This is a genomic window from Thauera aminoaromatica S2 (genome assembly GCF_000310185.1).
GTDB lineage: Bacteria > Pseudomonadota > Gammaproteobacteria > Burkholderiales > Rhodocyclaceae > Thauera > Thauera aminoaromatica.
The window spans coordinates 1-53,011 of sequence record NZ_AMXD01000012.1 but is presented as its reverse complement, the minus strand read 5'-3'; the positions used below and the strand labels follow the sequence as shown (position 1 = coordinate 53,011).

55 protein-coding genes and 1 pseudogene are annotated in these 53,011 nt (G+C 67.2%); 32 read left to right on the top strand and 24 right to left on the bottom strand.

All coding sequences use genetic code 11. From position 1 onward, the window contains the following. From C665_RS03890 to C665_RS03850, 9 genes are all read left to right on the top strand, one after another. Positions 1-495: HdaA/DnaA family protein (locus C665_RS03890; protein WP_004300572.1), on the top strand; the 495-nt coding region annotated here is incomplete at its 5' end. Positions 496-574: 79 nt separating this feature from the next. Next, complete coding sequence (locus C665_RS03885; RefSeq protein ID WP_004300571.1) at positions 575-1,237, top strand: histidinol-phosphatase; 663 nt, start codon at positions 575-577, stop codon at positions 1,235-1,237. Positions 1,238-1,673: 436 nt separating this feature from the next. Continuing rightward, positions 1,674-3,044 carry a polynucleotide adenylyltransferase PcnB gene (pcnB, locus tag C665_RS03880; protein ID WP_004300569.1) on the top strand — a complete coding sequence of 457 codons (1,371 nt, stop codon included), beginning with the start codon at positions 1,674-1,676 and terminating at the stop codon, positions 3,042-3,044. A gap of 10 nt (positions 3,045-3,054) precedes the next feature. Then, positions 3,055-3,561 carry a 2-amino-4-hydroxy-6-hydroxymethyldihydropteridine diphosphokinase gene (gene folK, locus C665_RS03875; protein ID WP_004300567.1) on the top strand — a complete coding sequence of 169 codons (507 nt, stop codon included), beginning with the start codon at positions 3,055-3,057 and terminating at the stop codon, positions 3,559-3,561. A 33-nt stretch (positions 3,562-3,594) separates the two neighbouring features. Then, positions 3,595-3,966, top strand: a complete 372-nt coding sequence (locus tag C665_RS03870) for a DMT family protein (RefSeq protein WP_004300565.1) — start codon at positions 3,595-3,597, stop codon at positions 3,964-3,966. Positions 3,967-3,994: 28 nt separating this feature from the next. Continuing rightward, entirely contained in the window at positions 3,995-4,633 is a 639-nt protein-coding gene (locus C665_RS03865; protein WP_004300563.1) for a deoxynucleoside kinase, read from the top strand. A gap of 112 nt (positions 4,634-4,745) precedes the next feature. Next, positions 4,746-5,561, top strand: coding sequence for a 3-methyl-2-oxobutanoate hydroxymethyltransferase (panB, locus tag C665_RS03860; RefSeq protein ID WP_004300561.1), 816 nt, complete (start codon positions 4,746-4,748; stop codon positions 5,559-5,561). 29 nt (positions 5,562-5,590) lie between these two features. Continuing rightward, positions 5,591-6,418 carry a pantoate--beta-alanine ligase gene (gene panC / locus C665_RS03855; RefSeq protein ID WP_004300559.1) on the top strand — a complete coding sequence of 276 codons (828 nt, stop codon included), beginning with the start codon at positions 5,591-5,593 and terminating at the stop codon, positions 6,416-6,418. A 133-nt stretch (positions 6,419-6,551) separates the two neighbouring features. Beyond that, positions 6,552-6,998, top strand: coding sequence for a CBS domain-containing protein (locus C665_RS03850; protein ID WP_004300557.1), 447 nt, complete (start codon positions 6,552-6,554; stop codon positions 6,996-6,998). Between the two features lie 311 nt (positions 6,999-7,309). On the opposite strand, the gene pepN is transcribed toward C665_RS03850, so the two are convergent. The 4 genes from pepN to C665_RS03830 all read right to left on the bottom strand — a co-directional run bounded on the left by pepN (position 7,310) and on the right by C665_RS03830 (position 13,538). Further along, positions 7,310-9,985 (bottom strand): aminopeptidase N, encoded by a 2,676-nt coding sequence (pepN, locus tag C665_RS03845; RefSeq protein WP_004300555.1) that lies wholly within the window; start codon positions 9,983-9,985, stop codon positions 7,310-7,312. A 171-nt stretch (positions 9,986-10,156) separates the two neighbouring features. After that, on the bottom strand, positions 10,157-11,053 hold the full coding sequence (locus C665_RS03840; RefSeq protein ID WP_004300553.1) for a universal stress protein: 897 nt from the start codon (positions 11,051-11,053) through the stop codon (positions 10,157-10,159). Then, a complete protein-coding gene (locus tag C665_RS03835; RefSeq protein WP_004300551.1) occupies positions 11,050-12,837 on the bottom strand; it encodes a cation:proton antiporter in 1,788 nt (595 codons plus the stop codon). Before C665_RS03835 ends, C665_RS03840 begins: the two co-directional genes overlap by 4 nt. A 146-nt stretch (positions 12,838-12,983) precedes the next feature. Next, on the bottom strand, positions 12,984-13,538 hold the full coding sequence (locus C665_RS03830) for an RDD family protein (RefSeq protein WP_004300550.1): 555 nt from the start codon (positions 13,536-13,538) through the stop codon (positions 12,984-12,986). A 250-nt stretch (positions 13,539-13,788) separates the two neighbouring features. Here C665_RS03830 and C665_RS03825 point away from each other — a divergent pair, with 250 nt between their 5' ends. From C665_RS03825 to C665_RS03805, 5 genes are all read left to right on the top strand, one after another. After that, positions 13,789-15,501, top strand: coding sequence for an acetolactate synthase 3 catalytic subunit (locus C665_RS03825; RefSeq protein ID WP_004300548.1), 1,713 nt, complete (start codon positions 13,789-13,791; stop codon positions 15,499-15,501). Between the two features lie 31 nt (positions 15,502-15,532). Then, positions 15,533-16,024 (top strand): acetolactate synthase small subunit, encoded by a 492-nt coding sequence (gene ilvN / locus C665_RS03820; RefSeq protein ID WP_004300546.1) that lies wholly within the window; start codon positions 15,533-15,535, stop codon positions 16,022-16,024. Positions 16,025-16,065: 41 nt separating this feature from the next. Continuing rightward, the gene (gene ilvC / locus C665_RS03815; protein ID WP_004300544.1) at positions 16,066-17,082 is read left to right on the top strand and encodes a ketol-acid reductoisomerase; all 1,017 of its coding nucleotides are present in this window, start codon (positions 16,066-16,068) and stop codon (positions 17,080-17,082) included. 156 nt (positions 17,083-17,238) lie between these two features. Continuing rightward, positions 17,239-18,129, top strand: coding sequence for a CDP-diacylglycerol--serine O-phosphatidyltransferase (gene pssA / locus C665_RS03810; protein ID WP_004300542.1), 891 nt, complete (start codon positions 17,239-17,241; stop codon positions 18,127-18,129). After that, positions 18,126-19,661 (top strand): 2-isopropylmalate synthase, encoded by a 1,536-nt coding sequence (locus C665_RS03805; RefSeq protein WP_004300541.1) that lies wholly within the window; start codon positions 18,126-18,128, stop codon positions 19,659-19,661. Before pssA ends, C665_RS03805 begins: the two co-directional genes overlap by 4 nt. A gap of 61 nt (positions 19,662-19,722) precedes the next feature. Here the strand turns inward: C665_RS03805 and C665_RS03800 are convergent, their stop codons facing one another. From C665_RS03800 to C665_RS03790, 3 genes are all read right to left on the bottom strand, one after another. Further along, positions 19,723-20,070, bottom strand: coding sequence for a DUF2069 domain-containing protein (locus C665_RS03800; RefSeq protein ID WP_004300539.1), 348 nt, complete (start codon positions 20,068-20,070; stop codon positions 19,723-19,725). After that, the gene (gene wrbA, locus C665_RS03795) at positions 20,067-20,666 is read right to left on the bottom strand and encodes an NAD(P)H:quinone oxidoreductase (protein WP_004300537.1); all 600 of its coding nucleotides are present in this window, start codon (positions 20,664-20,666) and stop codon (positions 20,067-20,069) included. The genes C665_RS03800 and wrbA overlap by 4 nt, the downstream gene beginning before the upstream one ends. Before the next feature lie 86 nt (positions 20,667-20,752). Next, complete coding sequence (locus C665_RS03790; RefSeq protein ID WP_004300534.1) at positions 20,753-22,267, bottom strand: cyclic-di-GMP receptor FimW-related protein; 1,515 nt, start codon at positions 22,265-22,267, stop codon at positions 20,753-20,755. A 195-nt stretch (positions 22,268-22,462) separates the two neighbouring features. On the opposite strand from C665_RS03790, the gene rpsP reads away from it, so the two are divergent. From rpsP to rplS, 4 genes are all read left to right on the top strand, one after another. Further along, positions 22,463-22,714, top strand: coding sequence for a 30S ribosomal protein S16 (rpsP, locus tag C665_RS03785; RefSeq protein ID WP_004300532.1), 252 nt, complete (start codon positions 22,463-22,465; stop codon positions 22,712-22,714). 28 nt (positions 22,715-22,742) lie between these two features. Then, a complete protein-coding gene (rimM, locus tag C665_RS03780; RefSeq protein ID WP_004300530.1) occupies positions 22,743-23,261 on the top strand; it encodes a ribosome maturation factor RimM in 519 nt (172 codons plus the stop codon). A 98-nt stretch (positions 23,262-23,359) separates the two neighbouring features. Continuing rightward, complete coding sequence (gene trmD / locus C665_RS03775) at positions 23,360-24,130, top strand: tRNA (guanosine(37)-N1)-methyltransferase TrmD (RefSeq protein ID WP_004300528.1); 771 nt, start codon at positions 23,360-23,362, stop codon at positions 24,128-24,130. 97 nt (positions 24,131-24,227) lie between these two features. Beyond that, entirely contained in the window at positions 24,228-24,635 is a 408-nt protein-coding gene (gene rplS, locus C665_RS03770; protein ID WP_004300527.1) for a 50S ribosomal protein L19, read from the top strand. 224 nt (positions 24,636-24,859) lie between these two features. Here rplS and lptG read toward each other — a convergent pair whose 3' ends face one another. Next, positions 24,860-25,936 carry an LPS export ABC transporter permease LptG gene (gene lptG, locus C665_RS03765; protein WP_004300525.1) on the bottom strand — a complete coding sequence of 359 codons (1,077 nt, stop codon included), beginning with the start codon at positions 25,934-25,936 and terminating at the stop codon, positions 24,860-24,862. A gap of 79 nt (positions 25,937-26,015) precedes the next feature. Next, positions 26,016-27,098 (bottom strand): LPS export ABC transporter permease LptF, encoded by a 1,083-nt coding sequence (lptF, locus tag C665_RS03760; protein ID WP_004300523.1) that lies wholly within the window; start codon positions 27,096-27,098, stop codon positions 26,016-26,018. A 138-nt stretch (positions 27,099-27,236) separates the two neighbouring features. On the opposite strand from lptF, the gene C665_RS03755 reads away from it, so the two are divergent. The 4 genes from C665_RS03755 to C665_RS03740 all read left to right on the top strand — a co-directional run bounded on the left by C665_RS03755 (position 27,237) and on the right by C665_RS03740 (position 33,131). Beyond that, positions 27,237-28,736 carry a leucyl aminopeptidase gene (locus tag C665_RS03755; RefSeq protein ID WP_004300522.1) on the top strand — a complete coding sequence of 500 codons (1,500 nt, stop codon included), beginning with the start codon at positions 27,237-27,239 and terminating at the stop codon, positions 28,734-28,736. 19 nt (positions 28,737-28,755) lie between these two features. Next, the gene (locus C665_RS03750; RefSeq protein WP_004300521.1) at positions 28,756-29,196 is read left to right on the top strand and encodes a DNA polymerase III subunit chi; all 441 of its coding nucleotides are present in this window, start codon (positions 28,756-28,758) and stop codon (positions 29,194-29,196) included. After that, a complete protein-coding gene (locus C665_RS03745) occupies positions 29,193-29,942 on the top strand; it encodes a hypothetical protein (protein WP_004300520.1) in 750 nt (249 codons plus the stop codon). Before C665_RS03750 ends, C665_RS03745 begins: the two co-directional genes overlap by 4 nt. A 204-nt stretch (positions 29,943-30,146) precedes the next feature. Further along, entirely contained in the window at positions 30,147-33,131 is a 2,985-nt protein-coding gene (locus C665_RS03740) for a valine--tRNA ligase (RefSeq protein WP_004300519.1), read from the top strand. A 221-nt stretch (positions 33,132-33,352) separates the two neighbouring features. Here the strand turns inward: C665_RS03740 and C665_RS03735 are convergent, their stop codons facing one another. Beyond that, on the bottom strand, positions 33,353-33,583 hold the full coding sequence (locus C665_RS03735; RefSeq protein ID WP_004300518.1) for a sulfurtransferase TusA family protein: 231 nt from the start codon (positions 33,581-33,583) through the stop codon (positions 33,353-33,355). 106 nt (positions 33,584-33,689) lie between these two features. Continuing rightward, a complete protein-coding gene (locus tag C665_RS03730) occupies positions 33,690-35,129 on the bottom strand; it encodes a M48 family metalloprotease (RefSeq protein ID WP_004300517.1) in 1,440 nt (479 codons plus the stop codon). A 123-nt stretch (positions 35,130-35,252) separates the two neighbouring features. Here C665_RS03730 and moaC (C665_RS03725) point away from each other — a divergent pair, with 123 nt between their 5' ends. The 3 genes from moaC (C665_RS03725) (at position 35,253) to C665_RS03715 (ending at position 37,512) form a co-directional block, all read left to right on the top strand. Next, positions 35,253-35,741 (top strand): cyclic pyranopterin monophosphate synthase MoaC, encoded by a 489-nt coding sequence (gene moaC, locus C665_RS03725; protein WP_004300516.1) that lies wholly within the window; start codon positions 35,253-35,255, stop codon positions 35,739-35,741. A 263-nt stretch (positions 35,742-36,004) separates the two neighbouring features. Beyond that, positions 36,005-36,868 carry a tyrosine-type recombinase/integrase gene (locus tag C665_RS03720; protein WP_004300515.1) on the top strand — a complete coding sequence of 288 codons (864 nt, stop codon included), beginning with the start codon at positions 36,005-36,007 and terminating at the stop codon, positions 36,866-36,868. Positions 36,869-37,023: 155 nt separating this feature from the next. Further along, positions 37,024-37,512 carry a hypothetical protein gene (locus tag C665_RS03715; protein ID WP_040828481.1) on the top strand — a complete coding sequence of 163 codons (489 nt, stop codon included), beginning with the start codon at positions 37,024-37,026 and terminating at the stop codon, positions 37,510-37,512. A gap of 403 nt (positions 37,513-37,915) precedes the next feature. On the opposite strand, the gene C665_RS03710 is transcribed toward C665_RS03715, so the two are convergent. Next, positions 37,916-39,277 carry an IS1380 family transposase gene (locus C665_RS03710; protein ID WP_004300513.1) on the bottom strand — a complete coding sequence of 454 codons (1,362 nt, stop codon included), beginning with the start codon at positions 39,275-39,277 and terminating at the stop codon, positions 37,916-37,918. Positions 39,278-39,374: 97 nt separating this feature from the next. Here C665_RS03710 and C665_RS20030 point away from each other — a divergent pair, with 97 nt between their 5' ends. The 5 genes from C665_RS20030 (at position 39,375) to C665_RS03690 (ending at position 43,219) form a co-directional block, all read left to right on the top strand. Next, positions 39,375-39,551, top strand: coding sequence for a helix-turn-helix transcriptional regulator (locus C665_RS20030; RefSeq protein WP_083854675.1), 177 nt, complete (start codon positions 39,375-39,377; stop codon positions 39,549-39,551). Positions 39,552-39,611: 60 nt separating this feature from the next. Next, positions 39,612-40,493, top strand: a complete 882-nt coding sequence (locus C665_RS03705) for a DNA-primase RepB domain-containing protein (protein WP_004300512.1) — start codon at positions 39,612-39,614, stop codon at positions 40,491-40,493. Continuing rightward, on the top strand, positions 40,490-42,064 hold the full coding sequence (locus C665_RS03700) for a DNA primase family protein (protein ID WP_083854674.1): 1,575 nt from the start codon (positions 40,490-40,492) through the stop codon (positions 42,062-42,064). The genes C665_RS03705 and C665_RS03700 overlap by 4 nt, the downstream gene beginning before the upstream one ends. 175 nt (positions 42,065-42,239) lie before the next feature. After that, positions 42,240-42,611: a hypothetical protein gene (locus C665_RS20600; RefSeq protein WP_157277014.1), complete on the top strand. Its 372-nt coding sequence runs from the start codon at positions 42,240-42,242 to the stop codon at positions 42,609-42,611. A gap of 11 nt (positions 42,612-42,622) precedes the next feature. Next, entirely contained in the window at positions 42,623-43,219 is a 597-nt protein-coding gene (locus C665_RS03690) for a hypothetical protein (protein WP_004300509.1), read from the top strand. Positions 43,220-43,330: 111 nt separating this feature from the next. On the opposite strand, the gene C665_RS20025 is transcribed toward C665_RS03690, so the two are convergent. From C665_RS20025 to C665_RS20595, 3 genes are read right to left on the bottom strand one after another with little or no spacing between them, the layout of a single operon-like run. Then, positions 43,331-44,704, bottom strand: a complete 1,374-nt coding sequence (locus tag C665_RS20025; RefSeq protein WP_004300508.1) for an ankyrin repeat domain-containing protein — start codon at positions 44,702-44,704, stop codon at positions 43,331-43,333. Positions 44,705-44,713: 9 nt separating this feature from the next. Continuing rightward, entirely contained in the window at positions 44,714-44,926 is a 213-nt protein-coding gene (locus C665_RS03685) for a hypothetical protein (protein ID WP_012585673.1), read from the bottom strand. A 9-nt stretch (positions 44,927-44,935) separates the two neighbouring features. Beyond that, on the bottom strand, positions 44,936-45,130 hold the full coding sequence (locus tag C665_RS20595) for a hypothetical protein (RefSeq protein ID WP_144312170.1): 195 nt from the start codon (positions 45,128-45,130) through the stop codon (positions 44,936-44,938). A gap of 476 nt (positions 45,131-45,606) precedes the next feature. Here C665_RS20595 and C665_RS03680 point away from each other — a divergent pair, with 476 nt between their 5' ends. Next, on the top strand, positions 45,607-45,903 hold the full coding sequence (locus C665_RS03680) for a hypothetical protein (RefSeq protein ID WP_004300507.1): 297 nt from the start codon (positions 45,607-45,609) through the stop codon (positions 45,901-45,903). Between the two features lie 185 nt (positions 45,904-46,088). Next, positions 46,089-46,178: pseudogene (gene moaC, locus C665_RS20480) on the top strand (cyclic pyranopterin monophosphate synthase MoaC); the annotation flags it as partial. Between the two features lie 34 nt (positions 46,179-46,212). On the opposite strand, the gene C665_RS03675 reads toward moaC (C665_RS20480), so the two are convergent. From C665_RS03675 to C665_RS03635, 9 genes are all read right to left on the bottom strand, one after another. After that, positions 46,213-46,464 (bottom strand): hypothetical protein, encoded by a 252-nt coding sequence (locus C665_RS03675; protein WP_004300505.1) that lies wholly within the window; start codon positions 46,462-46,464, stop codon positions 46,213-46,215. A gap of 25 nt (positions 46,465-46,489) precedes the next feature. Further along, a complete protein-coding gene (locus C665_RS03670; RefSeq protein ID WP_004300504.1) occupies positions 46,490-47,224 on the bottom strand; it encodes an ABC transporter ATP-binding protein in 735 nt (244 codons plus the stop codon). Positions 47,225-47,232: 8 nt separating this feature from the next. Continuing rightward, entirely contained in the window at positions 47,233-47,937 is a 705-nt protein-coding gene (locus C665_RS03665; protein WP_004300503.1) for an ABC transporter permease, read from the bottom strand. 113 nt (positions 47,938-48,050) lie between these two features. Beyond that, on the bottom strand, positions 48,051-48,338 hold the full coding sequence (locus C665_RS03660) for a DUF1330 domain-containing protein (protein ID WP_004300502.1): 288 nt from the start codon (positions 48,336-48,338) through the stop codon (positions 48,051-48,053). A 33-nt stretch (positions 48,339-48,371) separates the two neighbouring features. Beyond that, the gene (locus C665_RS03655) at positions 48,372-48,680 is read right to left on the bottom strand and encodes a hypothetical protein (protein ID WP_004300501.1); all 309 of its coding nucleotides are present in this window, start codon (positions 48,678-48,680) and stop codon (positions 48,372-48,374) included. 3 nt (positions 48,681-48,683) lie between these two features. Then, the gene (gene thiS / locus C665_RS03650; RefSeq protein ID WP_004300500.1) at positions 48,684-48,941 is read right to left on the bottom strand and encodes a sulfur carrier protein ThiS; all 258 of its coding nucleotides are present in this window, start codon (positions 48,939-48,941) and stop codon (positions 48,684-48,686) included. A 22-nt stretch (positions 48,942-48,963) separates the two neighbouring features. Further along, on the bottom strand, positions 48,964-50,253 hold the full coding sequence (locus tag C665_RS03645; RefSeq protein WP_004300499.1) for an NAD(P)/FAD-dependent oxidoreductase: 1,290 nt from the start codon (positions 50,251-50,253) through the stop codon (positions 48,964-48,966). Positions 50,254-50,484: 231 nt separating this feature from the next. Next, positions 50,485-52,332 (bottom strand): aldehyde ferredoxin oxidoreductase family protein, encoded by a 1,848-nt coding sequence (locus tag C665_RS03640; protein WP_004300498.1) that lies wholly within the window; start codon positions 52,330-52,332, stop codon positions 50,485-50,487. 12 nt (positions 52,333-52,344) lie between these two features. Further along, on the bottom strand, positions 52,345-52,824 hold the full coding sequence (locus tag C665_RS03635) for a 4Fe-4S dicluster domain-containing protein (protein ID WP_004300497.1): 480 nt from the start codon (positions 52,822-52,824) through the stop codon (positions 52,345-52,347). Between the last annotated feature and the right edge of the window lie 187 nt (positions 52,825-53,011).

Sequence of the window (53,011 nt, the reverse complement as noted above, 5' to 3'; positions counted from 1 at the left end):
GACGCCGCGCGCGCCGCCGGCCGGCCCGCCCACCTGCTCGCCGCCGCGACCGTCGAGGACCACCTGCCCGAGACGCCGGGCGCACTGCTCGCGATCGACGACGCGGACCAGCTCGGCGCCGCCGCGCAGATCGCGCTCTTCAACGCCTTCAACCGCGCCCGCGCGAACGGCCAGTCGCTGCTGCTGTGCGGCCCGGCCGCCCCGCTCGGCCTGGCGCTGCGCGAGGACCTGCGCACCCGCATCGGCCAGAGCCTGATCTACGAGGTGAAGCCGCTCGACGACGACGCGCGCGCGGAGATCCTCACCACCCTGGCGGCGCGGCGCGGCCTGCGCCTGGCCGACGAGGTGGTGGATTTTCTGCTGCGCCACGGCCGCCGCGAGCTCTCCAGCCTGCGCGAGGTGCTGGACGCGCTCGACCGCGCCTCGCTCGAGCACAAGCGCCCGATCACCCTGCCGCTGCTGCGCGACATGATCCAGCAAGGGCTGGAAATCTGACCCCGCGGGGCCGCCGTCCGACGCGCGTCACGCCCTCTTCGAATCCTCATCCAACCGATCCATCTTGCGGAGCCCGATCGTGAATCTCGTCCTCTTCGACCTCGACAACACCCTGCTCGCCGGCGACTCCGACTTCGCCTGGGCGCAGTTCCTCATCGGCAAGGGCGTGCTCGACCGCGAGGTGCAGGAAGCGAAGAACATCGCGTTCTACGAACAGTACAAGGCCGGCACGCTCGACATCTTCGAATTCCTCGACTTCCAGCTCGCCCCCCTCGCCCGCCACCCGCGCGCGCAACTCGACGCCTGGCACTGCGAGTTCATGGCGCAGTCGATCCGTCCGATGATCACCGCCAAGGCGCGCACGCTGGTGCGCGAGCACCTCGACAGCGGCGCCCTGGTCGCGGTGGTCACCGCCACCAACGCCTTCGTCACCGGTCCGATCGTGCGCGAGTTCGGCATCCCGCACGTGGTGGCCACCATCCCCGCACAGCAGGACGGTGCCTTCACCGGCAAGCCGCGCGGCATGCCGGCGTTCAAGGCGGGCAAGATCGAGCGCGTCGACGCCTGGCTGGAGTCGCTCGGCCTGCACATGGGCAGCTTCGAGCACAGCTGGTTCTACAGCGATTCGCACAACGACCTGCCGCTGATGCAGCGCGTCACCGACCCGGTCGCGGTCGACCCCGACGACACCCTGCGCGCCCATGCCGAGGCCGCCGGCTGGCCGGTGATCTCGCTGCGCTGAACTGGTCGTTGATCTCGCTGCGCTGAAGATTCGCGACTTGCGTCGCTCCTACACCACCCCGCACCCGCCGACGCTCATCGCCTCCCGCACCGCCGATCGCGACTTGCGTCGCTCCCACATCGCGGCTCCGAGTGCGCGACGGTTCGCGTGGGAGCGACGCAAGTCGCGATCGCAGCCGCCCCGAAGACGCACCGGTTTCCCGTGGGGGCGACGCAAGTCGCGATCGCCACCGCCCCGAACACGCACCGGTTTCCCGTAGGAGCGACGCAAGTCGCGATCGCAGCCGCCCCGGAAGCGCGCAGCTTTGCCGCAGGCGGGACGCGAGTCGGGAGTGCCATTTTGCCGAATCCCCACCGCTCCCCTCCGCCTTCGCGCAGCGTACGGACGTTTCGATCGGTTATCATTGCGCGCTTATGCAAGCACGACTCCTTTCCCGATGATCCGCAAGCTGCTGCGCAAGGTTTTCAAGCGCCCGGCCACCCCCGCACGCCACGAACCCGCCCTCATTCCCGTCGAACGCCACGGCATCCGCCGCGAGCAGCTGTCGCCGGCCGCGCGCAAGGTATGCGCGGTGCTGCAGGAGAAGGGCTTCAAGGCCTTCGTCGTCGGCGGCGCGGTGCGCGACCTGCTGATCGGCCACCCGCCCAAGGACTACGACGTCGCCACCAGCGCCACACCCGAGGAGGTGCGCGCCGCCTTCCGCCGTTCGCGCATCATCGGCCGGCGCTTCAAGATCGTGCACGTGATGAGCGGGCCGGAGACCATCGAGGTCTCCACCTTCCGCGCCAGCCAGGACGCCGAGAGCGCCGACACCGACGAGCACGGCCGCGTGCTGCGCGACAACGTCTTCGGCAACCAGCAGGAAGACGCCACCCGGCGCGACTTCACGGTCAACGCGCTGTACTACGATCCCGGCACCGAGACCATCGTCGACTACCACCACGGCGTCGCCGACATCCAGCAGAAGACCCTGCGCATGATCGGCGACCCGCGCACGCGCTACCGCGAGGACCCGGTGCGCATGCTGCGCGCGGTGCGCCTGGCGGCCAAGCTCGGGCTGACCATCGACCCCGCAGCGCGCCAGCCGATCCGCGAGATGGGCCCGCTGCTCGAGAACGTGCCGGCGGCGCGGCTCTTCGACGAGATGCTCAAGCTGCTGTTCTCCGGTCACTCGCTGAAGTGCCTGCAGCAGCTGCGCGCTGAAGGCCTGCACCACGGCCTGCTGCCACTGCTGGACGTGATCCTCGAGCAGCCGATGGGCGAGCGCTTCGTCACCCTGGCACTGGAGAACACCGACGAGCGCGTGCGCGAGGACAAGTCCGTTTCGCCCGGCTTCCTGTTCTCCACCCTGCTCTGGCACGAGGTGCTGAAGACCTGGGACAACAAGAAGGCCGCCGGCGACCATAGCCAGCCCGCACTCTTCGAGGCCATGGACGAGGTGCTCGACGCCCAGGCTGGCAAGCTCGCCATCACCCGCCGCATCGCCGGCGACATCAAGGACATCTGGGCGCTGCAGCCGCGCTTCGACAAGCGTGCCGGCAAGGCGCCCTACCGCGTCATCGAGCAGCCGCGCTACCGCGCCGGCTGGGATTTCCTGCGCCTGCGCGCGCAGGCCGGCGAGATCCCGATGGAGATCGTCGACTGGTGGGACGACTTCGCCCACGCGGGCCCCGACCAGCGCGAGGCCCTGCTGCGCCAGGCGCCGCCCGACGCCGCACCCGCGGCGAAGAAGCGCCGCCGGCGCAAGCGCAAGCCGGCCGGCGAGACCCCCGCGGCGGCGGACGCCGCCGTCGTCGATCCGTCCTGAGCGCTCGAGCTTGGTCCGCGCATACGTCGCCTTCGGCGCCAACCTCGGCGACCCGGCCGCCGCGTTCTTCGAAGCCGTGCAGCGCCTCGATGCGCTGCCCGGCACGCGCGTCGTCGCGCGCTCCTCGCTGTACCGCAGCGCCCCGGTGGGCGTGGCCGGCCAGCCCGACTACCTCAACGCGGTGATCGCGCTCGACACCGCGCTCGCGCCGCGCCCGCTGCTGGAGGCCCTGCTCGCGATCGAGCACGACAGCGGCCGCCGCCGCGACTTCCCGATGGCGCCGCGCACGCTGGACCTCGACCTGCTGCTGTACGGCGACGCGGTGATCGACGAGCCCGGCCTGCAGGTGCCCCACCCGCGCATGCACGAGCGCGCCTTCGCGTTGCTGCCGCTGGCCGAGATCGATCCCGCCGCCAGCATTCCCGGCCGCGGCGCGGTCGCGGCGCTGCTGCCCGCGCTCGCCGGCCAGGCGATCGAACGCGTGCCCACCCCCGCCGACAGCGCCCGCCACCCCTGACCCGCTCGCCACCGACCCGCCCTCCGTCCGCCCATGGCCGCCTGGATCCAGTCCGTCAGCTCGATTCCCGTGTGGATGCAGACCGCGCTGCTGCTCACCGCCTCCAACGTGTTCATGACCTTCGCGTGGTACGGCCACCTGAAGAACATGCAGACGAAGGCCTGGTATGTGGCCGCACTGGTGAGCTGGGGGATCGCGCTCTTCGAATACCTGCTGCAGGTGCCCGCCAACCGCATCGGCGCCACCACGCTCAGCCTCGCCCAGCTCAAGATCATGCAGGAGGTGATCACCCTGCTGGTCTTCGTGCCCTTCGTCGTGCTCTACATGAAGCAGCCGCTCAAGCTTGACTACCTGTGGGCCGCCTTGTGTATGCTCGGCGCGGTGTATTTCATCTTCCGCAACTGACGCACGCTCACCGGAAAGGCAGCCCAGCATGCTCGACAAGGCCCGCTACATCGTCGTCGAAGGCCCGATCGGCGCCGGCAAGACCTCCCTCGCCCGCCGTCTGGCCGACCGCCTCCAGGCCGAGGCGGTGTTCGAGCAGGCCGAGCTCAACCCCTTCCTCGGCCGCTTCTACCAGCAGTCCGAGCGCTGGGGCCTGGCGACCCAGCTCTCCTTCCTGTTCCAGCGCATCGACCAGCTCTCCACGCTCGGCCCCATCGAGGGCGAGCGTCGTGTGGTGGCCGACTTCCTGTTCGACAAGGACCACCTCTTCGCCGAGCAGAACCTGTCGCCCGACGAACTCGCGCTCTATCGCCGCGTGCATGACGGCCTGCAGCCCGCCAACGCGCCCCGTCCCGACCTGGTGATCTACCTGCAGGCGCGCCCCGACACCCTGATGGAGCGCATCCGCAAGCGCGGCCTGGATGCCGAGCGCCGCATCACCGAGCTCTACCTCGAGCAGGTGGCCGAGCGCTACACGCGCTATTTCTACCAGTACGACGCCGCACCGCTCTTCATCGTGGATGCCGGAAAGCTCAACCCGGTCGACCGCGACGAGGACTTCGAACTGCTGCTCGAACGCCTGCGCGAGATGCGCAGCTACCGCGAGTTCTTCGGCTACGCGGATTGAGCGCAGTCGGCGGGCGCGCGCCGACGATGGCTGCCCGTGCCCGGCACGGGCCGCGAGGCTTGTGCAATGCACCAGTTTGGCCGACACTGCCGCCTCCCAACAGGAGCGATGAATGAGCTATCTCCAGGACCAGAAGCCCGTCACCCTCTTCGAACTCGGCAAGATGCGCGCCGAAGGGCGCAAGATCGCGATGCTCACCGCCTATGACGCGAGCTTCGCCGCGCTCCTCGGCCGCGCCGGCGTCGATTCCATCCTGATCGGCGACTCGCTCGGCAACGTCCTGCAGGGACAGAAATCCACCCTGCCGGTCACCCTCGAGCAGATGGCCTACCACACCGAATGCGTGGCCCGTGCCGGGGCGCGCCCCTTCGTCGTCACCGACATGCCCTTCGGCAGCTACCACGAGAGCCGCGAGCAGGCCATGCGCAACGCCGCCCGCCTGATGGCCGCCGGGGCGCAGATGGTCAAGCTCGAAGGCGGCGAGTTCATGGCCGAGACCGTGCGCTTCCTCGTCGAGCGCGGCGTGCCGGTGTGCGCGCACATCGGCCTCACCCCGCAGGCGGTGCATCAGCTCGGCGGCTATCGCGTGCAGGGCCGCAGCGAGGAAGGCGCGGCGCGCCTCAAGGCCGACGCGCTCGTGCTCGAGCAGGCCGGCGCCGCACTGATGGTCATGGAAATGGTGCCCGCCACGCTCGCCGGCGAGATCACCGCCAGCCTCTCCAGCATGGCGACGATCGGCATCGGCGCAGGCGCCGCCTGCGACGGCCAGGTGCTGGTGCTGCACGACCTGCTCGGCGTGTTCCCCGGCAAGACGGCGCGCTTCGTGCGCAACTTCATGGAAGGCGCGGCGAGCATCGAGGAAGCGGTTGCGCGCTACGCGGCCGCGGTCAAGGACGGCAGCTTCCCCGCTCCCGAGCACTGTTACTGAGCCCGCGTCGCGCACGCGAGGAACCGCAAATGCAGATCCACGAAAACATCGACAGCCTGCGCGCCGCACGCGCGGGCGCCGGACGCGTCGCCTTCGTGCCCACCATGGGCAACCTCCACGAGGGCCATATCGCCCTGATGCGCCAGGCGCGCGAACACGCCGACTGCGTGATCGCGAGCATCTTCGTCAACCGCCTGCAGTTCGGCGCCGGCGAGGACTTCGACCGCTATCCGCGCACCTTCGCCGCCGACTGCGAGAAACTCGCCGCCGCGGGAGTCGAGCACCTGTTCGCGCCCGACGAGTCGGTCATGTACCCGCAGCCGCAGCGCTACCACGTCGATCCTCCCGCAGAGCAGGTGTCGATCCTGGAGGGCGAGTTCCGCGCCGGCCATTTCCGCGGTGTCGCCACCGTGGTCATGAAGCTCCTCAACATCGTGCGCCCCGAGGTCGCGCTGTTCGGCAAGAAGGACTACCAGCAACTCATGGTGCTGTCGAACATGGTGCGCGAACTGGCGATGCCGATCGAGGTCGTACCGGGTGAGACGGTGCGTGCCGAGGACGGCCTCGCGCTGTCCTCGCGCAACGGCTACCTGAGCGCGGACGAGCGCGCGCGCGCGCCCCTGCTGCATCACCTGCTCGCAGGCATCCGCGCCGCGGTGCGCACCGGCGAGCGCGACTTCGCGCGGCTGCAGGCAGACGCGATGGCCCGCTTGAGCGCAGCAGGATGGGCGCCCGACTACGTCGCCGTGCGCCGCCGCCTCGACCTGCAGCCGCCGGTGCAGGAAGACGACGTGCTCGTTGTGCTCGCCGCGGCGAAACTTGGCCGCACCCGGCTGATCGACAACCTGGAAATCTGAAGCGGGAGGCTGGATCCGGGTTCGCCCGCGCTTGCATCGGCGGACGGATCTGGTTAAAAACCGTAAAACCCGCAAATAAAGGCCCGGCCGCGACCTGCGGCGCGCATTTCAACGAAGAAGGGGGAGTGGAAAGATGATGACGACGGTAAAACAGATCCTCGAGGCGAAAGGCAGCACCTTCCATGCGGTGCGCCCGACCGACTCGGTCTTCGACGCGCTGTCGCTGATGGCGCAGTTCGACATCGGCTGCGTGCTGGTCACCGACAGCGACAAGCTGGTCGGGATCTTCACCGAACGGGACTATGCCCGCAAGGTCGTGCTCAAGGGGCTGGTGTCGCGCGATGTGAAGGTCGGCGACCTGATGACGCCCAACCCTTACACGGTCGGCCTGACGGGCACGGCCGACGACGTGATGGCGACGATGACCGCCAAGCGCTTCCGCCACATCCCGGTGGTCGAGGAAGGCAAGGTGCTCGGCATCGTGACGATCGGCGACATGGTGAAGTCCATCGTCACCCAGCACGAGAAGACCATCAAGCAGCTCGAGAGCTACATCGCCGGCGACCTCGCCGCGGAGTGAGCCGCGCGGCGACATCGCCGCCGAACAAGCAGACGCCGGAGCCGACGGGAGTCGGGTCCGGCGTCGTCGTCTGCGGGATGCGTCGCGGGGCGCGCGGGAAGGCTGCGCCAGCGCGGCCCGGAAGCGCGCTCATCGCGACTTGCGTCGCTCCCACAGAAACCCCTCGGCTTTCGAGCCGCGCTGTGGGAGCGACGCAAGTCGCGATTGCTGTGGTCGAGTTGCGCCGGCGCGGCCCCCCGGCGCATGGATCGCGACTGGCGTCGCGCCTACGAACCCCCTCGGGTTGTCGAGCCGAGCAGACGCCTCGCGGCTCACTCCCCCACCGCCTTGCCGACGATCTCGGCCACGTCCGCCGACAGCCCCGGCGTGGCTAGCACGCGTTCGAGCTGCGGGCGGATGCTGGCCTGCAGCGCAGGCGTGAAACGACGCCAGTTCTCCAGCGCGCGGGCCATGCGGGCGGCGACCTGCGGGTTGCGGGCGTCGAGCGCGATCACCTGCTCGGCCCAGAAGGCGTGGCCGCTGCCGTCGGCGGCGTGGAACTCGCCCGGGTTGGCGCGGAAGAAGGTGCCCAGCAGGGCGTAGACCTTGTTCGGGTTCGACAGGCTGAAGGCGGGGTCGCTGAGGAGCACGCGCACGCGCGCCAGCGCCGGCTCGGCGGCCTCGTCCCAGCGCCAGGCGCCCGCCTGCAAGGCGAACCACTTGTCGAGCACGAGGGCGTCGTCGCGATGGCGGTCGTGGAAGGCCTGCAGCGCGGCGGTGCGCGCCGGGCTCGTGCTGTGCACCAGCGCGGCGAGCGCGCCGAAGCGCTCGGTCATGTTGGTGGCGGCGGCGAAACGCGCCTCGGCCCGCGCCAGGCCCTCGGCCACGCCGGCGGCGGCGAGGTAGCGCAGGGCGAGATTCACCAGCGCGCGACGGCCGGCGTCGCCCGGGTGGTAGCGATATTCACCCGCTACCTGCAGGCGCTCGACCACCTCCAGCCAGTCGGCGGCGAGGGTGGCGCCGAGCGCGCGCATCATGCGCACCAGCGCGCCGCGCAGCGCGGCGGGATCGGCGGGCGACATGCGCTCGAGCAGATAGGCCTCGCCCGGCAGCGCGAGCGCCTGGGCGCGGAAGGCGGGGTCGAGCGCGGCGTCGTTCAACAGGGCGCGGAAGGCGCGGACGAAGGCCTCCGGCACCGTCGCCGCGGGGTCGGCCGCGAGCGCCAGTGCGACGCGCTCGGCGTAGCGCTGCGCGGCGTCCCAGCGGTTGCAGGGGTCTGCGTCGTGCGCCATGCGGAAGGCCAGGCGCGCATCATCCTCGTCGAGTTCGAGGATCACCGGCGCGGAGAAGCCGCGCAGCAGCGAGGGCACCGGCTCGGCGGCGAGGCCGACGAAGCGGAACACCTGCGCCTCCTCGGTCAGCTTCAGTACGCGCGTGGTCGCCCCGGCCTGGGCCTCGCCCTCGAGCCGCAGCGGCAGGTCGCGCCCGTCCGCACCGATGAGGCCCAGCGCGACCGGAATTACCAGCGGCAACTTGACGTGCTGGCCGGGCGTGGCCGGGGTCGATTGCGCCAGGGTCAGCGTGTAGCTGCCGTCGGCCGCGTTCCACTCCCCGCTCGCCTTCACCCGCGGCGTGCCGGCCTGCTCGTACCAGCGCATGAACTGGTCGAGGTCGAAGCCGTTGTTGGCCTCGGACATGACCTCGACGAAGTCGTCGCAGGTCACCGCCTGGCCGTCGAAGTAGCTGAAGTAGAGGTCCATGCCGTTGCGGAAGCCCTCCTGCCCGAGCAGGGTGTGCAGCATGCGGATGACCTCGGCGCCCTTCTCGTAGACCGTGGCGGTGTAGAAGTTGTTGATCTCCTGGTAGCTGTCGGGGCGGATCGGGTGCGCCATCGGCCCACCGTCCTCGGGGAACTGCGCGGCGCGCAGCACGCGCACGTCGTCGATGCGCTTGACCGCGCGCGCCGAGGCCGCCCCCTCGGGGCCGGCCGCGCGCGCCAGCATGTCGGCGGAGAACTGCTGGTCGCGGAAGACGGTGAGGCCTTCCTTCAAGGTGAGCTGAAACCAGTCGCGGCAGGTGACGCGGTTGCCCGTCCAATTGTGGAAGTACTCGTGCGCGACCACGCTCTCGACGTTCTCGTAGTCGAGGTCGGTGGCGGTGTCGGGCTTGGCGAGGATGAACTTGGTGTTGAAGATGTTCAGCCCCTTGTTCTCCATCGCGCCCATGTTGAAGTCGGCCACGGCGACGATCATGAAGCGGTCGAGGTCGAGCTCCAGGCCGAAGGTCTCCTCGTCCCAGCGCATCGAGTGCACCAGCGAATCCATCGCGTGTTCGACGCGGTCGAGGTTGCCCTCCTCCACCCACACCTGCAGCAGCACCTCGCGGCCCGACATCGTCTCGACCTTGCGTTCGAACGCGACCAGCTTCGCCGCGACCAGCGCGAACAGATACGAGGGCTTGCGGAAGGGATCCTCCCACTTGGCGTAGTGGCGCCCACCCGGCAGCAGGCCCGCGTCGACCAGGTTGCCGTTGGAGAGCAGCACCGGGCAGGCCTCGCGGTCGGCTTCGAGCGTGACGGTGTAGCGCGCCATCACGTCGGGACGGTCGGGGAAACAGGTGATGCGGCGGAAGCCCTCGGCCTCGCACTGGGTGAAGAAGCCGCCGTTCGACAGGTAGAGGCCCGAGAGCGTGGTGTTGGCGCGCGGATTCACCCGGGTGACGACCTCGACCACGACGCGATCGCCCGCAGCGTCGATCTCGATGACGCCGCCGTCCTCGCGCAGCGCTTGCGGGGCCTGGCCGTCTACGCTCAGCGACACGCGCTCGAGCGCCTCGCTCCATAGCCGGATCGGGCCGTCGGCGGCGTCGCGCTTGCGCACGCAGGACATTCGGTTGGTGACCAGGGTGGCCTCGGGGTCGAGGCGGAAGTGCAGGTCGACGGTCTCGACCGTCCACGCCAGCGGCCGGTAGTCGGCGCGCTGGATCGTCGGGGCATGTTCGGTTTTCATTATGTTCTCCATCGGCGCCTCGCGGGCGCGGCAAGGGCGCGAGTGTACGCCCTGGCGGGCGAGCCGCACAGGGCGGGCATGCCTGGCGCAAAGCTGCGGTCAGGACCGGTCAGGACCGGTCAGGACGACGGGACCACGGCGCGAGCGGCGCCAGGCTGCCCGCGGCGCGGCTCAGTCGGGCTTGCGGTCGCAGACCAGCACATCGGCCGTCGAACGCGCGAGAACGTGCTTGGTGACGCTGCCGAGCAGCATTTCGCCGAGCAGGCCGTGGCCGCGCTTGCCGATCACGATCAGGTCGCAATCCTGTTCCTGCTCCTGCTCGAGGATCTGTGTCGTGGCCTCGCCGTGGACCACGATGCGGCGCACGCGGTTCTCGTCCACCCGCGCGCGCGCGACCAGCTCGTTCATCTGCGCACCCGCCTCGCGACGCGCGTTGACGCGCAGCGAGGACAGCGCGCTCTCCTCCACGCCGGCATAGCGCAGCTTGCCCTCGAAGGGCACCTCGAAGGCGTGCAGCAACACGAACTCGGCCTGCGGGGCCACGCGCCGCGCGAACTCCAGCGCCTCGAGCGCGCGTGCCGAGAAGTCCACCGGCACGAGCACGCGGCGATAGGGCTCGTGGGCGATCTGCTTGACCACCAGCATCGGGCGCACGGACTTGCGCAGCACGCGCTCGGTGGTGGAGCCGATCAGCAGCTCGCGCATGAAGCCTGCGCCGCGCGCCCCCATCACCAGCAGGTCGGCGTCGATCGCCTCGGCGTGGGCGACGATCTCGCCGAGCACGCCACCCACCGCCAGGTGCAGCTCGGGCGTCACCCCGTGGCGCTTGTGCATCTCGGCGGCGAGCGCTTCGACCTCGCCGCGCACCTCCTCGAGCAGCTTCTCCTGCAGCCCGACGGAGTCGGTGTCGAGCAGCTGGCGCAAGGTGTCGAGCGCGCCGGAATTGACCACGTGCTGCAGCGACACCCGCGCACCGAGCTCGGCCGCGAGCAGGCAGGCACGGACCACGGCATGACGGGCGAGCGCCGAGAGGTCGGTGGGGGCGACGAGGGTGCGGATCGGGTTCATCGTTCGGTCTCCTGGGGCCGGTCGGGCGCGTGCGCCCGCGGGCTCGCCGCGGGCTGCGCGGCGGCCGGATCCTGCGCCGGCGTTGCGGACTGCGTGCCGGCAGCTGCGGGTGCGTCCGTGCGATGAGCGTCCTCGTAGGCGATCTCCGCCGCGAAAGCGCGCGCCGCGTAGTCGGCCGCATCGTTGAAGGGGTTGAGCACGCGCTCCACCCCGGCAGCGCCGAGCGCGGCGCCATGGATGTCGTCACGCACCACGCCGGCGATGCGGCCCTTGAAGCCGGCCTCGCCGAGCGCATGCAGGAAGGCGCGGTTGGAATCCCACTGCGGGAAGGTGGTCACCACCCAGCGCGCATCGGCGAGCGGCAGGGATTCGAGGAAGCCGGGGTCCTCACCGTCGCCGAAGCGCACCGGCAGGCGCTGACGGCGCAGCTGGCGGACGATCTCGGGGTCGAAATCGACGCCGATCACGGCGATGCCGGCCTGGCGGAGCTGGCGCATCAGGCGCGCGCCATAGCGGCCGAGGCCGAACACCACGATGTCGGGCTGCCCCGCCGCCCTGCCCTGGCGCTCGACCGCGAGCTCGCGGAAGGGGCGCGCGCGCTCGAACACGCCGAGCAGCGGCGCGAGGCGCTCGTAGAGCGGCTGCGAGTACAGGATCATGTAGGTGGACACCATGATCGTGACCAGCCCGACCAGGGTGGTGAGACCGAGCGCCTCTACACCGACGTGACCAAGGGTGATGCCCATCGCCACGAACACGATTGAGAACTCGCTGATCTGCGCCACGGTGAGGCCGGCAAGGAAGCCGGTGCGCTTGCGGTAGCCCATGTAGCCCATGATCGCCATGACGATCAACGGGTTTCCGATCAACACGAAGAGCGACAGGATCACCGCCGGCCAGAGCTCACCGCCGAGCGTGGAGAAATCGAGTTTGGCACCGAGGTCGACGAAGAAGAACAGCAGCATGAAGTCGCGGATGCCGGTCAGGCGCGCGTTCATCGCCTCGCGGTAGCTCGTCGAGGCGAGCGAGAAGCCGGCCAGGAAGGCGCCCGCCTCCTTGCTGAAACCGGCCAGCTCGCCGAGCGCGGCGAGCCCGGTGCCCCAGGCGATGGCGAAGATCAGCAGCAGCTCCTGCGTGCGCGCCATCGCGTGCACCAGCCAGGGCAGCACGTAGCGCATCAGCACGAACATCAGCATGCCGGCGCCCACCAGGCGCAGCGCCAGGTGCCCGGCCACGGCGAGGATGGCGTCGTCGCCGTGGCCGCGCAGCGCGCTCATGGTCATCATCGCCAGCACCACGGCGACGTCCTGCACGATGAGGAAACCCACCGCGATGCGCCCGTGCAGGGAGTCGAGCTCGCGCTTGTCCGAGAGCAGCTTGACCACGATGATCGTGCTGGAGAAGGTCAGCGCCACCGCGACGTAGAGCGCGTCCATCAGGCTTTTGCCCATCAGCACGATGATGAGGAAGCCGAACACGATGGTGAAGCCGAGCTGGCCGAGGCCGGTGGCGAGCGCGACCGGGCCGATGTGGCGGATGTGATGCAGGTCGAGCTTGAGCCCGACCACGAAAAGCAGCACGGTGACACCGATCTCGGCGAGCAGGGCGACCTCGTCGTGCGCGGTGACGATGCCGAACACCGCCGGGCCCACCAGGATGCCGACCACGATGTAGGCGATCAGCACCGGTTGGCGGAGGCGCACCGCGAACGCTCCGGCCAGGGCGGAGACGATCAGCAGCACGGCGAATTCGGCGTAGGGCCCGTGGGCCAGCATCCCGGCCATCGTTCGATCCTCGTGTCACCCGGCGAGACACCCGGATACGGGGGCGCGCGGAGCGGAACCAAAGCCTTCGCACGAATGGTACCCGATCCGCGCCGCCAGGGCCGGCGGACGAAAAGGCGCGCGCGGAAACTCGGGAAAGCGCCGGATCAGGCCTTCGCGGGTGCGGGCAGCAGCACGATGCAGGTGCCGGCCAGGCGGTCGTGGAGGAACTGGCGGTCGCGATCGACCAACGCCCACGCCAGGCCGATGCCGCCCAGCAGCACCGAGGGCCAGGCGAGCGCATAGCGCAGCCAGCAGCGCCCGAGCGAGGCAATGCGCCCGTCCGCACCGGTGACGATCTTCAATCGCCAGGTCTGCATCGCGAGGGTCTGCCCGCCGCGCCGCCAGTACCACACGAAATACCCCCCGAGCACGCCGAACACGTGCAGCCAGAGCAACCAGCCGGGCGGGGCGAACCCGGCGGCGATGCCGAGCATCAGGTAGGGAACGAGGAAGGTGAGCGCGAGCACGCCGAGCATCAGCATCGATTCGTACAGCATCGAAGCGAGGCGCCGGCGCAGTCCGGCAAGCTCGGCGGAGGGGCGGTCGGCTGGGCCTGCACCGGCCGTGTCCTTGAGGGAGGAAGCATCCCGTGCCGGGGGCTGGGCGGCGCGCGCCCCGTCGGGGACGGCCTTGCCGGCCCGGCTCTTGCTGCGCGTCATGAGTCGATCCAGGCCGCCGCATGGCGGCGGCGCAAAAAGGGAAAACGGTAGGGGAACCGGGGAGGAGCGCGTGCGCGAGGACCTGCGCTGCGGCCGCCGGCGGCGGGATCGGGATCGCGGCCCCGCAGGACAACGTCAATCGCGCGCGCGTCGCCGCATGCGCTCCCGGCCACCGCCTGCAGCCTTGACCAAACCGCAAGCGGCCGGTAACGTTCTGCGTTTATCCAAACCCCAATAGAGCGAGTTCGCGATGGTGCTGTCCGGAGCCGAAATTGTAATCAGGTGCCTGCAGGAAGAAAAGGTCGAGTACGTCTTCGGTTACCCGGGCGGCGCGGTCCTCTTCCTCTACGACGCGCTCTTCCAGCAGGAAACGGTCCGCCACGTGCTGGTACGCCACGAGCAGGCCGCCGTGCACGCCGCCGACGGTTTCGCGCGCAGCACCGAGAAGGTCGGCGTCGCGCTGGTGACCTCCGGCCCGGGTGCGACCAACGCCGTCACCGGCATCGCCACCGCCTACTGCGACTCGATCCCGATGGTGATCATCTCCGGCCAGGTGCCGGTCGCCGCGATCGGCCAGGACGCCTTCCAGGAAGTCGACACGGTCGGCATCACCCGCCCGTGCGTCAAGCACAACTTCCTCGTCAGGGACGTGCGCGACATCGCCGCGACGATGAAGAAGGCCTTCCACCTCGCCCGCACCGGCCGCCCCGGCCCGGTCCTGGTCGACATCCCGAAGGACGTGTCGATGCAGCGCTGCGAGTACGAGTACCCGAAAGAGATCTCGATGCGCTCGTACAACCCGGTGACCAAGGGCCACTCGGGCCAGATCAAGAAGGCGGTGCAGCTGCTGCTCGAAGCCAAGCGCCCGATGATCTACACCGGCGGCGGCGTGGTGCTCTCCAACGCGGCCGAGCAGCTCGTCAAGCTCACGCGGCTCCTCGGCTACCCGATCACCAACACCCTCATGGGCCTCGGCGGCTACCCCTCGAGCGACCGCCAGTTCCTCGGCATGCCGGGCATGCACGGCACCTTTGAAGCCAACATGGCGATGCACTACTCCGACGTGCTGCTCGCCGTCGGCGCCCGCTTCGACGACCGCGTGATCGGCAATCCGGCGCACTTCGCCGAAGAGCCGCGCAAGATCATCCATGTGGACATCGATCCCTCGTCGATCTCCAAGCGCGTGCGCGTCGACACTCCGATCGTCGGCGACGTCAAGGAAGTGCTCGACGAGATGATCCGCCAGATCGAATCCGGCGAGGCGCGCCCCAACCCCGAGGCGCTGGCCTCGTGGTGGAAGCAGATCGAGCAGTGGCGCGAGCGCAAGTGCATGGTCTACAAGAACTCGGACGAGATCATCAAGCCGCAGTTCGTGATCCAGAAGCTGTGGGAAGTCACCGGTGGCGACGCCATCGTCACCTCCGACGTCGGCCAGCACCAGATGTGGGCGGCGCAGTACTACGGCTTCGACAAGCCGCGGCGCTGGCTCAACTCGGGCGGCCTGGGCACGATGGGCGTGGGCATGCCCTATGCCATGGGCGCCAAGCTCGCCAACCCCGACATGCAGGTGGCCTGCGTGACCGGCGAGGCTTCGATCCAGATGAACATCCAGGAGCTCTCGACCTGCAAGCAGTTCCGCCTGCCGATCAAGATCTGCAACCTCAACAACCGCTACCTGGGCATGGTGCGCCAGTGGCAGGAGCTGTTCCACGGCGGGCGCTACTCCGAGTCCTACATGGACTCCCTGCCCGACTTCGCCAAGCTGGCCGAGTCCTACGGCCACGTCGGCATCCGTGTCGACCGGCCGGCCGACGTCGAGGGTGCGCTGCGCGAGGCCTTCACCACCCACAAGGACGAGCTCGTGTTCCTCGATTTCCAGATCGACCAGACCGAAAACGTCTATCCGATGGTGCAGGGCGGGAAGGGTCTCACCGAGATGATCCTGTCGGCCGAAGACCTTTGATCGCCTCCTACCGAATCCGGAACACATCACCATGCGTCACGTCATTTCCCTCCTGATCGAAAACGAATCCGGCGCGCTGTCGCGCGTGTCCGGCCTGTTCTCGGCGCGCGGCTACAACATCGAATCGCTGACCGTGGCTCCGACCGAGGACTTCTCGATGTCGCGGATGACCATCGTCACCACCGGTTCCGACGAGATCATCGAGCAGATCACCAAGCAGCTGAACAAACTGGTCGAGGTCGTCAAGGTCGTCGACATCTCCGAGGCCGCCCACATCGAGCGCGAACTCATGCTGGTCAAGGTGCGCGCCACCGGCAAGGACCGCGAGGAGATCAAGCGCACCGCCGACATCTTCCGCGCCCGCATCATCGACGTCACCGACGCCTCCTACGTCGTCGAACTCACCGGCAACCAGGGCAAGCTCGACGCCTTCATCGGCGCGATCGACCCGGCACTGATCCTCGAGACCGTGCGCTCGGGCGTCTGCGGCATCGGCCGCGGCGACCGCGTGCTCAAGGTCTGAGCTCCCCCCTCCCCCGCTCCACATCGAACCAAAGGAAAGACATGAAGGTTTACTACGACAAGGACGCCGACCTCTCGCTGATCAAGGGCAAGCAGGTCACCATCGTCGGCTACGGCTCGCAGGGCCACGCCCATGCCCAGAACCTGCGCGACTCCGGCGTGAATGTCACCGTCGGCCTGCGCAAGGACGGCAGCTCGTGGGCCAAGGCCGAGGCCGCCGGCCTGGCCGTCAAGGAAATCGGCGAAGCCGTCAAGGCCGCCGACCTCGTCATGATCCTGCTGCCGGACGAGACCGCGCCCCAGGTCTATCGCGACGACATCGAGCCGAACATCAAGAAGGGCGCCGTGCTCGCCTTCGCCCACGGCTTCAACGTGCACTACAACCAGATCGTGCCGCGTGCCGATCTCGACGTCATCATGGTCGCCCCCAAGGGCCCCGGCCACACCGTGCGCTCCGAGTACCTGCGCGGGGGCGGCGTGCCGACCCTGATCGCGATCTACCAGGACCGCTCGGGCAAGGCCAAGGACATCGCCCTGTCGTACTCCGCTGCCAACGGCGGCACCAAGGGCGGCGTGATCGAGACCAACTTCCGCGAAGAGACCGAGACCGACCTCTTCGGCGAGCAGGCCGTGCTGTGCGGCGGCGCCGTCGAGCTGGTCAAGATGGGCTTCGAGACCCTGGTGGAAGCCGGCTACGCCCCCGAGATGGCCTACTTCGAGTGCCTGCACGAGCTCAAGCTGATCGTCGACCTGATGTACGAGGGCGGCATCGCCAACATGAACTACTCGATCTCGAACAACGCCGAATACGGCGAGTACGTGACCGGGCCCGAGGTCATCAACGAGCAGTCGCGCGCTGCCATGCGCAACGCGCTCAAGCGCATCCAGACCGGCGAGTACGCCAAGATGTTCATCCTCGAGGGCAAGACCAACTACCCGAGCATGACCGCCTACCGCCGCCTCAACGCCGACCACCAGATCGAGAAGGTCGGTGGCCAGCTGCGCGACATGATGCCGTGGATCAAGGCCAAGGCCCTGGTCGACAAGTCGAAGAACTGATCGCCCCGGCGTTCGGTCCAAGGGCCGGTACCGCACTCGCGGTGCCGGCCTTTTTCATTGCTGCGCCCGATCGCCCGCGCAAGCGCACGCACCGCAGGATCGTCATGCGGCGGCGCGGGCGCTTTTGCAGCCGGCACGGCGCGCGCGTACGCTAAAATGACGATCCTGGAATCCACGGAGGCGACGCCCAAGGTGCCCGATAACGAACACGCCCCGCTGCCCTTGTCCGACAAGCGCCGCCGCGGCATCTACATCCTGCCGAACCTGTTCACCACCGCAGCGCTGTTCGCCGGCTTCTATGCGATCGTGCAGGCGATGAACCAGCGCTTCGAGTACGCCGCGGTGGCGATCTTCGTCGCCATGGTGCTCGACGGCCTCGACGGCCGCATTGCCCGCCTCACCAACACCCAGAGCGAGTTCGGCGCCGAGTACGACTCGCTCTCCGACATGGTCTCCTTCGGCGCCGCACCGGCGCTGGTGATGTACGAGTGGGCGCTGCAGGACCTCGGCAAGCTCGGCTGGGTCGCCGCCTTCATCTACTGCGCCGGGGCCGCGCTGCGCCTGGCACGCTTCAACACCAACATCGACGTGGTCGACAAGCGCTACTTCCAGGGCCTGCCCAGTCCCGCGGCGGCGGCCCTGGTCGCCGGCATGGTGTGGGTGGGCATCGACAACGGCTTCGCCGGCAACGAGCTGCGCTGGTACGCCGCGGTGCTGACCATCTTCGCCGGCGTCTCCATGGTCAGCAACGTGCTGTTCTGGAGCGGCAAGAGCATCAACCTGCGCAAGAGCGTGCCCTTCATCGTGCTGATCGCGCTGGTGCTCGCCTTCGCGCTCATCTCCAGCTACCCGCCCGGCATCCTCTTCGGCCTCTTCCTCGCCTACGCCGGCTCGGGCTACGTGGTCGCCGCGCTGCGCTGGCGCCGGCGCCGCACCCATCGCGCCGAACCCGCCGCACCCCAGGCGGCCGCGTACACCGCACAAGCCGGCGACGCCGCCGCCGCGCCCGTCGAGGGCGCTTCATCCGACCCCGGGAGCAAGCCATGAAAGACAAGCTGATCATCTTCGACACCACCTTGCGCGACGGCGAGCAGAGCCCCGGCGCGTCGATGACGCGCGACGAGAAGCTGCGCATCGCCCGCCAGCTCGAACGCATGCGGGTCGACGTCATCGAGGCCGGCTTCGCCGCCGCCTCCAATGGCGACTTCGAGGCGGTGCGCTCGATCGCCGAGGCGATCAAGGAATCCACCGTGTGCTCGCTGGCGCGCGCCAACGAGCACGACATCCGCCGCGCCGGCGAGGCCATCCGGCCGGCGGCGCGCGGCCGCATCCACACCTTCATCGCCACCAGCCCGATCCACATGGAGAAGAAGCTGCGCATGACGCCCGATCAGGTCGTCGAGCAGGCGGTCAAGGCGATCGGCTGGGCGCGCGAATACACCGACGACGTCGAGTTTTCCGCAGAGGATGCCGGCCGCTCCGAGATCGACTTCCTGGTGCGCATCTTCGAGGCCGTGATCGACGCCGGCGCGAAGACCATCAACGTGCCCGACACGGTCGGCTACAACGTCCCCGAGCAGTTCGCCGCCACCGTGCGCACGCTGATCGAGCGCGTGCCCAACTCGGACAAGGTGGTGTGGTCGGTGCATTGCCACAACGACCTCGGGCTGGCCGTGGCCAACTCGCTCGCCGCGGTGCGCACGGGCGCGCGCCAGGTCGAGTGCACCATCAATGGCCTGGGCGAGCGCGCGGGCAACGCATCGCTCGAAGAGATCGTCATGGCGGTGCGCACCCGCGCCGACATCTTCCCGGTCGAGACCGGCGTCGACACCACGCAGATCGTCCCGGCCTCGAAGCTGGTTTCGCAGGTCACCGGCTACCCGGTGCAACCCAACAAGGCCATCGTCGGCGCCAACGCCTTCGCGCACGAGTCCGGCATCCACCAGGACGGCGTGCTCAAGCACCGCGAGACCTACGAGATCATGCGCGCCGAGGACGTCGGCTGGGGCGCCAACAAGCTCGTGCTCGGCAAGCTCTCCGGTCGCAACGCCTTCCGCGCCCGCCTGCAGGAGCTCGGCATCGAGATCGAGAGCGAGGAGCACCTGAACCAGGCCTTCGCGCGCTTCAAGGAGCTCGCCGACCGCAAGTCGGAGATCTTCGACGAAGATCTCACCGCGCTGATGCGCGACGAGGCGGTGACCCCGGCGCCCGAGCAGTACCGCCTGGTGTCGACCCGCTTCCACTCCGAGACCGGCGAGACGCCGGTGGCCGAGATCACCCTGTCGATCGGCGGCGCCGAGAAGCACGCCCGTGCCAACGGCTCCGGCCCGGTGGACGCCGCCTTCAAGGCGATCGAGACGGTGGCGACGACGGGAAGCGAGCTGCTGCTCTACTCGGTGAACGCGATCACCAGCGGCACCGACGCCCAGGGCGAGGTCACCGTGCGCCTGTCGCGCGACGGCCGCGTGATGGACGGACAGGGCGCCGACACCGACATCATCGTCGCCTCGGCCAAGGCCTACCTGAACGCGCTCAACAAGCTGCACGTGGGAGCCGAACGGCTCAACCCGCAGGTATGAGGGCGTAAGGCGTCAGGAGCGAAGGGCGGGTGCGGAACTTGCCGACCCCGCCCCGCCCGCCTCACTGCGCGCGGGAGGGAGCCGTCGCACGGGCATGCAGCATCGTGCTGGTGAACAACACGACCGCGAGGAAGACCTCGACGAGGGCGAACACGCCGGTGAGCCCGGGGTCGGTGGCGCGCAGCACACCCTCGGTGAAATACAGCAGCGACAGCATCGACAGCCACTGCGAGGTGTAGCGGCGGCCGCGCAGCACGCCGAACACCGCCGGCAGAAGCGGCAGCGCCTTCAGCATCATCCACGAGCCGCCCGGACGCAGCGGGGCGAGCCAGCCCTCCCAGATCACGCACAGCGCGATCAGCGCCAGCAGCGCGACGCTCGACACCACGCTCAGCATGCGCGCGTTCATCGCGACCCCGCCAGGCGCATCGCCACCTCGGCAAGGCGCCGGCCCTGCGCCTGCGCGAGCGCGATCTCCTCTGCGCTCGGCGCAGAATCGCCCTCGCTCCCGGAGACATGACTCGCGCCATAGGGCGTGCCGCCGCTGCGCGTCTCGCCGAGCGCCGGCTCGGAGAACGGCAGGCCGAGCACCAGCATGCCGTGATGGAAGAGCGGCAGCATCATCGACAGCAGCGTGCTCTCCTGCCCGCCATGCAGGCTGGACGAGGACGTGAACACGCAGCCCGGCTTGCCCTCGAGGGCGCCGTTGAGCCAGGCACCGGCAAGTCCGTCGAGGAAGTACTTCATCGGCGCCGCCATGTTGCCGAAGCGCGTCGGGCTGCCGAGCGCCAGGCCGACGCACTCCTCCAGGTCGGCGACCTCGACGTAGGGCGGCCCGGACGCCGGGATGTCGTCCTCCACCGCCTCGCACACGGCGGACACCCGCGGCACCGTGCGCACCCGCGCCACCGCGCCCGGCACCTGATGGATGCCGGCGGCGATGTGCTCGGCGAGCGCGCGCACCGAACCGCGGTGGCTGTAGTAGAGGACGAGGATTTCGTGCATCGGATGCCAGTTCCGGAAGGGGAGCGGATTATATCGCGCGGCGTCGCCGGCCACCCGCAGCCCGAAGGCGCACGCGGGCAATGCGCTCAGATCGGATAGGGATCGATCTCGTACTGGAAAAGTTCGACGCTCGGCGTCTGCAGGTCGAGCCCGAGCGCGCGTGCCTGGGCGACATAGACCGTCTGCGTCCCGCGTACGAAGACGAAGCGGCGCGAGGCGTAGGTGCCGGCGACCGCGAGCATCGCCGGATGGCGGCGCAGCGGCTCCATGATCGGCAGCGCGAGCGCGGGCGAGAGCTGCTGCACCGCACGCCCGCGAAAGCCGACCATGACCGGATGGAAGGACTGCCCGATGATCTGCAACCCGACCTCCACCTGCCCCGGGCAATCGCTGCGCACCCAGCGCACGATGCACACCGACCAGGCCTGCTCGGGCTTTCGCCGCAGGGCCAGCGCGCCGCCCGCCTCGATCTCGCCGCGCACGCCGGCCACACTCATGATCGCAAGGCCGCCCGGGCTTTCGTTGAGGACCATCCACTCCTGCAGCAACGCAGGGTCATCCCTTCCCCCACTGCCCAGATCCCACACCGATTGCAGGCCGATCCCGACCTGAACCACGTATTGATGCTGGCGCCGCGGCTGCCCCCGCACCGGCGCCGCCATCCAGTGGCTGCGAAGGCGGCGCAGCAAGGCCACCGTCTCGAGGGGTGAAAGGCCAGGCGGAAACAGCGCCTCCTCGGCATCCAGCGACTCGACTTCGCCCTGCATGCCCGCGAGTTCTGCCGCGGTCATGCGCGCCGTCACCCACTCTATGCACTCGCCCAGCTTCTGCGCCATCGGGCGCGGATTGAAGCTCCACAGATCGCCGCCGAGCACCGACTCCGAGGGCGCCGGCCGCCGCGCCACGGATTGCGGCCCCAGGTCGGCGCCGAGGTCGATCCACCACGCCGATGCGCTCGTGTCGCCGGTGCCGCGCGCGAGCACCGCGGCGCCGAGAACACGCGCATCGAGAAAGTCGTACAACCAGGCGATCTCGCGGCCGGTAAGCCCCTCGGGCTGTGCGACCGCGACGGCCAGCAGACGCAGGTAGGCACAGCGCAGGGGATCGTCCGCGGCAGCCGCGGCAACCTCATGGTGCGCCGCGAAGTCGTGCGCCAACCGCCAAGTCCCCGCGGGAGGCGCAGCCGCCGCCAGCGCGCTCAGCACGAAGATCTCGGTCACCACGCCGATCGCGTATTCGCAGAGCTCCGCTCCGCCCCCCGGCCGCGCCCTTCCGGCGCGCCCGGCTGCAGCCGAGACGGCCGTGGCGACATCGAGCGCGAGCACGCACAACTGCTCGTTCGCCTCGAACAGCGGCACGTCCACCGGGAGCTGTCTCGCGAGCAGCAAGGGCCGCAGCCGGCCACCGATGTCGCCCATGCGCTCGGCCAGCGCGCACAACAACGCGTCGCTCGTCGCCGGACCGGCAGCGGTGCCGCCAAAAGCGTCGTGCATGCGCGCTCGCAGCGCGGCGAGGTCATCCTCCACGGCGTCTGCAGGCTCGCTGTCGAGCCAGCGCAGCAGCGACTGCTCGGCATCGGACGGTGTCGAAGGCGCTTCCATGGTCCCCGGAGAAACATTGCTCGGGTCACATTCTATCCCCATCCCGCGCACACACGCCGCAACACTGCGGACACCCGGCGCCGGTACGCGGAAGATGTCGAGGAATCGCTCGTCGGCCGCAATAAAACCTTGTCCGCGACGGGCGACTCCCCTATAATCCGCGGTTTTTCGCATCCACCGATCAGGAACATCCAGATGGTCGTCATTCGCCTTGCCCGTGGTGGCGCCAAAAAGCGCCCGTTCTTCAACATGGTCGTTGCCGATTCGCGCAACCGCCGCGACGGTCGCTTCATCGAGCGCGTCGGCTTCTACAACCCGATCGCCTCGGGCGCCGAGAAAGGCCTCGTGATCAACGCCGAGCGCCTCGCCTACTGGCAGCAGAACGGCGCCCAGCTCTCGCCCACCGTCGCTCGCCTGGTCAAGCAGGCCGGCACGGCCGCGGCCTGATCGACTTCGATCAGCGGCCGAGCGGCGCATGATCGTACTGGGGCGCATCGTCGCCCCTTTTGGCGTTCAGGGCTGGATCAAGATCCATCCCTTCGGTGACGACCCCGCCTCGTGGCGGAATATGTCGCACTGGTGGCTGTGCAGCGACGACGACGCGCCCGCCGAGGCGTGGAAGCAATACACGTTGAGCGCCTGCCGGCCGCACGGCAAGGGGCTGGTGGCCGCACTGGCCGAGATATCCGACCGGGGCGCCGCCGAGGCGATCGACGGCTTCTACATCGCCGCGCCGCGCGAGGCGCTGCCCAAGCCTGCCGAGGGCGAGTACTACTGGGGCGACCTCGTCGGCCTGGCGGTCGAGAACGAGGCGGGTGAAGCGATGGGCACGGTCGCAGGGTTGATCTCGACCGGCGCGCACGACGTGTTGCAGGTGCGTGAAGGCGAAGGTGAAGAGGGGGTCGAACGCCTGATCCCCTTCGTCGCCGCCTACGTGCTCGACGTCGACCTGGCCACGCGGCGCATCCGGGTCGCCTGGCAGAAAGACTGGTAACACGGGACTGTGGAAGGCCGGTGAATCCGCAGAGCCCGCAAGGCGAAACACAGCAGGCGAGCCCTTCGGGCGTTGCAGGCGGCCCGCGTCGATACGACGTGATCACCCTCTTCCCCGAGATGTTCGCCGCGCTCACCGGCAGCGGCATCACGCGGAGGGCGATCGATCGCGGGCTGTACGCGCTCGGGTTCCACAACCCGCGCGACTTCACCAGCGATCCGCATCGCACGGTGGACGACCGCCCCTACGGCGGCGGCCCCGGCATGGTGATGCTGGCCGAGCCGCTGATGCAGGCGATCCGCGCCGCACGCACGGCGCAGGAAAGGGCGCTCGGACGTAGCGGGCGGGTCATCTACCTGTCGCCGCAGGGGCGCAGGCTGGAGCAGGAGGTGGTGCTGGAACTCGCCGCCGAGCCCGCGCTGGTGTTGCTGTGCGGGCGCTACGAAGGCGTGGATCAGCGCCTGATCGACCGCGAGGTCGACGAAGAGCTTTCGCTCGGCGACTTCGTGCTGTCGGGCGGCGAGCTGCCGGCGATGGTGCTGCTCGACGCGATCGTGCGCCAGCTGCCCGGCGCACTGAACACCGCCGGCTCGGCGCAGGAGGATTCCTTCGCCGACGGCCTGCTGGACTGTCCGCACTACACGCGGCCGGAGCGGTACGAAGACGAACGCGTGCCCGAGGTGCTGTTGTCGGGCAACCATGCGGCAATCCGCCGCTGGCGCCTGAAGCAGTCGCTCGGCCGCACCTGGCTGCGCCGCCCCGACCTGCTCGCGGCGCGCCAGCTCAGCAAGACCGAATTGAAACTGCTTGAAGAGTTCAGGCAGGAGCAAGCCGGGACGCAGGACGCACTGGAACCCCAGCGCGGCTGAGCGTCCTTTCACAAACGGCGCGCATCAGGTTGCGACCTGCTCTGCGGCCAGGCCGGCGCAAGAGGCGAAGGCCGATAACATCGACGGAGTATCTGCAATGAACCTGCTTCAGCAACTCGAACAGGAAGAAATGGCCCGCGTCTCGCAGGGCAAGACCATCCCCGAGTTCGGTCCCGGCGACACCGTGATCGTCCAGGTGAAGGTCAAGGAAGGCAACCGCGAGCGTCTGCAGGCCTATGAAGGCGTGGTCATCGCCAAGCGCAACCGCGGCCTGAACTCCTCCTTCATCGTCCGCAAGATCTCCTCGGGCGAGGGCGTCGAGCGTACCTTCCAGACCTACTCGCCGCTGGTCGCCGGCGTCGAGGTCAAGCGTCGCGGTGACGTGCGTCGTGCCAAGCTGTACTACCTGCGCCAGCGCTCGGGCAAGTCGGCGCGCATCAAGGAAAAGCTGGACTACAAGGCCGCCGCCGCCAAGCGTGCCGCCCAGCAGCAACAGGAAGCCTGATCGCTCCGGCGTTCGCTTCATCGAAACGGGCCTTCGGGCCCGTTTTTTCGTTCACCGCAGCCGCGCGGCGGGGCTTGGCAGGCGCGGCCACGCCGGCCCGTCGATCGCGACTTGCGTCGCTCCTGCGGCGCGGCTGCGGCGCTGGGAGTCCGTTGCAGGAGCGACGCGAGTCGCGATTGCGACGCCTGGACACGCGCCGGGACGCCTCCTCCGTGGCCCCCTGCTCAGCGCCGTTCGACGCGATGCATGAGCCAGAACGCGGCCGCGAGGAAGATCAGGCTGGGCGTCAGCGCAGCCATGAAGGGCGGCCAGGCGTTGATCATGCCGAGGTTGGAGAACAGGCCGTTGAGGAGGTGGAAGCCCACGCCCAGCATCACCCCCATGAAGATGCGCGCGCTCGCGCCGCCCATGCGGTCGTGGATGAAACCGAAGGGCATCGCCAACGCCATCATCACCAACGCGGTGAAGGGGTAGATCAGCTTCTTCCACAGCGCGATCTCGAAGCGGTCGGCGTTCTGGTTGTTGTCGCGCAGGTGGTTGATGTAGGTCCACAGGCGACCGAAGGGCATGTGCTCGGGCGACACCATGAGCACCCCCAGCACCTCCGGCGTCAGCTCCGAACGCCAGCGGATTTCGGGCAGGCGCTCGATCTCGGTGCGATCGCCGTGGAAGCGCGTACGCTGCACGTCGAGCAGCTTCCACTCCCCGCTGCCGTCGAACACGCCGGTCGCCGCTTCGGCGATCGATTCGAGCGCGTAGTCTTCATCGAAGGCATAGATGCGCGCACCGCGCATGCTGCGGTCGGGCATCAGCGTGCGCACGTTGAGCACGAGCCGGCCGTCCTTCACCCACAGGCCCGAGCGCAGTTGCTGCGAGACGGTCGCCTGCGTGGCGGTGAGCTTCCACTCCTCCGCGGCGGCCTCCGCGGGCGGCGCCACGTATTCGCCGACCAGGAAGATCAGCACGGCGAACACTCCGCCGATCAGGCCGAGCACGCTCGTCAGCAGCGCGTTCGACATCCCCGAGGCTCGCATCACGGTGATCTCGGAGTTCTTCGCCAAGGTCGCCAGCGCATACAGGGTGCCGATCAGCACCGCGATCGGCATCAGCTCATACACCCGCGCCGGCAGGGTGAGTCCGACATACACCAGGGCCTGGTAGAGCGTGTAGCCGCCCTTGCCCACGTCCTCGAGCTCGTTGATGAAGTCGAAGAAGGCGAACAGGCCGAGAAAGGCCACCAGCACCAGCGCACTGGCGGCGAAGATCTCGCGCGCGAGATAGCGCAGCAGAACCGGACTCACCGGACTCCCCTCCTGCCGCCGGGCGACATCCTTCGGGAGGGCGCCGAGCGCCTCCCTTCGGGCGGCCGTGCGGGTGCGCTCATGCACGCCTCCGCCAGAACGGCGAGATCGCCAGGCGCTTGTGGAACATCAGCGCCAGCACCGCCAGCACCACCACGTGGGGCAGCAGCAATCCGGCCACGAAGGGCAGCTTGCCCTGCGCAACCCAGGACTGGAACACGGAAATCGCGTTGCTGTAGAGCAGGTACACGAGCAGCGCCACCAGCAGGTTGTTCGCACGCCCGGCGCGCGGATTGACGAAGGACAGCGGGATCGCCATCAAGGCCAGCAGCAACGCGACCGCCGGCACGCCGAAGCGGCCGACGAGTTCGCCGAGGCCGCGCGGCTCGGGCTGCGCGAGCAGCACCGCGGTCGGAAGCGCGCGGATGCGTGCCTGCTGGCCCGCGACCTGCTTCTGCTCGACCTGCACTTCGTAGCGATCGAACTCCATTACCCGGTACTCGGGCGTACCCGGGGTCCCGTCGTAGCGCCGCCCTTTCTCGAGCACGACAAACCGCCGGCCGTCCGCATCGCCGCGCAGGTAGCCTTCGGCCGAGGCGATCACCACCAACTGGCCGCTGCGGGTCTGCTCGCTGACGAAGACATTGCGCACCCGGCCATCCTCGCCGGCGCCGACCTCGACGAAGAACACCCGCTGCGCGCTCGCGGACTCGCGGAAGACGCCGGGCGCGACGCGATGGGTATCGTCGCGATTCTCCAGGCGCTCGCGGTATTCCGCGCTCTTCTGCTGTGACCACGGCGTCAGGTAGAGCGAGCCGCCACCGGCCACCAGCACGACGGGCAGCGCGAACATCAGGACCGGCCGGATCCAGGCGGTGAGGGGCACACCCGAGGCGAACCACACCACCATCTCGGAATCCCGGTAGCTGCGCGACAGCGACACCAGGATGGCGATGAACAAGGTGAGCGTCAGCACCGTGGGCAGCTGCGCAAGCGCGCCAAACCCGATCAGCGCCACCACGGCATCGGGCGGCACGCGCCCGCCCGCCGCCTGGCCGAGCAGGCGGATGAGCACGGTGGAGATCAGGATCGCGAACAGCGCCACGAAGACCGCGGCGGCCGTCTGCGCGAATTCCCGTTGCAGGGCGCGCCGGAAGATCATCGGGCGGGGGTCGATACCGGGATGAGGCCGGGCGGCAGGCCGCGGCGGATGTGGATGGGAAGCGTTTTTGACGCCCCGGTTGCGAACGCGCCATAATCTTCGGCAATCGAAACCAGGCATCCAAACAAGGAAAAACGCATGGAATTTACCATAAAGACCGGCAGCCCGGCCAAGCTCAAGACTGGCCTGCTGGTACTCGGCGCGTTTGCCGAAGGCCGTCTCCCCGCCCTCTCGGCCGCGGCCGACGGTGCTGCCGAAGGCCGCCTGGCCGCCCTGATCAAGCGTGGCGACCTCGAGGACAAGGCGGGCGCCACGCTGCTGGTGCATGACCTGCCCGGCGTGCACGCCGAGCGCGTGCTGCTGGTGAGCCTGGGCAAGCACGACGAGTTCGGCGACAAGGCGTACCGCGACGCGCTCGCCGCCGCGGCGAAGGCGATCTCCGCCGGGCCGGCGAAGGACGCCGTGGTCGCGCTCGCCGACGCAGAGCTCTCCGGTCGCGACATGGCGTGGCGGCTGCAGCAGGCCGCGCGCATCCTCGCCGACGGCGCCTACCGCTTCGACGCACTCAAGTCCGACAAGAAGACCCGGAAGGAGCGTGGCGCGAAGAAGCTCTGCCTGCTGGTGAGCTGCGAGCTCGGCGCCGAGCTCGACACCGCCGTCCTGCAGGGCCACGCGATCGCCAGCGGCATGGCGCTGGCGAAGGACCTCGGCAACCTGCCCGGCAACCACTGCACTCCCACCCACCTGGCGGAAACGGCCGAGTCCCTGGGCAAGCAGTACAAGTTCGACGTCGAGGTGCTCGAGCGCGACGACATGGAGAAGCTCGGCATGGGCTCCTTCCTGTCCGTGGCGCGCGGCTCGCACCAGCCGCCCAAGTTCATTGTCATGCACTACAAGGGCGGCAAGGCCAAGGCGAAGCCGGTCGTGCTCGTCGGCAAGGGCATCACCTTCGACACCGGCGGCATCTCGCTCAAACCCGCAGCCGAGATGGACGAGATGAAGTTCGACATGTGCGGCGCCGCGAGCGTGCTCGGCACCTTCAAGGCGGTCGCGCAGATGGGCCTGCCGATCAACCTGGTCGGCCTCGTCCCCACGACCGAGAACATGCCCGGCGGCGGCGCCACCAAGCCCGGCGACGTCGTCACTTCGATGTCGGGGCAGACCATCGAGGTGCTCAACACCGACGCCGAGGGCCGCCTGATCCTGTGCGACGCGCTCACCTACGCCGAGCGCTTCAAGCCCGAGTGCGTGATCGACATCGCCACGCTCACCGGCGCCTGCGTGGTCGCGCTCGGCAAGATCCCGAGCGGACTGCTCGCCAACGACGACGAGCTCGCCGCCGAGATCCTGCGCCGTGGCACCGAGTCGGGTGACCGCGCCTGGCAGCTGCCGCTGTGGGACGAATACCAGGAACTGCTCAAGAGCAACTTCGCCGACATGGGCAACATCGGCGGCCGTTACGCCGGCACGATCACCGCGGCCTGCTTCCTGTCGCGCTTCGCCAAGGCCTACAAGTGGGCCCACCTCGACATCGCCGGCACCGCCTGGGTGTCGGGCGATGCCAAGGGCGCGACCGGCCGCCCGGTGCCGCTGCTGAGCAGCTTCCTGATCGGGCGCGCCCGCGCCCATGCGGCCTGAGCGCCGGCCGGCGGCCGCCATGGCCCCGCGCGTGCAGTTCTATCACAACACCCCCGACCGCCTCGCGCTCGCGCACGAGCTGGCCGCCGGGGCGCACGCACGCGGCCGCAAGGTGGCACTGCGTTGCACCGACGCGACCCAGTTGCGCCGACTCGACCAGGCGCTATGGACCGCGGTGCCGCTCGACTTCGTGCCCCACGTCGGCGTCGGGTCGGCGCTGGCCGCGGAGACCCCGGTGGTGCTGGGCGCAGCCGGCGAGCCCTGCCCGTGGCCGCACGCCGACATGCTGTTCAACCTCGCCGACGACGTTCCCGCCGAGGCGGAAGGGTTTCGCATGGTCGTCGAGATCGTCGGCCGCGACGCCGCCGAAGTGCACGCCGCCCGCCTGCGCTGGGCCGCCTACCGGCAGCGCGGTTACGAACTGAAGGCCTTCGACGCCGAACGCAGGGTGGCGCTGTGAGAGGCTGGGAAGACGACTCCGACGACGAACTCGAGCGCGCCGACGACCTGCTCGGCCAGGCCGACGCGCTGCTGCGCCGCCATCGCGGGGACGCCACGCCAGCCTCCCCCCGCACACCATCGCCGGGCGGCGCGGGCCCCGCCGAGCCCGCCGATGCCGCGCCGGCGATCTCGCCCGCGACCATGCAGGCCTTCGACGACGACGACCTGCCGATCCTGACCGAGGTCGTCGACGACCTCGATCTGCCTGCGGAAATCTTCCAGCCGGTCGAGGCGCCGTTCGCGGCGGCCGCGGTGGCGAGCACGGCGGCCATGCCGTCCTTCGTGCGCAGCCTTGCAGCGGCGCAATTCACGCCTGCGGGGGAGCCTGCCGCGTCGACAGTGCGCGATGCAGCGCCGGAGCCCGTCACGCAGCCCGAACCGCCCGCGCCGCAGACACCCCACCCGCAGTCCGCGCCCTCCGCCGCCGAATCCGCGGCGGCATCGCCACCGGCACGGAGCGCCGCGGCGCAAGAGCAGCAGCTCGCCGAACGCCTGGTCGAGCTCGACACCGCGATCGCGCGCGAAATCGACGAATGGGCCGCGCGCGAGCTGCCGCAGATCATCGCCCGCGAACTCGAGCGCCTCGGCGAGCGCATCCAGGACGAAGCCCTCGCCCACCTGCGCGCCACGTTGCTGCCCGGGATCTCTGCACGCGTCAGCAGCCTGTTCGACGACCGTCCCCACGACGTTCCGCCTGCCCGGTAGGAGCGACGCGAGTCGCGAACGGGACCGCTGCCTTGTGCTGCGGCCGGACGGCCACCGCAATCGCGACTCGCGTCGCTCCCACGGCGGACCACCGCGGTTCGGCAGGGGAGAAGGGCGCGACACCGCCCCATGGCGCGCTCGTACCGGGGCGCCGGTGCTCCATCCGCTATAATCCGCGCTTTGCCTTCACGCGCGTAGAACACCATGGAACTGGCCAAGAGCTTCGAGCCCGCCGACATCGAACGTCGCTGGTACCCGGAATGGGAATCCCGCGGCTTTTTCGACGCCGGGCTCGACAAGTCGAACCCCGCCGCCTTCTGCATCCTGCTGCCGCCGCCCAACGTCACCGGCACGCTGCACATGGGGCACGGCTTCAACCAGACGATCATGGACGCGCTCACGCGCTACCACCGCATGCGCGGCGACAACACGCTGTGGCAGCCGGGCACCGACCACGCCGGCATCGCCACCCAGATCGTCGTCGAGCGCCAGCTCGACGCCCAGGGCGTCAGCCGCCACGACCTCGGCCGCGAGCGCTTCCTGGAGAAGGTGTGGGAGTGGAAGGAATACTCCGGCGGCACCATCACCCGCCAGATGCGCCGCCTCGGCACCAGTCCGGACTGGAAGCGCGAGCGCTTCACGATGGACGAGGGCCTGTCGCGCACCGTCACCGAGACCTTCGTGCGCCTCTACAACGAGGGCCTGATCTACCGCGGCAAGCGCCTGGTGAACTGGGACCCCAAGCTCGGCACCGCGGTGTCCGACCTCGAGGTGGTGTCGGAGGAAGAGGACGGCAAGCTCTACCACATCCTGTATCCGTTCTCCGACGGCCCCATCGGTGACCTGCAAGGACTGACGGTCGCCACCACCCGCCCCGAGACCCTGCTCGGCGACGTCGCGGTGATGGTGCATCCCGAGGACGAGCGCTACGCCCACCTCATCGGCAAGACCGTCGAGCTGCCGCTCACCGGCCGTCATATCCCGATCATCGCCGACGACTACGTCGATCGCGAGTTCGGCACCGGCTGCGTGAAGGTCACGCCGGCGCACGACTTCAACGACTACGCGGTGGGCCAGCGCCACAAGCTCGACACCATCGTCGTGCTCACCCTCGAAGGCGCCGTGCCCGCGGTGGCCGAGCGCTACACCGCCGACGGCGTCACCCTGGAGGGTGTGCCGATGCCGGCGGGCGTCGTCGGGCTCGACCGCGTACCGGCGCGCGAGAAGGTGGTCGAGGCGCTCGAGGCGCTCGGCCTGCTGCTCGAGGTCAAGGCGCACAAGATGCAGGTGCCGCGCGGCGACCGCACCGGGGTCGTCATCGAGCCGATGCTGACCGACCAGTGGTTCGTCGCCATGAGCAAGCCGGGCGCGGACGGCAGGTCGATCACCGACAAGGCGCTCGAGGTCGTGGCCTCGGGCGAGATCAAGTTCTACCCCGAGAACTGGGTCAACACCTACAACCAGTGGCTCAACAACATCCAGGACTGGTGCATCTCGCGCCAGCTGTGGTGGGGCCACCGCATCCCGGCCTGGTACGACGAGGAAGGCCGCATCTACGTCGCAACTTGCGAGGAAGAGGCGATCCGCGCCTGGAAGGCCGACCTGCAGCGCGGCATCGACGCCCTCGACGCCGAGGTGCAGACGCGCCAGCGCGAAGGCCAGACCGCCGAGCAATACCCCGAGATCGCCGAGCGCCTCGCCCTGCTCCACGCCCGCCACGACGCCGGCCGCCTGCGCCAGGAAGACGACGTGCTCGACACCTGGTACTCGTCCGCGCTGTGGCCGTTCTCCACGCTCGACTGGACCGCCGAGTGGCCGGAGAAGAGCAACGACGCGCTCGACCTCTACCTGCCCTCCACCGTGCTCGTCACCGGCTTCGACATCATCTTCTTCTGGGTCGCCCGCATGGTGATGATGACGAAGCACATCACCGGCAGGATCCCCTTCAAGCACGTGTACGTGCACGGCCTGATCCGCGATGCGGAAGGCCAGAAGATGAGCAAGTCCAAGGGCAACGTGCTCGACCCGATCGACCTCATCGACGGCATCGCACTCGACGAACTCATCAAGAAGCGCACCTTCGGCCTGATGAACCCGAAGCAGGCGCAGAGCATCGAGAAGAAGACGCGCAAGGAATTCCCCGAGGGCATCCCCGCCTTCGGCACCGACGCGCTGCGCTTCACCTTCGCCTCGCTCGCCAGCCCGGGCCGCGACATCAAGTTCGACCTCGCGCGCTGCGAGGGCTACCGCAACTTCTGCAACAAGCTGTGGAACGCCACCCGCTTCGTGCTGATGAACTGCGAGGGCCAGGACTGCGGCATCGGCGAGACCGTCGCCTGCTCCACCGAGGTGCTCGACTTCTCCTTCGCCGACCGCTGGATCGTGTCGCGCCTGCAACGCACCGAGGCCGAGGTGGCCGAGCACTTCGACGCCTACCGCTTCGACCTGGTCGCGCGCGCGGTGTATGAGTTCGTCTGGGACGAGTACTGCGACTGGTACCTGGAGCTCGCCAAGGTGCAGATCCAGTCGGGCACCCCGGCGCAGCAGCGCGCCACCCGCCGCACGCTGCTGCGCGTGCTCGAGACCGTGCTGCGCCTGGCGCACCCGCTGATCCCCTTCATCACCGAAGAACTCTGGCAGACGGTCGCCCCGCTCGCCGGGCGCAAGGAAGGCGACAGCATCATGCGCGCGCGCTACCCGCAGGCCGAGCCCAAGCGCATCGACGAGGCCTCCGAGGCCAAGGTCGCCGAGCTCAAGGCGATGATCTACGCCTGCCGCAACCTGCGCGGCGAGATGAACATCTCCCCGGCGCAGCGCCTGCCGCTGGTGGCCGCGGGCGACAAGGCGGCACTGGCGCTGTACGCGCCTTACCTCGCCGGCCTCGCCAAGCTCGCCGAGGTGCAGGTCGTGGACGAGATCGGCGCCGACGAGCTCGCCCCGGTCGCGGTCGCAGGCGAGACCCGCCTGATGCTGAAGGTGGAGATCGACGTCGCCGCCGAGCGCGAGCGTCTGGGCAAGGAGATCGCCCGCCTGGAGGGCGAGATCGCCAAGGCCGAAGGCAAGCTCGGCAACGCCAGCTTCGTAGACCGCGCGCCGGCCGCGGTGGTGCAGCAGGAACGCGACCGCCTGGCGGGCTTCAAGGCCACGGTGGGCAAGCTCAAGCCGCAGCTCGCCAAGCTGGGGGGCTGATGGCCGCACGGAGGGCGCGCGTGCATTCCGTTCAAATGCGCGTCGCGCTTCCTCCGACGCCGGAATCGCGACTTGCGTCGCTCCTACCAATGCCGTAGCGCTTCGCTTCCTCCAGCGCCGAAATCGCGACTTGCGTCGCTCCTTCCGAAAGCGCCCGTGGGAGCGACGCGAGTCGCGATGCGGCGCCCCAGCCCGCGCGGAACTCCGGCAAGCGCCGAAAACTACTTCCGCTTCAGGAAGAACTCGTAGGCCTTGTCGGACGTTTCACCCTGGCCGAGCAACTCGTTGCCGGTCTGGCGCGCAAACGCCTGGAAATCCTTGATCGACCCGGGATCGGTCGCCAGCACGCGGACGATCTGTCCGCTCTGCATCTCGGACAGCATCTTCTTGGCCCGCAGGATCGGTAGCGGGCAGTTGAGCCCGCGCGCATCCACTTCCTTGTCGTATCTCATCCCCGCTCCCTGGTTGGGTCGTGTTGAAGGCGGCCGATTCTAAAGGATGGCATTGCGCCCCGGAAGGCGCGCCCGTCACGCTGCGCGACATGCGGCGCGAGGTCGTTCAGCGCTCGCGCTTTTCCTCGAGCAGGCGCTGCTTGAGCTCGCGCAGGCGCGCATCCACCGCCGACAGGGTATAGAAGTCGCCATCGCTGGCCCTGCGCGCGATCTCAAGCTGCTCGATCGCGGCCGGCAGGCTGCCGCGCAGGTAGTACACCTCGGCCTGGGTGCGGTGCTGCTCGGTGCGCTGTCCGAGGGCCGCGTAGGCGCGCGACAGCAGCTGCCACAGGCGCGGATCACCGCTGCGGTTGTCGATGCGGCGGCGCAGTTCGGTCGCGGCGACGTCCGCCCGTCCGCCGAGGATGCGCGCATCGGCGAGCGCGTAGCTCACGCTGCGGCTGGACGGAAACTGCTTCTGCGCGGCCTCGAGGATGCGGATCGCGCCCCCGGCGTCGTTGCGCGCGAGACGGATCTCCGCCGCCAGCCCCTCGACCCAGGCCAGGCCCGCCGCCTTCGCGCGCAGCGGCTGCAGGCGGGCCTCGGCCTCGTCGAGGCGACCGGCGCGCATCAGCGCACGGGCGAGACCGTAGGCGAGCGCCTCGTCCTTGGGCTCGCGCGCGAGGCGGTCCTCCAGCTCCTGCACCGCCTCGGCGGGCTGGCCGGCGTTGGCGCGCAGCTTGGCACGCGCGAAGCGGAAATCCGCCGAGTCCGGCACCTGGCGATAGCGCATCGCCGCGACGCGGTTCTCCATGTCGGCGATGCGCTCGGTGGTCAGCGGGTGGGTGCGCAGGTAAGCCGGCGCGCTGTTCTCGTACACACGCGTGTTGCGTTGCAGGCGCTCGAAGAAGCCGGGCATGCCGCGCACGTCGAGCCCGGCCTTGTCCAGGGTCTCGAGGCCGGCGCGGTCGGCCTCGCGCTCGAAGGCGCGGGTGTAGCCGAGTTGGGACTGGATCGCCCCGGCCTGGCCGGCAGCGATCGCCGCGGTGCTCACATCCGAGTTGCTGCGCGCGGCCAGCACCGCGACCAGCATCGAGGCGATCATCAGCATCGCCGACTGGCTCTGCTTGCCGACGATCTGCGCGATGTGGCGCTGGGTGACGTGGGCGATCTCGTGGCCGAGCACCGAGGCGAACTCGGACTCGCCCTCCGCCGCCAGGATCAGCCCGGTGTGCACGCCGATGAAGCCGCCCGGCAGCGCGAAGGCGTTGAGCGTGGCGTCGCGCACGACGAAGAAGTCGAAGTCGAGTCCCGGGTTGTTACTCACCGCCGCCAGGCGCTGGCCGAGGCGGTTCACGTACTCCTCGACCTCCGCATCGTCGAGATAGGCCGCGTCACGCCAGCGGATCTCGCGGATGATCTGTTCGCCGATCTTGCGTTCGGCCGCGGGAGAGAGTTCGGACGCGGCCACGTCGCCGAGATCGGGCAGATCGGCGGCGAGCACGGGGGCCGGCGCAGGCAGGGCCAGCGCGAGGCTGAGCAGCAGGGCGAGGGGTCGGCGCATCATCGGGTGCTATGATACCCGCCGATCCGCGCCCGTTCCCCCGCCGATGTATCGACGTGTAGCGGCGCCTCCCGCCGCGTGGCGATTGCCGCCGCGGCACACCCGCATCTTCTGCCCTGCCCCACCATGAGCACTCCGGAATCCAGTCCGCTGACCCACTTCGACGCCGACGGCCAGGCCCACATGGTCGACGTCGGCGCCAAGGCCGAAACCCGCCGCGTCGCGGTCGCCACCGGCCGCATCCACATGCTGCCCGCCACCTTCGAGATGGTGGAAACGGGCAGCGCGAAGAAGGGCGACGTGCTCGGCATCGCCCGCATCGCCGCGATCCAGGCCTCCAAGCGCACCAGCGAGCTGATCCCGCTCTGCCACCCCATCCCGCTCACCCGCGTCGCGGTCGAGTTCGAGCTCGACGCGGCCGCGCACGCCATCCGCTGCACGGTCACCGCCGAGACCGTCGGCCGCACCGGCGTCGAGATGGAGGCGCTCACCGCGCTCAACGTCGGCCTGCTCACCATCTACGACATGTGCAAGGCGGTGGACCGCGGCATGCGCATGGAGGGCATCCAGCTGATGGAGAAGCTGGGCGGCAAGTCGGGGCACTGGAAGGCGTGAGGCTAAAGCACTGATTTCGCTGGGACGCTGTTGAACCCTATAGCTTGATCGGTTGCCTTCCAAACCCGACACCCGAGCGCAGCACCCCAACCAAATCGGCGTTCTGTCCATCGTTTGTCCAACTGGGGGCAACGATGGCATCAATCAGGCAACGCGGGAACAGGTGGCAATGTCGCGTCACACGGCACGGCTTCCCGCCCGAAACCAAGTCCTTCGCATCGAAGGCGGACGCGGAAACATGGGCACGGTCCATCGAAGTCGAGATGGACAAGGGCACGCACCAGAACCGCGCCTCAGTCGAGCGAACAACCCTTGCGGACGTCCTGCTGCGGTACGCGGAAGAGGTCACGCCCTGTAAGAAGGGAGCGAAGGATGAGGCCATCCGCCTGAACGCCCTGCGGGCAAACAAGCTCGCCAAGCATTCACTGGCAAACCTCAGCGCCGCAGCGGTGGCGAAGTTCCGCGACGAGCGTTTGAAGACCGTATCAGCAGGCACCGTTTTGCGGGACCTCGCACTGATTTCGTCGGTCCTGAACCATGCGCGCCGGGAATGGGGCCTCCCGGTTGAAAACGCCGTTCAGGCGATCCGTAAGCCCCGACAGCCCCAAGGGCGGGAGCGCGTGCTATCGCACGATGAAGAGGCCAGCCTGCTGACCGCATCGGCCCCTGTCGGGCGTCGTAGTCCCTGGCTCCAGCCGATCATCATCCTTGCACTGGAAACAGCCATGCGGCGCGGCGAACTGCTTGCGCTGCGGTGGGAGCATGTCAGCCTCGACAAGCGCACCGCCCTGCTTCCCGACACCAAAAACGGCACACGACGCCTTGTGCCGCTGTCACCCCGTGCGATCGACACCCTCAAGCACATGGCGCGCTCCATTGACGGGCGCGTGTTCCCAATCTCGGAACCGGCCCTGCACCTGCGGTTCAAGCTGGCGTGCGAGCGAGCGGGAATCGGCGGGCTTCACTTTCACGACCTGCGGCACACGGCCACCACCAGACTTGCCGAGAAGCTGACCAACCTTGCGGAGTTGTCCGCCGTGACCGGACACAAATCGCTCCAGATGCTGAAGCGGTATTACCACCCCAACGCCGAAGCACTCGCGGAAAAGCTGGCGCGACACGGTTAAGCACAGGGCGGGGTTCGACGTGATTTTGTAAACATCTGTTTTTTCTATGATTTCAAAACTTAACGAACCCCGTGCGCTCCAGTATGCTATGTCGCATAAGGCATCAGCACAATTCAGGACGGATCTTGATGAGCGCGCGGACTCCCCCTATTTCCATGCTTGAGCAAATCACCAGAGCCACACGAATCGTTTTGCCGGACGACGACGAAACCGCCAATTTCATTGATGCCATCGAAGCTGGATTCGCGGGGCATCAAGGTGGCATCCCTTTCGAGATCACCGTTCGCACGGGCAAGCGCGGCCGCCCCGCCACCGTCGTCAACCCGGAAATCGAACGGCTGAATACTCGGGCACTGCCCTTCGACATGGACGAATGGACCACCGGAATCAACTGGGCCAAGGTCCCCGGAGCGCTCGCCGCGCTCGACTCGACCAAGGCGCGAAACAAGACGGAACGACAGCTTGTGTTGAATGGGCTCGAACGGCTGACGACATCGACGCACAGCGGCGAATACCTGGAGATCATCCGCACACACAGTGCCCGCACTGCTGCGGAGAGGATCATCAATCACCCGTCGGGGGAGTTTTCCGGCTTCTCGTTCAAGCGCCTTCGGACTCATATCGCCAGCCTGAAGACTGGGTAATGCTGCAGGTAGAGAAAATTATTCTGTCCTAACCTCATTTTCGTCGATATGACGCTACACCTTGAGGAACTAGGACATGCAAACAGAAACGACCGGCGCGACACCGCGCCACCACCACACCCCCACCAAAAACGCCGCGCAGCAACTGCGTGAATGTCTCCCCTGAATCCGTGTTCTCTACAGCGCATACCCGCTCCGCGAGCCCCAGCGCATGATTCTTCTGCTGCCTGACTCCCAATCTCAGCTCACCGCAGCCCCGAGCGCCGTCCTTTCATGGCCCGGAGCGCCGGCGAGCCGGGCTTCCGGCGGGTGCGCTATGTCATTTCCCTTCTCCCGCGCGGCCGTCGCCCTTCCGCCGCAGCGAAATGGCCTCGATTCGGAGAATTCGGCCGCCGGATTTGCATCACGGCGAAGCCACCGCGCACAGTCGCGCCTGCACCGTGGTGAACACCTTCACATGCGCGGCCACGCCGCGCCCGAAGTCCAGCACCAGGCGCCGGGCGTGTTCGACGAACTTCGCCGCGCGGTACATCACCTCCTGCAGCACCGTCTTGATGCGCCGGCGCTTGGCCGGGTGGCGGATCGGCGAGAGCTCGCCGGCCAGCCCGAGCTGGCCGATCAGGCGCAGGCAGTTGTAGGCGAATGCGGCCAGATGCACGACCGCGTCGTTGGTGTCGAACTTACCCGAGGGCAGGCGCTCGAGGTCCAGGTCGGTCTTGATCTCGGAGTGGAACTGCTCGTGCGTGCCGTGGTGCTTGTAGAGCTCGATCACCTCGGCCATCGCCCCATCGAGGCTGGTCCACCAGCCTTCGATCTCGATCTCGGGCGCCAGCAGGTGCTGGCCCTTCTTGTCGATGGTGCGCTCGGTCACCCGCACCACCAGGCGCAGCGTGCGCTTGGCCTTCTTCCAGGCACGATCGATCTTCAGGTCCAGCAGCCCCACCCGCTTGCCCACGCGCGCTTCTTCGAACGCACCGGCGGCCTCGGCCCGATCCACCCAGGCGGTCTTGTCCTGGCGGCGCGGGTTCCACTTGGTGAGGTAATCGAACGAACGCCCGAGTTCGGCCCAGCGATCGCGCTCGTCGGCCAGCGCGAACAGCAGCCGCGCGCTATCGAAGCCGCTATCGGCGCGCCACAGCAGCTTCGCATCGGCGGCGCACACCCGGCGCAGGCGCGGGAGCGCGCGCTCGAAGAAATACTCCGTCTCCAGCGCCGAGTGGTGCGAACCCGCGCGCAGTTCCAGGCCGAGGTTCCAGCCCTCGTTGCCCAGGTACAGCGCGATCGGCGTGTAGCCGTCGACACCCTGGTAGGTGCGGCTGACCGCTTCCTTCTTGGTGTCGGAGTTGTCCATCACGAAGGTGTCCAGGTCGGCGCAGACGTAGCCCTTGTGCGCCGTGATCGGCGCCTCGGTGCGCTCGAGCAGGCGCAGGCTCAGCTCGTCGGTCAGCTCGCGCAGCTCGGCCGCGCGGGCATCGAGCCGTTGGCGCATCCACACGCTGCCGGGCACCTTGGCGAGCCCGAGCGCTTCCTTGAAGAAGCGGTCGCCGCGAAACGGCTCGATCGCCTCGAAGTCGCTCTTGCCCAGGCTCAGCAGCCCGACCACCGACTTGACCAGATCCGAGCTCAGCATGCCCTGCGACACTGGCAGCCTCGGGTCGATCACCGCCTGAACCTGTGCCGCCTGGCAGCACTGCCCGATCAGCGCCAGGCCCGAGTACGAGGTCAGGTTGAGCTTGGCGGATTGCTTGACTTCGAAGCGCGGCATGGTCGGTTGGGTGAATGAGTCGGATGCGTAATTGTACAATTACATCAATGCGTTAGGCTGGATTTCCGGCTAAACGAACACGGATTCAGGTCTCCGAGTGCCCGACGTGGCCGCGTTTTTGGGGTGCGGAGTCGCCACCGTATGGCGCCGCACGAAGGATGACCCCACGTTCCCGAAGCCCATCAAGCTGTCGCCAAGGGTGACCGTGTGGAAGCTGTCGGAAATCGAAGCATGGTTGGAATCGCGCCGTGTGCAAAGCACGGTTGCTGCTTGACGCTCCGCCAAACAAAAACGCCCGCAGGGGGATTAACCCGAGCGAGCGGAAGGACTTCACATGCCAAACATTATACCCCGCACCGCCGACGAAAAAGAGCGCCTGAATGAGGGAGAAAGCTTCCTGAGCGCCCTTGATTCCCAAGCCACCAGCTTCCACTTCCGAACCTTCGACGATGTTGAACTGGACGGTAAAAAGCGCGGCAATCAGGCACTGAGCAAAAAATTCCATGGCCCGTTATCGACCCACTTTGAAAGCCTTTGTCGACTGAATGAGCAGGGGGCCGGGGTCTTCATTGTCATCAATGCAGGCGGTCAGATCACGAGTGACATCACACGAGTGCGCGCGGTCTTTGCCGACACTGATGGCGCCCCGCTGACACCCATCGTGGAAAGCCTGCCACCGCACATCGTTGTCCAGTCTTCACCCGGCAAATGGCATGTCTATTATCGCGTCGAGTCGCATTTTCCCCTGGACAAGTTCGGCGCTGTTCAATCAGCCATCGCCGAGAAATACGGGACGGACGGCGCGGTGAAAGACCTACCTCGCGTCATGCGCTTGCCAGGGTTCATGCACAACAAGGGCAAGCCGTGCATGGTTACGACTACCCACTTGGACACTAGGAGTCCGGCATACAGCCTGGATCGAGTGGTATCGGGACTGGGGCTGCTGTTGGCAAAATGGGAGGCAAGCAGCCTCAGCGAGGTTGTGCCCGTTGCAATGCAGTCTTCCACCATCGGGGACGAGTGGAAGGCAAACGCGCACTCTGCCCGCGAGACGACCCTTGATGACGCTGAACACATGCTCCGCTTCATCGACCCGGACTGCGACCGGGGCACATGGTGGAAGGTTATGGGTGCACTCGTCCATGAGTTCGGCGAGGATGCCCGCGATCTTGCGCGCCGCTGGTCAATGGGTCAGATCAAGCGGGGTGCCGTATGACTGCCGTCGCCAAGAAGTACGACGAGGATGTTTTTCACCAGCAGTTCGACGACCTTTTGCAGCGGGAACGAAACGGACAGGTAACTCAACCCGTAACGATGAAAACGGTTCGACACCTTGCCGAGCAGGCCGGAATGCCACGTGCGGCAAGCGCAGCGAATGACAATGAGGTGCAATCAGTCGATGAAACGATGCACGGCGCTTCTGGCGACATCGCCAATGGCCGCATCTTCGCCAAACTCAATCGCGGCAAACTTCTGTTCGCCCATGAGACGAGTGAAACACTCCGCTTCGACGACTCACAAGGCTGGACTCGCGCCGCACCCGGTGAATCTGAACGAGCGGGCAAGGAAGTAATTGCAGTACTCCGCAGTGCAGCCGTCGAACGATACAAGGCCGCGCCTGACGATCCGAAGACCAAGCGCCTGATGGCCCATATCGAGAGATCAAGCACAGCGCCGAAGATCACAGCCATGATCAGCATGGCGAAGTCCGAACCGGGGATGACGATTCAGCTTCATCAACTCGACGCCGACCCCTTTATGCTCGGGGTTGAAAACGGTGTTCTTGATTTGCGTGAGGGCGTTCTTCTAGCTGCTTCGCCCGATCTGCTTGTCACGAAACGCTGCGCAGTGACCTATGACCCGACCGAAACAGCGCCTACGTGGGAGGCGTTCATCGCCCGCATTACTGGGGGTAAGACAAGCCTTGCACGATTCCTGCAGCGCCTCGCCGGCTACATCCTGACTGGCGACGTAGGGGAGCAGTGCTTCGCGTTTCTGTATGGCCTCGGACGGAACGGGAAAACGACCTATGCTGAAGCGCTGCGCTGGCTGCTCGGTGACTATGCGGTGATCCTGCCAACCTCGACGCTGATGATGGCTCGACGTGATCCAGGGGCGGCAAGTCCTGACCTGATGCTACTCAAGGGCGCGCGCCTCGCACTGGCGAACGAGACCGAGGAAAGCGCACGGCTCGCTGAGTCTGTCGTCAAAGGACTGACAGGTGGCGACTCCATTACCGCCCGCGATCCATACGGGAAATTCGCCACATGGAACCCGACCCACAAGCTGATGCTTGTGGGCAACCATCGTCCGGTTATCGCTGGGGGTGACTGGGGCATCTGGCGCCGGGTACGCCTCATTCACTTCACGGAAACCATCGCGGACCACGAATGCGACCCGCAGTTGCCCGACAAGATTAAAGCAGAAGGTTCTGGCCTGCTGAACTGGTGTCTCGACGGCTACCGAGCATGGCGACGTGAAGGACTGAATCCCCCCCTCGAAGTTAGAGGCGCGGGCGACGAGTACCGCAAGGACATGGACATCGTCGGGCAATGGCTCGACGAACACACCGAGGACTCGCCGGGCGCGCTTACTGCGACCGCAGACTTTTACCGGGCTTATGTGTCGTGGGCACGTAGCTCTGGGTGGCATCCGATGACTCGACAATCGTTTGGGCGCAGGCTCACTGAGCGCGGCATCCATATTCGAAAGGGTGGTGCGAATTCAACGAAGTGCGCTGTCGGTATCAAATTGAACAGGGAAGGAGTGCGCGCGCTGATCGAGTAGTGACCAGACCGGATGAACCGGACGATTTAGGCCTGTTTTCGGAAACTTTTCTATATCTCCTCTCATGGGGGACTTTCCGGAAAATCGATCAAATCATCCGGTTCATCCGGTCTGAACTCGAAAAGTGCCCCATCGGACCTACAAACCGTCGATCACCACATCTGGAGAACTGTAAATGAGTAAACAGCAACGCGCTTTCGTCACGGCCATGCTCGCAGACATCCCGCAACCCGAGCAGATCGCCCAACAGCACACCGCAGCACACCAACGTCAAGCAACCGAAAAGGAACGTCGATGGCGTGACCGCCTCACCCCCTTGGATGACCGCCTGCGCAAGGTCCTCGACGACATCCCGGACAGCATCAAGGCCGAAGGCATCAGACTGCCGCCGCTGGTTCATCAACTGATCGGGCGCACACGACAGCACCCTTCAGCGGGCGACGTCGGCAAGGCGCTGCGCCGACTCGGATGGCGTCGAAAACGTGACTGGTCAAACGGTGACGAAGGCTACCCCGCCGTCTGGTATCCCCCCAACAACCAAGCATGAGAACGACAACGATGAACTACCCCAACCTCGCCGCCGCAGTCGCCACCCGCTACCCCAACGCTAACGAGCAAACCCGAGACCGCCTGTGCCGCAGCGCACTGCATGAAACCGCCCATCTGTTCGTCGCGCGCCTCGTCGATGCGCACCCCTACAAACTCAGAATCCAGCGCTCCGGCGCTGGATGGATTCATGTTCATTCCCACGACGAGCGCGAAATCCTGATCAGCCTTGCCGGGGTGGCAATGGAGTATCGGATCGAGGGAGACTATTCGCGAGAACTTCCGGCAACATTTGACGACTTCAACGACGCGGAACGCTGGTGCATGGAACTGTGGGACATCGAGCGCCCCGGCATCATTGCCGGAAAAATCCTCCGCGACTTGGTCACGATGTACGGATGGCCCGACGTGTGGCGACTGATCGAAGAGACAGCAGTACGGGCGATCACCAAGGCCCGCAAGACGGACGGCATTCTGAGCGCGGATAAGACAGACGCTGTGTGCAAATGGCTCGATGGTGAGCTGAAACGCTCCGGCCTTGGTGAGGAACTCAGCCCGCTGCGCAACCGGGTAAGGCTGACCGCGACAGATACACAGAAGACTGTGTGAAACTCAAAGCAGCTTCAGCTCGCCGCAGGCGCTAATCACCAAGCCGTCTCAGCCTCAGGGGTTTTCAACCGTTAGAGCGGGGCTCTTCGAGGCAACGCAATCAACCATTCGTCATGACTTAGCATCAAATTCAGAACAGCACTCTAGAAGCGTGACAATGTCGCCACCCCCAGACGCCCTCGCTAAGTCAAGCGCCGACTTCCCGTAATCCGCAGCCTTATCCGGCATAGCACCTGCAATTAGAAGATGTTCAATTAACCAGAGATCTTTACGGCCTACCGCTTTGTGCAGTGCCGTTTCGCCATAATCGAAGGCAACTGCTGCGAGCCACGGATTTCTATCTAGTTCCCGGCTGATGAATACATGATTCCCATCTTTTACGTCACTCCAGAAATTTTTTGCCAAGCTTGAACCTTTCTCTCGGAGCGCACGGATCATATCGTCTTCAGTAAGAAGCTTTCTAGAGGCCCTGACATTCATAAGGGCTATATCAACCCCCTTTCTCACTGAACTGTTTTCCGAATTTTCTTTGTCTCTTTTTTGGCGGACTTGCGTTGATCCAAGCACTTCATTTATCCATTGAGCACCGAACCCGGCAGACAGATCTAACGGAACCTTCCCTTCCAAATTTCTAGCCGTCAGAGAAGCTCCTCTCTGGATCAGAAATTTAATCATATCCGCATAACCTTCTCGTGCGGCTATGTGAAGCGCAGTCATACCCCCGCTATCTTTAACGTCGACTAACGCTGGGTTTTCATCAAGCCAAGACCTTGCCTCGTCAATGCGACTGAACCTAACTGAATTTAGAAACAACGTTGCAGTGTGTGTTGATGAAAGACCCTCGAGGCCAGCATCTGCGCGACCGTCTGACGAAGCACGATCAATATTCTCACGAATATAATCTCGTTTCATTTTCAGTTGGCTTATAGCCCTTAGCTTCTCCTCATGACGCAAGCGGGCAATCCGAATCTCTTCGCCTTTTTCACGAAGCAGCTTTTCTGCACGGGCCTTGATGTACCCAACCTTTACTTTTCTTTCATCGCCATCAAATTCCGCGTACAGCCTAGTCCACAGCCCTTTATCGACCCTTTCCCTCTCTAGTTCCTCAGCCACTTCTTCGTAAATCCTGTCAAGACTCACCTCAGCAGGCACGAGATCAACTTCTAAAAGGGCATCAAGCACAGCCTCATCATTCTTTTGAGATGCTGCCTCGAACTGAACCCCAATCGCAGGTACGACGTACGTCACCCCATCGTGCTGTGAAGCTCCCTTGGCCATTCTTGCGGACGATTCACGTACGGATTCAGGCTGCGGTTGTCGCCTGAGCGCTGGCCATTTCAAGAACGGGAAACGCCACATCAAAACCAAGCTTATTATTGGAATGACCATTAAAATAGACCACCATCCTGAATAGCCTGCCTTTCTAGCGATCAATGCGCAGCACAACAAAGTCCAGCCGATGAAACCCAGCAGCAGAATGTCCATCTTCTTTCCTCAGTCTTCCTCTATCCGGTTTGGCCAACTTGAAAAAGCAAGAATGCCCAGAATGATCAACCAGCCGAGGAAAGGCACCAAGACCCAAAAGGCGTTATGGGGACTCAGACCCGCACGAACGCAAACCTTGCGAATCGGGTAATAGAAGAGGACAAGAGCCACAACCGGCCAAACGAATAATTGGGCGATCAACTGGCCCATCAGGTCGTTCATAAAACCTCCCTAGTCCAAGAATGACCGTAGTTTCTCCAGCGCAGCACGTCGTCTCTCGCGCTGCTCCGGCGTTTCCTTCTCTGACGCCTTGACCGTGCGGCGCACAATGTCCGGGGGCAGTACGCCCCGCTCGATCAAACGTGCCTGATCTGCTTTAAGTTGCGCCGCCATGCGCTGCGCGCGTGTAGGTTCGTTGTCCTGCATGACCTCTCCCTGTGCCATGGCGTCTATTCTCAGGCACGACATACTGCAAGGGGCTTGACGAACGAGTTATGTAAACAGGCGACGCGGGCGGGGGCACCTATCATCATCAGGCGAGACGCTTCGACTATACCGCTTGCGTATGCTGTTAAGAAGTTTACAGGGTCTTTTGGAGCCGGGGATGATGAGTGCGATAGATCGGACGTGGGCGGGGGTGGTCGGGTCGATGTCCCACCCGGCAGGGGGACCCCCCTCCCCCTTGACGCTGCGAGCGCGCGACAGACAGACCGAGCACGCGCGCCCCGACAGGACCGCAGCATACAACGCGATTACACGTAAATCGCTGATCTTTAACGATATTTCTTGACTCTCTGCGAGACATTGCCTATAGTAGAACTGTCCCGAACGGGATGAGCGGCGAATCGGGGAGCGGCAACTCCCCGACCGCCTGACCACTACCGACTGACTTGGAGTCGATCATGGCTGACCTGTATCTTACCCTCTCGAAGTTCCCCGCCGACGCCGCCGAACGTTTCGCCGCCACCCTACTGCGCGCGGATGCTACCGACCTGAACCTAGCTTTCATGGGGAAGGACATGACCGCCCTGGAGTGCGGCATGGTGCGCACGGCGCACGCGATCATGCACGGCGACACTGACGCCGCCGAAGGCTGGATGGATGAGTACCCCGCATTGCTCGAACGCGACCGCCTCACGGTGCGTGAGTCCGCCCTAGCGGACATGGTCGATGTGATCGCAGAAACCGCGTTCGCCTAACAGGCGAGAACCGACACGGGCACGGGGTGAACTCGTGCCCTTTTCGCGAGCGTTTGACGCAGCGCCACCGATGCAGCACAGGGACAGTTCAGGCTGTCCAAATTTTGTCCAACCACCGATGGACAGCGCACGACGAGGAAGGACGAAACCCGCGTATTTGCTGGGTTTCAGGGTGGGTCAACTGCATGTGCAAGGCGGTGGACCGCGGCATGCGCATGGAGGGCATCCAGCTGATGGAGAAGCTGGGCGGCAAGTCGGGGCACTGGAAGGCGTGAGGGGGGCGCGGCGTCGGGCGTGAGGAGCGAGGCCTCAGGCGCCGGGCGGCGGCTGGGGGCCTGCATCACGCCGCGCGAGACGCGCGAAGACCAAGGGGAAGGCGCCGGTGCCGGCGAGCGCGATCGCCGAGACGAGGAAGGCCAGCCCGGCCATCGGGTCGGACAAGGCGGGGTGCAGGAGCGCGCCGAGACCGGCGAAGCACAGCAGCGCGGCCCCGAGCGACACGGCTGCGAGCCCGAACAGGGCAAGCGCGACGAGCGGCAGACGGGCGGCCACCGGACTCATCGCGCCGCCTCCCGCAGCGTCGATCTCATGCTCCCTGAAAACGCATCCGCCATGGCAATTCTCCCTGGATGAAGAGGCGCGCCTCCTCCGAGCGCGGACGGGCGAAGAAGGCGCGCACCGGGGTGTGCTCGCACACCCGGCCGCCCGCCATGAAGACGATGTCGTCGCCCAGGCGAGTCGCCTGACCGAGGTTGTGAGTGACCATGAGGATGCGCGTGCCGTCGGTGCGGATCTCGCGGATGATGCGCTCGACCGCCGCGCTCGCCGAGGGGTCGAGGCTGGCGGTGGGCTCGTCGAGCAGCAGCAGGCGCGGCCTGGTCAGCCAGGCGCGCGCGAGCGCGAGACGCTGCTGCTCGCCGCCGGAGAGCTGGCGCGCACTGTCGCCGGCGCGGTCGGCGAGGCCGACCCGCTCCAGCATCTCCAGGCCGCGCCGGCGCCGCTCCGCCCCCGCCACGCCGAGCGGCTTGAGCCCGAGGACGACGTTGTCGAGCACGGCCATGCGCAGCATCATCGGGCGCTGGAAGACCATCATCACGCCCTGCTGCGGCCGCGTACCGCCGGCCCCGCCCCAGGCCATGCTGCCCGAGCTCGGCTCGATCAGCCCGCAGATCGTGCGCAGCAGCACGCTCTTGCCTGCGCCGTTGGGGCCGAGCACCAGGGTGATGCCCTCCTCGCTCAGTTCCAGATCCACGCCCGCGAGCACCTCCCGCCCGTTGGGCGCGAAGCGCAGGTCGTGGATGGAGAGGGGGAAGATGGGCATCGCGGACCTCACCCGAAGCGACGCATCGCCCACTGCCGCAGCACGTAGGCGAGCGCGTTGAGCGCGAGGATGATCATGATCAGCACCATGCCGAGCGCGATCGCCAGCGCCAGATCGCCCTTGCTGGTCTCGAGCGCGATCGCCGTGGTCATGACCCGGGTGGCGCCGTCGATGTTGCCGCCGACGATCATTACCGCGCCCACCTCGCTCATCGCCCGTCCGAGGCCCGCGAGCACCGCCACCACCAGCGAGTGGCGGCAGTCGTGCAGCAGCGTGGTGACGCTGTCCCACCACGAAAAGCGCATCACCTGCAGCTCCTCGGCGTAGCGCGCCCACACGTCCTCGACCACCTGGCGGGTGATCGCCGCCATCAACGGCACCACCAGCAGGGTCTGCGCCACCACCATCGCCGCCGGCGAATACAGCATGCCGAGCGCGCCGAAGGGCCCCGAGCGCGACAGGATCAGGTACACCACCACGCCCACCACCACCGAGGGCAGGCCCATCATGCCGTTGATCAGCACCGACAGCGTGGTCTTGCCCGGAAAGCGCCCGACCGCGATGCAGGCCCCGAGCGGCAGGCCGATCAGCGTGCCGAGCACCACCGCCGCGCCGCTGACCTGCAGCGACAGCGCGACGATCTCGAGCACCGTGTGGTCGAAATGGGCAAGCAGCGACAGCGCATCGGAGAAGGTGGCGGCGAAGGCGGACATCGGCGGGGAGGATAACCGAAAGCCGACGCCGGCCGGAACGCCGGGAGCGGCTTCAGCCGGGCGCCGCCGCGGCGCGCGCTGGTGTCGGAGGCCGGTGCGAAAGGCGCCCGCGGCTAGCTTTCGTAGGACAGCAGGAGCACGTCCGCCGCCTGCTCCCGGAGCGGGATCAGGGCCTGATAGGCTGGCGACGAGAACCAGTCGTTCACCGCCGCGACGCTGGGAAAGCGGATCACGACGATGTCCGGGTGGGGGCTTTCGCCCGCGAGCGCGGCCACCTGCCGGCCGCGAAACACCAGCTCCGCGCCCCAGGGGGCCAAGGTCTGCGGAACCTTGCTGCGGTATTCGGCCCACATCTCCGCGTTCTTCACCGTGATATGGCCGACGACGTATGCTTCACTCATGGACGGGCTTCCAGAAATCGATTGTGCTGCAGATCAACCGCCGCCCTTCTGCATCGCGCGATCGAGCCGCGCCAGCAAGGCGCGGCGCGCGGCTTCCTCGCCCGGACCGAAGCCGTAGCGCACGATCAGTTGCGGCAGCTCGAACAGACCCAGGCGGCGCACGCCGGCAGGCTCGATGTCGATGACCAGGCGCTGCGCGCCGTCCTGCAGGCGGAAGCGCAGGCTTGCCGCGCCGCCCTCCACCCCCGGCCAGGCCTGGCGCAGGTCGCGCTCGAACTCGCGCGCGGTGGCGGTGACCCGGCGCTCGAAGGACTCGGGCACCGGGCCATTGATGAACGCCACTGCTCAACCGCCCGCGATCGGCGGCCAGATGGCGAGCTCGTCGCCCTCGGCGAGGCGCTTGCGGGCGCGCTCCGAGGGCGGCACGAAGTGTCCGTTCACCAGCACCAGATGCGCGCTGCGCTCGGGCACGTTGTAGCGCCGGATCATCTCCGCCACCGTGGTGCCCTCGTCCACCTCGAGTTCGAGGCGGTTGCCACGGTGGCCGTCGGGCAGATAGTCCGACAGCGAGGCGAAGAGCTTGAAGGCGATGCGGATCGTCACGCGAGTCTCCAGGATCGTCCCCTCAGCGCGCCAGCGCCATCGGCTGCTGGCTGCGCGCGACGTAGGCATCGACGAAGGCGAGCGGGTTGGCGAGCAGGCGCTCCTTCCAGTCGCCCAGCTTCACCTGGCCGTGGATCAGCCCGCGCAGCGCGCCCACATGCTGGGTGAGCCCGATCGAGGTGGCGCCGACCAGCACGTCGTCCTTGAACTGCAGGCTCAGGTAGCGGTAGCGCGCCTCGTCCACCATCTCGACCCCGCTGCCGCCGGCCTCGGGCTTTTCGCCCCACCACTGGCCGAAGGACGAGGAGATCAAGCCGAGCGTGTCGAGCACATTGATGGCCAGCACGCCGTTGAGGCGCGACTCGTGGACGCGGTCGCGCGCCATGTTGGTGGCGGCGATGCGCGCCTGGTCGGCGGCGTTGGGCTGGATCGCCGACACCAGGTGCGCGCCGGTGAACAGGTCGGGCGCCTCGGCCACGTCGCCGGCCGCGAAGATGCCGGGCACGCTGGTCTCCATGTGGTCGTCGACCAGCACGCCCTTGGCCACATGCACCGGCGTCTCGTCGAGAAAGCCGACGTTGGGCGCCACGCCCGCGGCGACGATCACCAGGTCGCAGTCGAGGCGGTCGCCGGTGGACAGGCTCACCACCAGCGGCGCATCGGAACCGGCCTCGCTGCCGCGGTCGATGCGCTGCACGCCCGCCGAGGTGAGCACGCGGATGCCCTTCTCCTCGACCCAGCGCTTGATCATGCCGCCAGCCTTCGGCGTCATCATGCGTGGCACCATGCGGTCGCCCATCTCCACCACGGTGAGCTGCACGCCGCACTTGGCGAGCGCTTCCATGATGATGCAGCCGATGAAGCCGGCGCCCAGTTGCAGCACGCGCGCGCCGGGTCTGGCATGGGCGGCGATCGCGCGCGCGTCGGCGAGCGTCCAGCAGGTGTGCACCGAGGGCAGGTCCACGCCGGGGATGGGCGGGCGCACCGGATGCGAGCCGGTGGCGATCAGCAGGCGGTCGTAGTGCTCGAAGTGGCCGTCGTCGAACAGCACCTTGCGCTTGTCGGCGTCGAGCGCGACCGCGCGGCCGCGCAGCTGGCGGATGCGCAGGCGCTCGAAGTGGCCGGGGTCCTTGCGCAGCCAGGTGCCCGACTCGTCGATGTTGCCTTCGAGCAGGTAGGGAATCGCCATGCGCGAATACGGCGGCGCGTCCTCGTGGCCGACCATCAGGATGTCGTCGGCCGGCGCCACCTTGCGCAGGATTTCGGCAGCAACGACGCCCGCGGGGCCGTTGCCGAGAATCAGGTGTTTCATTGCAGCGTCCTCTAGCGAACCGCGGCGTGGAAGACAGGCCGCGGCAAGGCGATCGCAGGTAATCCGGGTGATCCGGGCCCCGTAGGAGCGGCGCAAGCCGCGCGCCCTTCGGATCGGGCCGAGCGTGCGCGGCGCCAACCGCGCCCGTTCAAACCTCGCGGCTGGCTCCGCTCCTGCAGGGCAATCCAGCGCCATGGGCGCCCGCGGGGGCGTCCATGGGCGTTTGCTGAATCACAGGCCCAGGCGTGCCCGTGTCTCCGCGGTCGGCTCGCCACCCGGCGTCCATCCGCGCACCTGATAGTACTCGGGCAGCATCTTCGCCAGGCCGTTGACCAGGCCCTTGGCCGGGCCGGTCTTGGCCGGTTCCTGGGTGAGGCGCGGCGGCAGGTTGTCATCCTTGGCGGTGAAGCCGGCGGCGTTGTTGAACATGCGCTCCATGTTCCAGATGCGCTCGCCCACCTCGTTGAGCTTCTCCATGCTCCAGTCGCCCTCGCACGCGGCCGCGACCTGCGGCTGCACGTCGGCCAGGGTCCACGCGAAGCTGGTGAACACGCAGATCCCGGCGGAGTCGAACACCGCGGTGGCGTCCTGGAAGGCCTTCACCAGCTCGGGCTTGCCCTCGGTGGTGAGCGGGTCGGTCTTGACCGGGATGCCGAGCACCTCCGACGCCACGGTATAGCCGCGCAGGTGGCAGGCGCCGCGGTTGGAGGTGGCGTAGGCCAGGCCCATGCCCTGGATGCCGCGCGAGTCGTAGGCGGGGAATTCCTGCCCCTTCACGCTCATCGACAGCTCGGGACGGCCGTACTTCTCGCACAGGCGCTTGCTGCCCAGGCCGAGCTCCTTGCCGAAACCCTCGCCGAGCGCGGTCATCTCGACCATCTTCGCCAGCGCCTCGGCCGAGCCGAAGGGCGCCGCCATGCCGATCTTCTCGTCGGTAAGGATCCCCAGCTCGTAGAGCTCCATCGCCGCACCGACGGTGGCGCCGAAGGAGATCGGGTCCATGCCCTGCTCGTTGCAGATCAGGTTGGCGTACTGCAGCGCCTCGAGGTCGCCCACCCCGTTGGCCGCGCCAAGCGCCCACGCCGCTTCGTACTCCAAACCGCCGGAGGCGCCCCAGTACTTCGGGCTGTTCTTGACCGTGAAGTGGGTCTTGTCGATCTCGGAGATGCGCCCGCAGGCGATCGTGCACCCGAAGCAGGCGGCGTTGGTGACGAGGTGGGTCTTGCCGTCGGACGCGCGCTTCTCGTGCATGGCCTCGGCGGAGATCTTCGAGGCGTCCTCGAACTGCACGTCGCGGTGGTTGCGCGTGGGCAGCGCGCCGATCTCGTTGATCACGTTCATCAGCACCTGGGTGCCGTACTTGGGCAGGCCCTGGCCGGTGACCGCGTTGTCGGCGAGCACTTTCTTGGCGTCGTTCGTGGCCTTCAGGAAGGCGCCGAAGTCCTTGATGCCGGAGACGCCCTTGGTGCCGCGGATCGCCACCGCCTTGAGGTTCTTCGAGCCCATCACCGCACCCACGCCGGAGCGCCCGGCGGCACGGTGCAGGTCATTGACGATGCAGGAATAGAGCACCTGGTTCTCGCCCGAGACGCCGATCGAGGAGATGCGCACCAGCGGGTCCTGGAGTTGCTCCTTGATCTTCTCCTCGGTTTCCCAGCAGCTCCTGCCCCACAGGCCGGAAGCGTCACGCAGCTCGGCCTTGTCGTTCTCGATGTAGAGCCATACCGGCTTGGCCGACTTGCCCTCGAAGATCACCATGTCCCAGCCGGCGAACTTCATCTCGGCGCCGAAGAAGCCGCCCGAGTTCGAGCACGCGATGGCGCCGGTCAGCGGCCCCTTGGTGACCACGGTGTAGCGGCCACCGGTCGAGGCCATGGTGCCGGTGAGCGGCCCGGTGGCCATGATCATCTTGTTGTCGGGCGACAGCGGGTCGACCCTGGGGTCGATCTCGGACACCAGGTACTTGGTGGCCAGCCCGCGCGAGCCGAGGTATTCGTCGGCCCACTGCATGTTCAGCGCTTCTTCGGTACAGGTCCCTGCGGTGAGGTTCACGCGCAGGACTTTGCGATTCCATCCCATGACGCATCCTCCTCAGGCAGCGGCCGAAGCCGGGGTGTTGGCCTTCGCGGCCCAGGCGCGCATCTTGTCGATGCCGGTCCAGTCGGCGTCCACATAGGTGATCGCCCCGGTCGGACAGGCGCTGGCGCAGGCGGGGTTGCCCTCGCACAGATCGCACTTCTGCACCTTGCCGCTGTCCTGGTTGTAGTTGATGGTGCCGAACGGACAGGCGATCGTGCACACCTTGCAGCCGACGCAGGTGTCCTCGAACACCATCTTGGCGCCGGTCGACAGGTCGATGCGGATCGCATCCACCGGACAGGAGTTCAGGCACCAGGCCTCGGTGCACTGCGTGCAGGTGTAGGGCACCTTGCGGCCCTCGTGCTCGAAGTTGAACACCTTGATGCGCGACTTGCTCGGATTGATGACCCCGGTGTGCTCGTAGGAACAGGCCATCTCGCATTGCAGACAGCCGGTGCACTTCGCGGGATCAATGTGCAGTGCTTTCCACATCGATCGTCTCCTTGTCGTTTATCGATTCCTGCGCTCGGTCACAGTGCTGCGGGCAGTACGCCCCACTGCTCACCTATGCAAGTACAAGCATAAGTCATACCTGCCCGCGGGCAAGGCGGGATTACCCCACTCAGGACACCCCGCCGGCGCGGCCGAGCTTGCGATAGAGGCGGTTGCGGCTGACCCC

Excerpts from the sequence above, each read along its gene's own strand:
- C665_RS03660 (WP_004300502.1), bottom strand. The coding sequence starts at position 48,338 with ATGAGTGAAGCATACGTCGTCGGCCATATCACGGTGAAGAACGCGGAG.
- C665_RS03645 (WP_004300499.1), bottom strand. The coding sequence starts at position 50,253 with ATGAAACACCTGATTCTCGGCAACGGCCCCGCGGGCGTCGTTGCTGCC.
- C665_RS03700 (WP_083854674.1), top strand. The coding sequence starts at position 40,490 with ATGACTGCCGTCGCCAAGAAGTACGACGAGGATGTTTTTCACCAGCAG.
- C665_RS03830 (WP_004300550.1), bottom strand. The coding sequence starts at position 13,538 with ATGACGCGCAGCAAGAGCCGGGCCGGCAAGGCCGTCCCCGACGGGGCG.
- pepN (WP_004300555.1), bottom strand. The coding sequence starts at position 9,985 with ATGAAAACCGAACATGCCCCGACGATCCAGCGCGCCGACTACCGGCCG.
- C665_RS03825 (WP_004300548.1), top strand. The coding sequence starts at position 13,789 with ATGGTGCTGTCCGGAGCCGAAATTGTAATCAGGTGCCTGCAGGAAGAA.
- C665_RS03740 (WP_004300519.1), top strand. The coding sequence starts at position 30,147 with ATGGAACTGGCCAAGAGCTTCGAGCCCGCCGACATCGAACGTCGCTGG.
- C665_RS03720 (WP_004300515.1), top strand. The coding sequence starts at position 36,005 with ATGGACAAGGGCACGCACCAGAACCGCGCCTCAGTCGAGCGAACAACC.
- C665_RS03840 (WP_004300553.1), bottom strand. The coding sequence starts at position 11,053 with ATGAACCCGATCCGCACCCTCGTCGCCCCCACCGACCTCTCGGCGCTC.
- moaC (WP_004300516.1), top strand. The coding sequence starts at position 35,253 with ATGAGCACTCCGGAATCCAGTCCGCTGACCCACTTCGACGCCGACGGC.
- C665_RS03690 (WP_004300509.1), top strand. The coding sequence starts at position 42,623 with ATGAACTACCCCAACCTCGCCGCCGCAGTCGCCACCCGCTACCCCAAC.
- lptF (WP_004300523.1), bottom strand. The coding sequence starts at position 27,098 with ATGATCTTCCGGCGCGCCCTGCAACGGGAATTCGCGCAGACGGCCGCC.
- pssA (WP_004300542.1), top strand. The coding sequence starts at position 17,239 with ATGACGATCCTGGAATCCACGGAGGCGACGCCCAAGGTGCCCGATAAC.
- C665_RS03865 (WP_004300563.1), top strand. The coding sequence starts at position 3,995 with ATGCTCGACAAGGCCCGCTACATCGTCGTCGAAGGCCCGATCGGCGCC.
- C665_RS03640 (WP_004300498.1), bottom strand. The coding sequence starts at position 52,332 with ATGGGATGGAATCGCAAAGTCCTGCGCGTGAACCTCACCGCAGGGACC.
- C665_RS03735 (WP_004300518.1), bottom strand. The coding sequence starts at position 33,583 with ATGAGATACGACAAGGAAGTGGATGCGCGCGGGCTCAACTGCCCGCTA.
- C665_RS20600 (WP_157277014.1), top strand. The coding sequence starts at position 42,240 with ATGAGTAAACAGCAACGCGCTTTCGTCACGGCCATGCTCGCAGACATC.
- C665_RS03790 (WP_004300534.1), bottom strand. The coding sequence starts at position 22,267 with ATGGAAGCGCCTTCGACACCGTCCGATGCCGAGCAGTCGCTGCTGCGC.
- C665_RS03705 (WP_004300512.1), top strand. The coding sequence starts at position 39,612 with ATGCCAAACATTATACCCCGCACCGCCGACGAAAAAGAGCGCCTGAAT.
- C665_RS03835 (WP_004300551.1), bottom strand. The coding sequence starts at position 12,837 with ATGGCCGGGATGCTGGCCCACGGGCCCTACGCCGAATTCGCCGTGCTG.
- panC (WP_004300559.1), top strand. The coding sequence starts at position 5,591 with ATGCAGATCCACGAAAACATCGACAGCCTGCGCGCCGCACGCGCGGGC.
- rpsP (WP_004300532.1), top strand. The coding sequence starts at position 22,463 with ATGGTCGTCATTCGCCTTGCCCGTGGTGGCGCCAAAAAGCGCCCGTTC.
- C665_RS03665 (WP_004300503.1), bottom strand. The coding sequence starts at position 47,937 with ATGTCCGCCTTCGCCGCCACCTTCTCCGATGCGCTGTCGCTGCTTGCC.
- C665_RS03635 (WP_004300497.1), bottom strand. The coding sequence starts at position 52,824 with ATGTGGAAAGCACTGCACATTGATCCCGCGAAGTGCACCGGCTGTCTG.
- ilvN (WP_004300546.1), top strand. The coding sequence starts at position 15,533 with ATGCGTCACGTCATTTCCCTCCTGATCGAAAACGAATCCGGCGCGCTG.
- rplS (WP_004300527.1), top strand. The coding sequence starts at position 24,228 with ATGAACCTGCTTCAGCAACTCGAACAGGAAGAAATGGCCCGCGTCTCG.
- C665_RS03715 (WP_040828481.1), top strand. The coding sequence starts at position 37,024 with ATGCTTGAGCAAATCACCAGAGCCACACGAATCGTTTTGCCGGACGAC.
- C665_RS03710 (WP_004300513.1), bottom strand. The coding sequence starts at position 39,277 with ATGCCGCGCTTCGAAGTCAAGCAATCCGCCAAGCTCAACCTGACCTCG.
- wrbA (WP_004300537.1), bottom strand. The coding sequence starts at position 20,666 with ATGCACGAAATCCTCGTCCTCTACTACAGCCACCGCGGTTCGGTGCGC.
- ilvC (WP_004300544.1), top strand. The coding sequence starts at position 16,066 with ATGAAGGTTTACTACGACAAGGACGCCGACCTCTCGCTGATCAAGGGC.
- C665_RS03670 (WP_004300504.1), bottom strand. The coding sequence starts at position 47,224 with ATGCCCATCTTCCCCCTCTCCATCCACGACCTGCGCTTCGCGCCCAAC.
- C665_RS03805 (WP_004300541.1), top strand. The coding sequence starts at position 18,126 with ATGAAAGACAAGCTGATCATCTTCGACACCACCTTGCGCGACGGCGAG.
- C665_RS03730 (WP_004300517.1), bottom strand. The coding sequence starts at position 35,129 with ATGATGCGCCGACCCCTCGCCCTGCTGCTCAGCCTCGCGCTGGCCCTG.
- C665_RS03685 (WP_012585673.1), bottom strand. The coding sequence starts at position 44,926 with ATGAACGACCTGATGGGCCAGTTGATCGCCCAATTATTCGTTTGGCCG.
- C665_RS03750 (WP_004300521.1), top strand. The coding sequence starts at position 28,756 with ATGGCCCCGCGCGTGCAGTTCTATCACAACACCCCCGACCGCCTCGCG.
- C665_RS03850 (WP_004300557.1), top strand. The coding sequence starts at position 6,552 with ATGATGACGACGGTAAAACAGATCCTCGAGGCGAAAGGCAGCACCTTC.
- C665_RS20025 (WP_004300508.1), bottom strand. The coding sequence starts at position 44,704 with ATGGACATTCTGCTGCTGGGTTTCATCGGCTGGACTTTGTTGTGCTGC.
- C665_RS03680 (WP_004300507.1), top strand. The coding sequence starts at position 45,607 with ATGGCTGACCTGTATCTTACCCTCTCGAAGTTCCCCGCCGACGCCGCC.
- C665_RS03800 (WP_004300539.1), bottom strand. The coding sequence starts at position 20,070 with ATGAACGCGCGCATGCTGAGCGTGGTGTCGAGCGTCGCGCTGCTGGCG.
- C665_RS03675 (WP_004300505.1), bottom strand. The coding sequence starts at position 46,464 with ATGAGTCCGGTGGCCGCCCGTCTGCCGCTCGTCGCGCTTGCCCTGTTC.
- C665_RS20595 (WP_144312170.1), bottom strand. The coding sequence starts at position 45,130 with ATGCAGGACAACGAACCTACACGCGCGCAGCGCATGGCGGCGCAACTT.
- C665_RS03755 (WP_004300522.1), top strand. The coding sequence starts at position 27,237 with ATGGAATTTACCATAAAGACCGGCAGCCCGGCCAAGCTCAAGACTGGC.
- panB (WP_004300561.1), top strand. The coding sequence starts at position 4,746 with ATGAGCTATCTCCAGGACCAGAAGCCCGTCACCCTCTTCGAACTCGGC.
- rimM (WP_004300530.1), top strand. The coding sequence starts at position 22,743 with ATGATCGTACTGGGGCGCATCGTCGCCCCTTTTGGCGTTCAGGGCTGG.
- pcnB (WP_004300569.1), top strand. The coding sequence starts at position 1,674 with ATGATCCGCAAGCTGCTGCGCAAGGTTTTCAAGCGCCCGGCCACCCCC.
- C665_RS03870 (WP_004300565.1), top strand. The coding sequence starts at position 3,595 with ATGGCCGCCTGGATCCAGTCCGTCAGCTCGATTCCCGTGTGGATGCAG.